The sequence below is a fragment of the Actinocatenispora comari genome (assembly GCF_017312725.1).
In the GTDB taxonomy this organism is placed as follows: Bacteria; Actinomycetota; Actinomycetes; order Mycobacteriales; family Micromonosporaceae; genus Actinocatenispora; species Actinocatenispora comari.
In genome coordinates this window covers 1-57,671 of sequence record NZ_BOPO01000049.1, presented here as the reverse complement: position 1 = coordinate 57,671, position 57,671 = coordinate 1, and the positions used below count along the sequence as shown (strand labels likewise).

50 protein-coding genes (1 of these 50 running past the window's edge) are annotated in these 57,671 nt (G+C 73.2%); 19 read left to right on the top strand and 31 right to left on the bottom strand.

The window, feature by feature from the left end:
• Window positions 1-49: the final stretch of a M23 family metallopeptidase gene (locus NUM_RS14390; RefSeq protein ID WP_207125340.1), read on the top strand. Its footprint begins 683 nt before the window's first position; 49 of the gene's 732 nt are visible here — the last part of the coding sequence; its start codon lies off the left edge, out of view; the stop codon is at window positions 47-49.
• Between the two features lie 11 nt (window positions 50-60).
• On the opposite strand, the gene NUM_RS14385 is transcribed toward NUM_RS14390, so the two are convergent.
• From NUM_RS14385 to pcrA, 3 genes are all read right to left on the bottom strand, one after another.
• Window positions 61-837: a DinB family protein gene (locus tag NUM_RS14385; RefSeq protein ID WP_225918570.1), complete on the bottom strand. Its 777-nt coding sequence runs from the start codon at window positions 835-837 to the stop codon at window positions 61-63.
• Between the two features lie 79 nt (window positions 838-916).
• Entirely contained in the window at window positions 917-2,104 is a 1,188-nt protein-coding gene (locus NUM_RS14380; protein ID WP_207125339.1) for an alanine--tRNA ligase-related protein, read from the bottom strand.
• Between the two features lie 291 nt (window positions 2,105-2,395).
• Window positions 2,396-4,837 carry a DNA helicase PcrA gene (gene pcrA / locus NUM_RS14375; RefSeq protein ID WP_207125338.1) on the bottom strand — a complete coding sequence of 814 codons (2,442 nt, stop codon included), beginning with the start codon at window positions 4,835-4,837 and terminating at the stop codon, window positions 2,396-2,398.
• Window positions 4,838-5,115: 278 nt separating this feature from the next.
• On the opposite strand from pcrA, the gene NUM_RS14370 reads away from it, so the two are divergent.
• The 4 genes from NUM_RS14370 to NUM_RS14355 all read left to right on the top strand — a co-directional run bounded on the left by NUM_RS14370 (window position 5,116) and on the right by NUM_RS14355 (window position 10,579).
• Window positions 5,116-6,906 (top strand): M4 family metallopeptidase, encoded by a 1,791-nt coding sequence (locus NUM_RS14370; protein WP_207125337.1) that lies wholly within the window; start codon window positions 5,116-5,118, stop codon window positions 6,904-6,906.
• 259 nt (window positions 6,907-7,165) lie between these two features.
• On the top strand, window positions 7,166-9,136 hold the full coding sequence (locus tag NUM_RS14365) for a M4 family metallopeptidase (RefSeq protein ID WP_225918569.1): 1,971 nt from the start codon (window positions 7,166-7,168) through the stop codon (window positions 9,134-9,136).
• A gap of 236 nt (window positions 9,137-9,372) precedes the next feature.
• Window positions 9,373-9,771: a chorismate mutase gene (locus NUM_RS14360; RefSeq protein ID WP_207125335.1), complete on the top strand. Its 399-nt coding sequence runs from the start codon at window positions 9,373-9,375 to the stop codon at window positions 9,769-9,771.
• Window positions 9,772-9,817: 46 nt separating this feature from the next.
• Complete coding sequence (locus tag NUM_RS14355) at window positions 9,818-10,579, top strand: PIG-L deacetylase family protein (protein ID WP_225918567.1); 762 nt, start codon at window positions 9,818-9,820, stop codon at window positions 10,577-10,579.
• Between the two features lie 92 nt (window positions 10,580-10,671).
• Here NUM_RS14355 and NUM_RS14350 read toward each other — a convergent pair whose 3' ends face one another.
• The 3 genes from NUM_RS14350 to NUM_RS14340 all read right to left on the bottom strand — a co-directional run bounded on the left by NUM_RS14350 (window position 10,672) and on the right by NUM_RS14340 (window position 14,282).
• On the bottom strand, window positions 10,672-11,880 hold the full coding sequence (locus tag NUM_RS14350) for a thioester domain-containing protein (protein WP_207125334.1): 1,209 nt from the start codon (window positions 11,878-11,880) through the stop codon (window positions 10,672-10,674).
• Between the two features lie 436 nt (window positions 11,881-12,316).
• Window positions 12,317-12,970: a response regulator gene (locus NUM_RS14345; protein ID WP_207125333.1), complete on the bottom strand. Its 654-nt coding sequence runs from the start codon at window positions 12,968-12,970 to the stop codon at window positions 12,317-12,319.
• Window positions 12,963-14,282 (bottom strand): ATP-binding protein, encoded by a 1,320-nt coding sequence (locus NUM_RS14340; protein ID WP_207125358.1) that lies wholly within the window; start codon window positions 14,280-14,282, stop codon window positions 12,963-12,965. Before NUM_RS14340 ends, NUM_RS14345 begins: the two co-directional genes overlap by 8 nt.
• 647 nt (window positions 14,283-14,929) lie before the next feature.
• On the opposite strand from NUM_RS14340, the gene NUM_RS14335 reads away from it, so the two are divergent.
• The 3 genes from NUM_RS14335 to NUM_RS14325 all read left to right on the top strand — a co-directional run bounded on the left by NUM_RS14335 (window position 14,930) and on the right by NUM_RS14325 (window position 18,445).
• Window positions 14,930-16,885 carry a PspC domain-containing protein gene (locus NUM_RS14335; protein ID WP_207125332.1) on the top strand — a complete coding sequence of 652 codons (1,956 nt, stop codon included), beginning with the start codon at window positions 14,930-14,932 and terminating at the stop codon, window positions 16,883-16,885.
• Window positions 16,882-17,112 (top strand): hypothetical protein, encoded by a 231-nt coding sequence (locus NUM_RS14330; protein WP_207125331.1) that lies wholly within the window; start codon window positions 16,882-16,884, stop codon window positions 17,110-17,112. The genes NUM_RS14335 and NUM_RS14330 overlap by 4 nt, the downstream gene beginning before the upstream one ends.
• A 73-nt stretch (window positions 17,113-17,185) precedes the next feature.
• A complete protein-coding gene (locus NUM_RS14325) occupies window positions 17,186-18,445 on the top strand; it encodes a phosphatidylserine decarboxylase (RefSeq protein WP_207125330.1) in 1,260 nt (419 codons plus the stop codon).
• 97 nt (window positions 18,446-18,542) lie between these two features.
• On the opposite strand, the gene NUM_RS14320 is transcribed toward NUM_RS14325, so the two are convergent.
• The 3 genes from NUM_RS14320 to NUM_RS14310 are packed head-to-tail and all read right to left on the bottom strand — an operon-like array spanning window position 18,543 to window position 20,830.
• Window positions 18,543-19,001: a hypothetical protein gene (locus NUM_RS14320; protein ID WP_207125329.1), complete on the bottom strand. Its 459-nt coding sequence runs from the start codon at window positions 18,999-19,001 to the stop codon at window positions 18,543-18,545.
• 30 nt (window positions 19,002-19,031) lie between these two features.
• Entirely contained in the window at window positions 19,032-20,327 is a 1,296-nt protein-coding gene (locus NUM_RS14315; RefSeq protein ID WP_207125357.1) for an FAD-binding oxidoreductase, read from the bottom strand.
• Window positions 20,324-20,830: a nitroreductase/quinone reductase family protein gene (locus tag NUM_RS14310; RefSeq protein ID WP_207125328.1), complete on the bottom strand. Its 507-nt coding sequence runs from the start codon at window positions 20,828-20,830 to the stop codon at window positions 20,324-20,326. Before NUM_RS14310 ends, NUM_RS14315 begins: the two co-directional genes overlap by 4 nt.
• Window positions 20,831-20,996: 166 nt before the next feature.
• On the opposite strand from NUM_RS14310, the gene NUM_RS14305 reads away from it, so the two are divergent.
• Both NUM_RS14305 and NUM_RS14300 read left to right on the top strand, forming a co-directional pair.
• Window positions 20,997-22,136 carry a sensor histidine kinase gene (locus NUM_RS14305; RefSeq protein WP_207125327.1) on the top strand — a complete coding sequence of 380 codons (1,140 nt, stop codon included), beginning with the start codon at window positions 20,997-20,999 and terminating at the stop codon, window positions 22,134-22,136.
• Entirely contained in the window at window positions 22,133-22,786 is a 654-nt protein-coding gene (locus NUM_RS14300) for a response regulator (protein WP_207125326.1), read from the top strand. The genes NUM_RS14305 and NUM_RS14300 overlap by 4 nt, the downstream gene beginning before the upstream one ends.
• A 75-nt stretch (window positions 22,787-22,861) precedes the next feature.
• On the opposite strand, the gene NUM_RS14295 is transcribed toward NUM_RS14300, so the two are convergent.
• Window positions 22,862-23,770 carry a CDP-alcohol phosphatidyltransferase family protein gene (locus NUM_RS14295; protein ID WP_370466991.1) on the bottom strand — a complete coding sequence of 303 codons (909 nt, stop codon included), beginning with the start codon at window positions 23,768-23,770 and terminating at the stop codon, window positions 22,862-22,864.
• A 250-nt stretch (window positions 23,771-24,020) separates the two neighbouring features.
• Window positions 24,021-24,938 carry an NUDIX hydrolase gene (locus NUM_RS14290; protein WP_207125324.1) on the bottom strand — a complete coding sequence of 306 codons (918 nt, stop codon included), beginning with the start codon at window positions 24,936-24,938 and terminating at the stop codon, window positions 24,021-24,023.
• Window positions 24,939-25,107: 169 nt separating this feature from the next.
• On the opposite strand from NUM_RS14290, the gene NUM_RS14285 reads away from it, so the two are divergent.
• Window positions 25,108-25,314 carry a PspC domain-containing protein gene (locus tag NUM_RS14285; RefSeq protein ID WP_207125323.1) on the top strand — a complete coding sequence of 69 codons (207 nt, stop codon included), beginning with the start codon at window positions 25,108-25,110 and terminating at the stop codon, window positions 25,312-25,314.
• A gap of 57 nt (window positions 25,315-25,371) precedes the next feature.
• On the opposite strand, the gene guaA is transcribed toward NUM_RS14285, so the two are convergent.
• A complete protein-coding gene (gene guaA / locus NUM_RS14280) occupies window positions 25,372-26,940 on the bottom strand; it encodes a glutamine-hydrolyzing GMP synthase (protein ID WP_207125322.1) in 1,569 nt (522 codons plus the stop codon).
• A gap of 119 nt (window positions 26,941-27,059) precedes the next feature.
• On the bottom strand, window positions 27,060-27,659 hold the full coding sequence (locus tag NUM_RS14275) for a hypothetical protein (protein WP_207125321.1): 600 nt from the start codon (window positions 27,657-27,659) through the stop codon (window positions 27,060-27,062).
• 115 nt (window positions 27,660-27,774) lie between these two features.
• Here NUM_RS14275 and NUM_RS14270 point away from each other — a divergent pair, with 115 nt between their 5' ends.
• The gene (locus tag NUM_RS14270) at window positions 27,775-28,668 is read left to right on the top strand and encodes a DUF72 domain-containing protein (protein ID WP_207125320.1); all 894 of its coding nucleotides are present in this window, start codon (window positions 27,775-27,777) and stop codon (window positions 28,666-28,668) included.
• Window positions 28,669-28,886: 218 nt separating this feature from the next.
• Here the strand turns inward: NUM_RS14270 and NUM_RS14265 are convergent, their stop codons facing one another.
• The 5 genes from NUM_RS14265 to NUM_RS14245 are packed head-to-tail and all read right to left on the bottom strand — an operon-like array spanning window position 28,887 to window position 33,944.
• Window positions 28,887-30,191 (bottom strand): MBL fold metallo-hydrolase, encoded by a 1,305-nt coding sequence (locus NUM_RS14265; protein WP_207125319.1) that lies wholly within the window; start codon window positions 30,189-30,191, stop codon window positions 28,887-28,889.
• Window positions 30,192-30,244: 53 nt separating this feature from the next.
• Window positions 30,245-30,940 carry an HAD family hydrolase gene (locus NUM_RS14260; protein ID WP_207125318.1) on the bottom strand — a complete coding sequence of 232 codons (696 nt, stop codon included), beginning with the start codon at window positions 30,938-30,940 and terminating at the stop codon, window positions 30,245-30,247.
• Complete coding sequence (locus NUM_RS14255) at window positions 30,937-31,722, bottom strand: carbohydrate ABC transporter permease (RefSeq protein ID WP_207125317.1); 786 nt, start codon at window positions 31,720-31,722, stop codon at window positions 30,937-30,939. The genes NUM_RS14260 and NUM_RS14255 overlap by 4 nt, the downstream gene beginning before the upstream one ends.
• 45 nt (window positions 31,723-31,767) lie before the next feature.
• On the bottom strand, window positions 31,768-33,042 hold the full coding sequence (locus tag NUM_RS14250; RefSeq protein ID WP_207125316.1) for an ABC transporter substrate-binding protein: 1,275 nt from the start codon (window positions 33,040-33,042) through the stop codon (window positions 31,768-31,770).
• A gap of 8 nt (window positions 33,043-33,050) precedes the next feature.
• Window positions 33,051-33,944 (bottom strand): carbohydrate ABC transporter permease, encoded by an 894-nt coding sequence (locus tag NUM_RS14245; RefSeq protein WP_207125315.1) that lies wholly within the window; start codon window positions 33,942-33,944, stop codon window positions 33,051-33,053.
• A 309-nt stretch (window positions 33,945-34,253) separates the two neighbouring features.
• Here NUM_RS14245 and NUM_RS14240 point away from each other — a divergent pair, with 309 nt between their 5' ends.
• Together NUM_RS14240 and NUM_RS14235 are read left to right on the top strand one after the other, a co-directional pair.
• Complete coding sequence (locus tag NUM_RS14240; protein WP_225918565.1) at window positions 34,254-35,045, top strand: DUF72 domain-containing protein; 792 nt, start codon at window positions 34,254-34,256, stop codon at window positions 35,043-35,045.
• Window positions 35,046-35,157: 112 nt separating this feature from the next.
• Window positions 35,158-38,322 (top strand): ATP-binding protein, encoded by a 3,165-nt coding sequence (locus NUM_RS14235; RefSeq protein ID WP_207125314.1) that lies wholly within the window; start codon window positions 35,158-35,160, stop codon window positions 38,320-38,322.
• A gap of 65 nt (window positions 38,323-38,387) precedes the next feature.
• On the opposite strand, the gene NUM_RS14230 is transcribed toward NUM_RS14235, so the two are convergent.
• From NUM_RS14230 to NUM_RS14205, 6 genes are all read right to left on the bottom strand, one after another.
• Complete coding sequence (locus NUM_RS14230) at window positions 38,388-39,224, bottom strand: ABC transporter permease (protein ID WP_207125313.1); 837 nt, start codon at window positions 39,222-39,224, stop codon at window positions 38,388-38,390.
• 76 nt (window positions 39,225-39,300) lie between these two features.
• Entirely contained in the window at window positions 39,301-40,320 is a 1,020-nt protein-coding gene (locus NUM_RS14225) for an ATP-binding cassette domain-containing protein (protein ID WP_207125355.1), read from the bottom strand.
• Between the two features lie 150 nt (window positions 40,321-40,470).
• On the bottom strand, window positions 40,471-41,268 hold the full coding sequence (locus NUM_RS14220; RefSeq protein WP_207125312.1) for an ABC transporter permease: 798 nt from the start codon (window positions 41,266-41,268) through the stop codon (window positions 40,471-40,473).
• The gene (locus NUM_RS14215) at window positions 41,256-42,023 is read right to left on the bottom strand and encodes an ABC transporter ATP-binding protein (protein WP_207125311.1); all 768 of its coding nucleotides are present in this window, start codon (window positions 42,021-42,023) and stop codon (window positions 41,256-41,258) included. Before NUM_RS14215 ends, NUM_RS14220 begins: the two co-directional genes overlap by 13 nt.
• Before the next feature lie 66 nt (window positions 42,024-42,089).
• Window positions 42,090-42,833, bottom strand: a complete 744-nt coding sequence (locus NUM_RS14210; protein ID WP_207125310.1) for a helix-turn-helix domain-containing protein — start codon at window positions 42,831-42,833, stop codon at window positions 42,090-42,092.
• Between the two features lie 71 nt (window positions 42,834-42,904).
• A complete protein-coding gene (locus tag NUM_RS14205; RefSeq protein ID WP_207125309.1) occupies window positions 42,905-44,602 on the bottom strand; it encodes an FAD-dependent oxidoreductase in 1,698 nt (565 codons plus the stop codon).
• Between the two features lie 186 nt (window positions 44,603-44,788).
• Between NUM_RS14205 and NUM_RS14200 the strand changes: the two genes are divergently transcribed.
• From NUM_RS14200 to NUM_RS14190, 3 genes are read left to right on the top strand one after another with little or no spacing between them, the layout of a single operon-like run.
• Window positions 44,789-45,199 carry a type VII secretion target gene (locus tag NUM_RS14200; protein ID WP_207125308.1) on the top strand — a complete coding sequence of 137 codons (411 nt, stop codon included), beginning with the start codon at window positions 44,789-44,791 and terminating at the stop codon, window positions 45,197-45,199.
• The gene (locus tag NUM_RS14195) at window positions 45,199-47,184 is read left to right on the top strand and encodes an alpha/beta hydrolase (RefSeq protein ID WP_207125307.1); all 1,986 of its coding nucleotides are present in this window, start codon (window positions 45,199-45,201) and stop codon (window positions 47,182-47,184) included. Before NUM_RS14200 ends, NUM_RS14195 begins: the two co-directional genes overlap by 1 nt.
• A complete protein-coding gene (locus NUM_RS14190) occupies window positions 47,181-47,582 on the top strand; it encodes a hypothetical protein (RefSeq protein ID WP_207125306.1) in 402 nt (133 codons plus the stop codon). Before NUM_RS14195 ends, NUM_RS14190 begins: the two co-directional genes overlap by 4 nt.
• 126 nt (window positions 47,583-47,708) lie before the next feature.
• Here the strand turns inward: NUM_RS14190 and NUM_RS14185 are convergent, their stop codons facing one another.
• The gene (locus tag NUM_RS14185; protein ID WP_225918564.1) at window positions 47,709-49,043 is read right to left on the bottom strand and encodes an APC family permease; all 1,335 of its coding nucleotides are present in this window, start codon (window positions 49,041-49,043) and stop codon (window positions 47,709-47,711) included.
• 85 nt (window positions 49,044-49,128) lie between these two features.
• Between NUM_RS14185 and pdxR the strand changes: the two genes are divergently transcribed.
• Window positions 49,129-50,568 carry a MocR-like pyridoxine biosynthesis transcription factor PdxR gene (pdxR, locus tag NUM_RS14180; protein WP_225918563.1) on the top strand — a complete coding sequence of 480 codons (1,440 nt, stop codon included), beginning with the start codon at window positions 49,129-49,131 and terminating at the stop codon, window positions 50,566-50,568.
• A gap of 99 nt (window positions 50,569-50,667) precedes the next feature.
• Here the strand turns inward: pdxR and NUM_RS14175 are convergent, their stop codons facing one another.
• Window positions 50,668-51,786, bottom strand: a complete 1,119-nt coding sequence (locus tag NUM_RS14175; protein WP_030449268.1) for a GuaB3 family IMP dehydrogenase-related protein — start codon at window positions 51,784-51,786, stop codon at window positions 50,668-50,670.
• Between the two features lie 139 nt (window positions 51,787-51,925).
• Entirely contained in the window at window positions 51,926-53,452 is a 1,527-nt protein-coding gene (guaB, locus tag NUM_RS14170; RefSeq protein ID WP_207125303.1) for an IMP dehydrogenase, read from the bottom strand.
• Between the two features lie 265 nt (window positions 53,453-53,717).
• On the opposite strand from guaB, the gene NUM_RS14165 reads away from it, so the two are divergent.
• On the top strand, window positions 53,718-54,089 hold the full coding sequence (locus tag NUM_RS14165) for a DUF5319 family protein (RefSeq protein ID WP_207125302.1): 372 nt from the start codon (window positions 53,718-53,720) through the stop codon (window positions 54,087-54,089).
• A gap of 99 nt (window positions 54,090-54,188) precedes the next feature.
• On the opposite strand, the gene NUM_RS14160 is transcribed toward NUM_RS14165, so the two are convergent.
• The 4 genes from NUM_RS14160 to NUM_RS14145 all read right to left on the bottom strand — a co-directional run bounded on the left by NUM_RS14160 (window position 54,189) and on the right by NUM_RS14145 (window position 57,548).
• The gene (locus tag NUM_RS14160; protein WP_207125301.1) at window positions 54,189-55,076 is read right to left on the bottom strand and encodes a hypothetical protein; all 888 of its coding nucleotides are present in this window, start codon (window positions 55,074-55,076) and stop codon (window positions 54,189-54,191) included.
• Window positions 55,077-55,193: 117 nt separating this feature from the next.
• Complete coding sequence (gene shbA / locus NUM_RS14155; protein WP_207125300.1) at window positions 55,194-55,778, bottom strand: RNA polymerase sigma factor ShbA; 585 nt, start codon at window positions 55,776-55,778, stop codon at window positions 55,194-55,196.
• A 195-nt stretch (window positions 55,779-55,973) separates the two neighbouring features.
• On the bottom strand, window positions 55,974-56,606 hold the full coding sequence (locus tag NUM_RS14150; protein ID WP_207125299.1) for a response regulator transcription factor: 633 nt from the start codon (window positions 56,604-56,606) through the stop codon (window positions 55,974-55,976).
• A 45-nt stretch (window positions 56,607-56,651) separates the two neighbouring features.
• Window positions 56,652-57,548: a hypothetical protein gene (locus NUM_RS14145; protein WP_207125298.1), complete on the bottom strand. Its 897-nt coding sequence runs from the start codon at window positions 57,546-57,548 to the stop codon at window positions 56,652-56,654.
• Window positions 57,549-57,671: the final 123 nt, after the last annotated feature.

The following is a 57,671-nucleotide window of genomic DNA, read 5'->3' as shown; positions in this document are numbered from 1 at the left end:
CGTGCCGTACCTGCGGGCCAGTGGCCTGAACCTGCTCGCCGGCGGCTGACGAGCGCCGGTTCAGCGCGGCCGGGCCTCCAGCGCGGTGAGGTCACGCTCGGCGTACAGCCGGTGCTCCCACTCCTCGTTGAGGACGGTCAGCAGGCACTCGCGCACCGGGAAGCCGATCGACTCGGGCCAGCCCGGGCCGGCGACCGGCTCGGTGTCGGCGGCCAGCGACTCGTCGGTCAGCCCGTCGACCACCCGCCGCACCGTCGCCATCCGGTCCGCGCGCAGCGCCAGCACCTCGGCCAACGCCGGCCGGGCGGCCCGGTCCCGCGGCACCCCCGGGATGTCCGGCGCCTCGCCCCACGGCAGGTCCAGCGGATCCCACGGCGCCGGATCGCCGAGGATCGCCCGGCGCACCCACGCGTCGGTGGCGAACACCAGATGCCGCAACGTCTCGGTGAACGACCACTCGCCGTCGACGGATTCGTGCAGCAGCACCGGATCGAGCCCGCGGGCGCGCTCGACCGTACCGGCCCACAGCCGTTCCACCAGATCCCACGCCGCGCGGAACCCGGCCGGGTCGGTCGGACGCATCCGCACCCGGTCCGGGTACCGCCGGTCGAGCTCGGCGCTGACGTACTCGTCGACCCGCACCCCGTTGATCGTGACGTTGCGCAGTTCGCCGTTGATGTCGACGCCGTCCAGCTCGACCCCGCGCATCACCACGCCGGACAGCGCGACCGCGCGAAACCGCGCCCCGCTCAGGTCGACCGCGCGGAACTCGGCCCCGCGCAGATCGGTGTGCTCGAACCGCGAGCCGCCCAGCTCCGCGTCCCTGTACTCCACCATGGCGGGACGGTACCGCCATCGGCACGGCCGCGGTGCGCCGTCCTGGCACCGCGCGGCCGAGCAGCCGGGTGGCCGGCCGTCAGGACACCTCCTCGTACAGGTCGGTGACCACCTCCGGCGGCAGGCCGTGCGTGTCGTGCAGGTAGCGCAGGTCGTCGTCGCCCAGCGGCCGCCCCCGGTACCGGCCGAGCACCCGCCGCCCGCGCCGCACCAGCTCGCCGAACCGGCGCTGCTCGTCCAGCAGCACCTCCCGTACCGGGGTGTCGAGCGGCTGCCGGAAGTGCCGCAGCGTGTCGGTGAGCAACTCGTCCGGCAGCTCGGACAGCGAGTGGGTGTCGTCGTCTCGCCACAACCGGGTCAGTACCCGGCGGATCAACCGGCGCGGCACGTAGCCGCGCCCGGTCGGCCCGGGCCGGACCCCGTCGCCGAGCAGCGCGACGACCGAGCGCAGGTGGTCGCTGACGACCCGTTCGGTACGCCCGTGCACGCCCCAGAGCCGCCGCGCGGTCGACAACCACGGCAGGAACAGGTCGGTGTCGTACCCGGTGCGCACCCCGCTCAGCAGCGTCACCAGGCGCTCCAGGCCCATGCCGGTGTCCACCACGCGCCGCGGCAGCGGTTCGAGCGAGCCGTCGGGCAGCCGCCGGTACCGCATCTCGACGTGGTTCCACAGCTCCATCCAGCGCGGTTCGGTGCCGGGCGTTCCGGTCGGCGGACCGTCACCGGTCCAGACGTGGATCTCGGAGTCGGGGCCGCACGGCCCGGTCTCCCCCAGCGACCACCAGTTCTCTCCTTCGAGCTCCACCGGTACGCCGAGCTCGGTCCAGGTGCGCCGCGACTCCTCGTCCGGCCCCAGCTCGCCGGTGCCGCCGAACACGGTGACGTACAGGCGATCCGGGCTCAGGCCGAACCCGTCGGTGAGCAGTTCGTACCCCCAGCGCAGGCTCTGCTCGTGCGAGTAGTCGCCGAACGACCAGCTGCCGAGCATCTCGAACAGGGTGTAGTGCCGGTCGTCGCCCACCTCGTCCAGGTCCGTGGTGCGCAGGCAGCGCTGCACGTTCACCAGCCGACCGCCGAGCGGATGGTGACCGGTCTCCAGGTGCCGTACCAGTGGATGCACGCCGGAGGTGGTGAACAGCACCGGGTCGCCCGGCGGCGGGATCAGCGTGCCGCCGGGCAGCACCCGGTGGCCGCGGTCTCGGTAGAAGTCGAGGTAGGTGTCGAGGATGCGCTCTGTGCCGTGGTCGAGGATCGAGTCTGTGTCCATTGTGGACTCCCGTCGGTGCGCGGATGGCGCGACCGGACACCGCCGGCGACACGGAATCCCCTGACCCACTGGCCTGGAGGAAGACACGAATCCGGCGACCGTGTCCGGTCGCCGGAGGAATGCAGGAGCTACTCGGCGGCCGGCGAGCTGGCAGCTCGCGCGGCCGCGGCGGAATTCACCACGAGATTGTGATGCACCAAGTCCTGCATGGGCCCAGCATAACCGCCCGCCGGCGTGCCGGCGCGGTGATATCGCTCGCGCCGCGCGGCCGGCCCGGCACGCCGGTTCGGGTCAGAGCTTCTGGATCGGGGCGTGCCGCAGCACGATCCACATCGTCTGGTCACCGAAGTCGATCTGCGCCTGGGCCCGCGGCCCGGACCCCTGCACCGCCACCACCCGGCCGAGACCGTGCCGGTCGTGGTTGACCCGGTCACCCGGGGACAGCGACGGCACCTGCCGCAGCTCGCTGGCCGCGCCGACCAGCTTCGGATCCAGCCCCAGCTTGTCGGCCAGCGCCTTGCTCTTCGGCCCGCTGGTCAGCTCGCTGCTCGGCCCGCGATACTGCGCCGACTCACCCCGGCCGACCCCGCCCCGGGTCCAGCTGGTGTACGCGTCGGCGGTGCGCTTCCAGTCGATCAGCTCGGTCGGCAGCTCGGGCACGAACCGCGACTCCGGGTTGTACTGCGGCTGCCCCCACGCCGAGCGTGTGACGGCCCGCGAGATGTACAGCCGCTGCCGGGCCCGGGTGATCCCGACGTAGGCGAGCCGGCGCTCCTCCTCCAGCTCGCGCTTGTCACCCATGGACCGCATGTGCGGGAAGACGCCGTCCTCCATCCCGGTCAGGAACACCACCGGGAACTCCAGCCCCTTCGCGGTGTGCAGCGTCATCAGGGTGACCACCCCGGACTGCTCGCCGTCGCCGTCGGGGATCTCGTCCGCGTCGGCGACCAGCGCCACCTGCTCCAGGAACCCGGCCAGCGACGGCGTCTCCTCGATCTCCTCGCCGGCCGCGTCGTCGTCCTCGCCGGCCGCGGCGGCGCGCTCGATCCGCTCGGTGTACTCCCGGGCGACGCTGACGAGCTCCTGCAGGTTCTCCACCCGGCCGGCGTCCTGCGGATCGTCGCTCTCCTCCAGCTCGGCCAGGTAACCGGACCGGGCGAGCACCGCCTCCAGCACGTCTTCCGGCGGCTCGGTGGCGGCCATCTGGCGCACCTCGGCCATGATCGCGGTGAAGTCACCGATGCCCTTCACCGCGCGCGAGGAGATGCCGACCGCCTCGCCGGCCCGCTCCAGCGCGGCACCGAACGAGATGTTCTCCTTGCCGGCCAACGCATCCACGCACGCCTCGGCCCGCTCGCCGATGCCCCGGCGCGGGGTGTTCAGGATGCGCCGGACGCTGACCACGTCGTCCGGGTTGGCGATCGCCCGCAGGTAGGCCAGCGCGTCCCGGACCTCCTTGCGCTCGTAGAACCGAACCCCGCCGACCACCTTGTACGGCACGCCGAAGCGGATGAAGATGTCCTCGAAGACCCGCGACTGCGCGTTGGTGCGGTAGAAGACGGCGACGTCGGCCGGCTTGTACCCCTCGTCGTCGACCAGCCGGTCGATCTCCTTGGCCACCCAGTCGGCCTCGTCGTGCTCGTTGTCCGCGACGTAGCCGACGATCTTCTCGCCGGTGCCGGAGTCGGACCAGAGGTTCTTGGGCTTGCGCTCGGTGTTGCGCTCGATCACCCGGTTGGCCGCGTTGAGGATCGTCTGGGTGGAGCGGTAGTTCTGCTCCAGCAGGATCGTCTCGGCGGTCGGGAAGTCGCGCTCGAACTCCATGATGTTGCGGATCGTCGCGCCGCGGAACGCGTAGATCGACTGGTCCGCGTCGCCGACCACGCACAGCTCGGCCGGCGGCACCGGCTCGCCGTCGTCGTCCACCGACTCCGGCAGGCTCCCGCTGCCGCCGCCCACCAGCTCCTTGATCAGCACGTACTGGGCATGGTTGGTGTCCTGGTACTCGTCCACCAGGATGTGCCGGAACCGCCGGTGGTAGTGCTCGGCGACGTCGGGGAACGTCTGCAGCAGCCGCACCGTGGTCATGATCAGGTCGTCGAAGTCGAGCGCGTGCGCCTGCCGCAGCCGCTGCTGGTAGGACGTGTAGGCCTCGGACAGTGCCCGCTCGGCCGGGCCGGACGCCCGGGCCGCGAACGTCGACTCGTCGACCAGCTCGTTCTTCAGGTTGGACACCTGGGCGGCGAGCGACCGGGCCGGGTAGCGCTTCGGGTCGAGGTCGAGCTCGCGGGCCACCAGCTGCATCAGCCGGCGCGAGTCGTCCGCGTCGTAGATGGAGAAGGTCGACTTCAGCCCGGCGTGCTCGTGCTCGGCGCGCAGGATCCGCACGCAGGCGGAGTGGAAGGTGGACACCCACATCCGCCGGCCGCGCGGGCCGACCAGGCCGGCGACCCGCTCGCGCATCTCGCCGGCCGCCTTGTTGGTGAACGTGATCGCCATGATCTGGCCGGGCGTCACGTCCCGCGCGGCGAGCAGGTAGGCGATCCGGTGGGTCAGCACGCGGGTCTTGCCGGAGCCGGCGCCGGCCACGATCAGCAGCGGCGAACCGGCGTGCACGACCGCCGCCCGCTGCTGCGCGTTGAGCCCGCGCAACAGCTCGTCGGGGTCGGTGGCGGGCGGCCGACGGGCCGACGAGGCGGGCTGGACCGGTGGGATCTCGAAGAGTGCGTGCATCGCGACCGAGTCTATGCCGGGGCACCGACACCACTCGCGGCGCGACCACCCGACACCGGGCGTGGACGGTCGCCCGGCGCCGACGTCGGGCCCACCGTGGCCGGGGCCGACCGGCGCGTTCCCGCATCGTGACATTTACCCGCCAGTCGGATACCTACCGTACTGGCAGGAATCTTTACTAACGTCGCGTCAGCGCGGCGCCGCGCACGCACCTCTCCCCGGCCTGTCCGCGCACCCTCGCGGACCGGGCCTTGCTACCCCCACGCAGGGAGGAACACGTGAAGAGAACGCTCGCCGCGGTCGGCGCAGCGGTCCTCGTCGCCGGCGGGATCACCGCCGGCATCGCGGCCACCGCCTCGGCCAAACCCGCGGTACCGACGAGATCGGCGGCCATCGCCCGCGCCGACGATTCGCTCGCCGCGCACCACGCCGCGGTACACGCCTCGACGGCCGACGCCTTCAAGGTCCGCCGGGTCGTCACCGATCCCACCGGCGCCACCCACGTCCGCTACACCCGCACGTACCACGGGCTGCCCGTCTACGGCGGCGACCTCGTCGTGCACAACGCGCCCGGTGGCGGCTACGCCGGCGTCGACGTGGCACAGCACGCCACCATCGACGTGTCCACCACCGCGAAGATCAGGGCCGCCGCGGCGGCGAGGACCGCGCGCGCCGACCACGACGGGAAGGTCACCGCGGTCTCCGACCCGGACCTGGTCGTGGACGCCACCCGGAGCCGGCCGGAGCTGGCGTACGACGTGGTGGTGCGCGGCTTCCAGGCGGACAAGCAGACGCCGAGCAGGGAACACGTGCTGGTGGACGCGAACACCGGCAAGACGATCCGGTCCTGGGAGGAGGTGGAGACGGTCACCGGCACCGGCCACGGCCTGTACGTCGGCACCGTCAACATCGACACCACCCAGTCCGGCGGCGGCTACCAGCTGCAGGACCCGTCGCACGGCAACGGCTACACCTGCGACATGTACGGGTCGGAGAGCGGCAGCTGCTCGATCTTCACCGACCCGGACAACGACTGGGGCAACGGCAGCCAGTCCGACCGGGCCAGCGCCGCGGTGGACGCGCACTTCGGCGCGGCCAAGACGTTCGACTTCTACCGGGAGACCTACGGCCGGAACGGCATCTTCGGCGACGGCCGCGGGGTCCCGTCGAAGGTGCACTACGGCAACGGGTACGTGAACGCGTTCTGGGACGGCTCGTCGATGACCTACGGCGACGGCCAGGGCAACCAGTACCCGCTGATCGCGCTGGACGTGGCCGGCCACGAGATGTCGCACGGCGTCTCGCAGGCGCTCGCCGACCTGGGCTACTCCGGTGACGTCGGCGGCATCAACGAGGCCAACAGCGACATCTTCGGCACCATGGTCGAGTTCTACGCCAACAGCCCTGGCGACCCGGGCGACTTCACCATCGGCGAGATGATCTCGGCGAACTTCGGCGGCCGGCCGCTGCGCTACATGTACCAGCCGTCGCTGGACGGCTCGTCGTTCGACTGCTGGTCCTCGGCGGTGCCGCAGTCCGACCCGCACTACTCGTCGGGCGTCGGCAACCACCTGTTCTACCTGCTCGCCGAGGGCAGCGGTAGCTCGCAGTACGGCACCAGCCCGACCTGCAACGGCTCGACGGTCACCGGCATCGGCAAGGACAAGGCGGCGGCGATCTGGTACCACGCGCTGGACGCGTACATGATCTCCACCGAGACGTACAAGCAGGCGCGGCAGGACACCCTGAAGGCCGCGACCGACCTGTACGGGCAGTGCAGCGCCGAGTACCAGGCGACCCAGGCGGCGTGGTCGGCGGTCAGCGTGACCGGCAACGACCAGCCGTGCGGCGGGCAGCCGACCACCTCACCGACGGACACCTCGTCGCCCACCCCGCCGCCGAACCAGGGCTGCGGTGGCGTGTCGGCGTGGGATGCCAGCACGGGGTACGAGCCGGACGACGAGGTCTCGTACGACGGCAGCCTGTGGAAGGCGGTCTGGTGGTCGACCGGCGCGGCGCCGGGCGAGGCCGGTTCCTGGGCGGTCTGGCAGAAGGTCGGCGACTGCTGACCGGCGCCTCCGGGTTCGGATCCGGAGATCGACCCCGCTGAATGCGATGGCCCCGGCGAGTGCCGGGGCCATCGCCGTGCCCGGGGTGACTGTGGGTCGTACGGCCGATCGGTTCGGTCATGGTTGTGGGTAATTCTACCTAATTATGAGCATCAATCTTAAAAGCCAATTAAGAGTGCCTTTACGCCGGTCCAAATGCCCTGTTATACCGCCTTCCGTGACAACAGTCACGCACCCCTCAAAGTCTGGGAGGCTCAGGGTGAGAAAGACCCTCGCCGCCGCGGGCGCCGCGGTACTCGTCGCCGGAGGCATCGGCGCCGGGTTGGCCGCGTCTGCACAAGCAGGACCGGTGATCCCCAGCCGGGCGCAGGCCATCAGTACGGCCAACAGCGCGCTGACCGCACACCGCAGCGCGATCCACGCGTCCAGCTCCGACAACTTCAAGGTCCGCCGGGTCGTCACCGACCCGAGCGGCGCGACCCACGTCCGCTACACCCGCACGTACCACGGGATGCCCGTCTACGGCGGTGACTTCGTCGTGCACAACGCGCCGGGCGGCTCGTACGCCGGGGTGACCGTGGCGCAGCACCACACCATCGACGTCGACACCAGCGCGAAGGTCGGTGCGGCCGCGGCCGCGAAGACCTCCCGGGCCGACCACCAGGGCAAGGTCACCGCGGTCGGCGACCCGAAGCTCGTGGTGGACGCGACCGCCGGTACGCCGGTTCTCGCGTACGAGACCGTGGTGACCGGCTACCAGGCCGACGGGCAGACCCCGAGCAAGGCGCACGTGCTGGTCGACGCCGACACCGGCAGGACCATCCGCTCCTGGGACGAGGTCGAGAACGTCGCCGGTACCGGGCAGGGCCTGTTCGTCGGCACCGTCGACCTGGACACCACCCAGTCCGGCAGCGGCTACGAGATGGTCGACCCGTCGCACGGCAACGGCTACACCTGCGACCTGAACAACACCGAGAGCGGCACCTGCACCACGCTGACCGACTCGGACAACAAGTGGGGCAACGGCAGCAACTCCGACCGCGCCACCGCCGGCGTCGACGTGGCGTACGGCGCCGCGATGACGTTCGACTACTACAAGGAGAAGCAGGGCCGCAACGGCATCTTCGGCGACGGCAAGGGTGTGCCGTCCCGGGTGCACTACGGCGACAACTACGTCAACGCCTTCTGGGACGGCCAGCAGATGACGTACGGCGACGGCGAGGGCAACAACGCCCCGCTCGTCGAGATCGACGTCGCCGGCCACGAGATGTCCCACGGCGTGTCCGAGGCGCTGGCCGACCTGGGCTACTCCGGCGACGTCGGCGGCATCAACGAGGCCAACAGCGACATCTTCGGCACCATGGTCGAGTTCTACGCCAACAACAGCGAGGACCCGGGCGACTACGACATCGGCGAGAAGATCGACATCAACGGTGACGGGACCCCGCTGCGGTACATGTACCACCCGTCGCTGGACGGTGCGTCCTACGACTGCTGGTCCTCGGCCGTACCGCAGTCCGACCCGCACTACTCGTCGGGTGTCGGCAACCACCTGTTCTTCCTGCTCGCCGAGGGCAGCGGAGACACCCAGTACGGCAACAGCCCGACCTGCAACAACTCGACCGTCACCGGCATCGGGCGGGACAAGGCCGCGAACATCTGGTACCACGCCCTGGACGCCTACATGGTCTCCACCGAGACCTACGCGCAGGCCCGCCAGGACACCCTGAAGGCCGCGACCGACCTGTACGGCCAGTGCAGCGCCGAGTACCAGGCGACCCAGTCCGCGTGGTCCGCGGTCAGCGTGACCGGCAACGACGCGCCGTGCGACGGCACGCCGGACCCGACCGACCCGACGACGCCGCCGCCCGGCGGCGGGGACGACTGCGACACGGTGACCAGCGCCGCGCCGCAGGACATCCCGGACGGCGGTTCGGTGACCAGTTCGATCGCCGTGGCCGACTGCGCCGGCAGCGCCACCGCCAACACCACGATCACCGTGCACATCAGCCACTCGTACCGTGGTGACCTGCAGATCGACCTGATCTCGCCGAAGGGCGACACGGCCCGGCTGAAAAACGCCAACCCGTACGACAGCGCGGCCGACGTGGACGCGACCTACACGGTGAACGCCTCCGACGAGACGCGCGACGGCACCTGGAAGCTGAAGGTGACCGACGTGTACTCCGGCGACACCGGCACGCTCGACTCCTGGTCGGTCAAGTTCTGACCCGGTAGCGAGCTTCCCGATCCGGCGCCGAGGGCGGCAGCCCCGCTCTCGGCGCCGTGTATAGTCGCAGCGTGCTGTTCGACGCGCGATTTTATGGCTATGGCACCGGAGACCCGGCAGCCGTAGGTCGCGCCTGAGCACACCGCAGACCGACACGAACGCCCCGGGCTCCCCGAGCCCGGGGCGTTTCGTCTGCCGGGGCGGGGTGTCCGGGCCGAGGACCAGGAGCGCACCCCATGAGCGAGCCTCAGCGAGCGAACCACGAGCATCGCGCCGTCGTGCCTCATCGGGCTTCCGACGAAGGAGGAAGGCCGACCGACAGCCCCGAGACCGGTACCGACCAGCCCGCCGCGAGCGACCGGATCTCGATGCTGCGACGACGCATCGACGAGATAGACGGGCAGATCATCGCCCTGTGGCAGGAACGCGCCGCCGCCTCGCAGGAGGTCGGCGCCACCCGCATCGCGTCCGGCGGTACCCGGCTGGTGCTGTCCCGGGAGCGCGTGATCATGGAACGGTACCGGGAGGGCATGGGCCCGGACGGCACCCAGGTGGCGCTGCTGATCCTGCGCGCCGGCCGCGGCCCGCTCGGCGGTACCGAGAGCTCCCGAGATCGCGGCGTCGAGACCTCCTGACCTCGGCGGCGCGCCTCGTGTCGGTCGCACCTCCTACGATCATGCCGTGAGCGAACTGGACGATCGTGCGGTGAACGAACCAGACGGCAGGCCGACCGGCGACGACGGGGTCAGGCGGGTGCTCGCGGTCTTCGCGCACCCCGACGACATCGACTTCGGCGCCGCCGGCACCGTCGCGGCATGGACCGACGCCGGCATCGAAGTGGCGTACGTGCTGGTCACGCGCGGCGACGCGGGCGGCTTCGACGACACCCCGCGGGCCGAGATGCCGAAGATCCGGGAGGCCGAGCAGAAGGCGGCGGCCGCCGCCGTCGGCGTGCACGAGGTGCACTTCCTGGACGGCTACCAGGACGGCGCGGTGTACGTGACGCACCAGCTGCGGCGCGACATCACCCGGCAGATCCGCCGGTTCCGGCCCGACCGGGTCCTCACCAACTCCCCGGTGCGCAGCTGGTCGATGCTCGGCGGCCCGAACCACCCGGACCACCAGGCGGTCGGCGAGGCCACCACCTACGCGGTGTACCCGGACGCGCGGAACCCGTTCGCGCATCCGGACCTGCTCGCCGAGGAGGGGCTGGCCGCCTGGACCGTGCCGGAGGTCTGGTACTCCGGCGTGCCCGAGCCGGACCACTTCGTCGACATCACCGACACCTTCGACCGCAAGATCGCGGCGCTGCGCTCGCACGCCAGCCAGCTGCCCGACCCGGACGCGATCGTCGGCGGCCTGCGGGAACGGTTCGGCGCTCAGGCCGAACGCGCCGGCATGGCCCCCGGCCGCATCGCCGAGGCCTTCCGCATCGCCCGTTAGACACGGACGCTGCGCCACCGTTCACGGAAGAAGCAGGCAACGAAACGGCGCCCCGGGCGAGTGCCCGGGGCGCCGTTCGTCGTTCAGTCAGTTCAGTGCGTCAGGCGACGACGACGGGCCATGAACACGGCCGCGCCACCACCGACCAGCAGCACCAGCGCGACGCCGATGATGATCGGCAGCGAGGTACCGGTCACCGGCAGGCCGCCACCGGCGGTACCGGACGCGCTCGGCGAGGCCGGCGCGGCGCTGGTCTCCGACGGCGAGGCGGACGGCGCCGCCGTGGTCGGGCTGGCCGACGGCTGCGCGGTCACCGTCACGGTCACCGTCGCACCGACCTTCTGGGTGGCGGTGTCGGCCAGGATCAGCTTCTGGAACTCGTTCTCGTGGCCCTTGACCATGAACACCGAACCGGTGGGCAGCGCGCCGTTGCCGGACGCGGTCACCGTCACCGAACCAGCGGAGTCGGTCTTCACCCAGAACTTGTCACCGTTGCCGAGCGAGGTGACCGGCTTGCCGTCCGCGTCGACGACCTGGCCGTTGCCGGTGGTCACCGAGACGTCCTTGACACCGGTCGCGGTGACGGTGAACGGACCGACCTTCTCACCGGTGTGGCCGCTGGCCTGCTTCGGCGAGATCGACACCTGCGGCGCCGGCGGCTCGCTGCCCTTCTGGGCGTTGTCGACCAGGTAGTCGTGCACGGCCTTCACCGCGGCGTAGTCCGCCTCGGACAGGCCGTTCCTGCCGCTGTAGCGACCGGTCAGTTCGACACCGTCGCTGTAGTGCCAGATCGCGGTCTGGGTACCCGCGAAGGCATCCAGCTCCATCTCCCTGGCCTTCATCCCGGTGGTGTCGACCTTGGCGGCCTTCAACACCTCCGCCGGGTCCTTCACGTTCGGGAAGGAGTTGGAGAGGATCCACTGGATCTTCGGGAGGTTCTTGACGTTCGACGTGTCCCACTTGCCGGCGGTGTACTCGGTGCCGCCCTTGCCTGCGGGGTGGTGGTAGTCGATGCAGTAGGCATCCCGCACGTCGCCGTTGGTGAACGTCAACGAGAACTCGGCGACCGGAGTGGGCTGGCGGCCGGCGCTGGTGTTGACGAGAACCTCGCCCTTGACGCCGATCTTCGCGACACCGGCCGGGAGGTCGGAGTTGGGCTTGACCGAGCTGTTCGGCTTGGCTCCGTCATCGCCCTTGGCGGAAGCGGCGGCGGCGCCACCGAAGACGAGGGCGCCGGTCGCGGCGAGCACGACCGCGGCGCGCAGGCCGAAGCCTCTACGCCGGCTCTTTCCTGCGAACACTGATTGCCTTCCTCTGCGCTTGAGGGATGGACTGCCCGGCTGGGCCGATCGGCCAGCCGGGCACGGGATGTCAGGTTGAGGATCTCGGCCGCCCCGGCACGACGTCCATCGCGCAGAGGCAACCAGCTCTGCTGGAAAAAAGGGGAAAACGAGCCAGACCCTACGCGAATCCCGTGTTTGGAACAAGACCCGCCGTAGGGGAGCTAGTTCACAGCGATCATCAGCAACCACCACACACGATATGACGTTGCGGAGCGGTACGAACAATCACACGGATGGTCACCGTCGCAGGCATCGTACGGATCGTCCATTGCGGAAACCGAAGAATGCGCGCGGGCGAAAAGCAGGAAACGGCGACGATGCCGTAGCTCGACAAAGCCGGAATCGGATCAATTCATCCGAGGTATCGACGCCGATGGATGCGGTCGGACCGGCGTCACACCAGGCGGCGGTCGGCGGCCCAGCGAGACAGCTCGTACCGGTTGGACATCTGCAACTTGCGTAACACGTTGGAGACGTGCGTCTCGACCGTCTTGATCGAGATGAACAGCTCCTTCGCGATCTCCTTGTACGCGTAGCCACGGGCGAGCAGCCGCAGCACCTCGCGCTCCCGGTTCGTCAGCTGGTCGAGCTCGGGGTCGCTGACCGGCTGGTCCGGCCGGGCCGCAAAAGCGTCCAGGACGAAGCCGGCCAGCCGCGGGCTGAACACCGCGTCGCCCTCGGCGACCCGGCGGATCGCGGCGGCGAGCTCCTCCGCCGAGATGGTCTTCGTGACGTAGCCGCGGGCGCCCGCCCGGATCAGCCCGATCACGTCCTCCGCGGCGTCGGACACCGACAGGGCGAGGAACTTGACCTGCGGGTGCGTCTTGCGCATCGCCTCCAGCACGGCGCGACCGCCGCCGTCGGGCATGTGCACGTCGAGCAGCACCACGTCGGGCTCGTGCGCGGCGATCGACGAGATCGCCTCGGCGACCGTGGCCGCCTCGCCCACCACCGACACCCTGGTACCGAGCTCGGCCCGGACCCCGGCGCGGAACATGGCGTGGTCGTCGACCAGGAACACCCGCAGCGGGCGGCTCTCGTCAGTCATGTCCGCTCTCCTTGTTCGTGCCCTCGTCGGACCGGCGCGGCAGGTACAGCCGGACCTCGGTGCCCTCGCCCGGGGTGCTGCGGATCTCCGCCCGGCCGCCGTGCCGTTGCATCCGGCCGATGATGGAGCCCTGCACCCCGTGCCGATCATCCCGCACCTCGGCCAGCTCGAAGCCGGCACCCCGATCCCGGACGAACACGCTGACCTGCTCGGGCTCGATCTCCGCGTACAGCGAGATGGTGTCGACGCCGGCGTGCTTGCCGGCGTTCACCATCGCCTCGCGGGCGGCCGCGGCGAGCGCGGCGACGTCCGAGTCGACGTCCACGTCACCGACGACGACCGTGTCGACGCTGATCGCGTACGTGTCCTCGACCTCGGCCGACGCCTCCTCCAGCGCGGCGGACAGCTTCTCCGCCGGCGACGCGGTCGGCTTGTACAGCCAGTTGCGCAGGCTGCGTTCCTGCCCCCGGGCCAGCCGCGCCACCTCCCGCGCGTCCGAGGAGTTGCGCTGGATCAGCGCGAGCGTGTGCAGCACCTGGTCGTGCACCATCGCGGCGATCTCGGCCCGTTCGGTCTCCCGGATCCGGGCCTCCCGCTCGGCGCGCAGCGCACCGGCCGAGCGCCACAGCATCGGACCGAACACCACCGTGATGCCGAGCACCGCGAGCAGCGCGAACAGCAGCCCGTTCAGCAGCGCGGTCCAGCTGATCTGGGCGCCGGCCAGCGCCGAGGTGACCACGACCAGGCCGATGATGCCGACCGCGACCAGCAGCGCACCGCCGCCGAACCGCAGGATCATCGACCGCCGGTCGCCCAGCGCGCCGCTCAGCGCACCGAGCACCGGCACCTTCGACACGTCCGGTACGCCGGCGTCCTCCATCCGGCGGCGCCGGTCCGGGTCGGCCTGGTGCCAGATCACCCCCACCCCGAGCGCGACCACGGCGGCGAGCAGCCCGATCAGGAACGCGGTCCCGCCCCAGCCGGCCACCGAGATCAGGGTGACCAGACCGACCGCCAGCGCCGCCAGCGCCGACAGCTGGCCGACGTCGCGGCGGCTCGGCGGGGTGCTGCGGTCGACCGGCAGCACCGCCCAGAACGCGGCGTACAGGATGGCGCCCAGGCCGTACGCGACGAGCAGGACGACGAACGCGATCCGCACCGCGAGCACCGGTACCCGGAGGTGCTGGGCGATACCGGCGGCGACCCCGGCCAGCGCCCGGCCGTTCGTGGACCGGTAGAGCCGCGGGCCGGTCGGCACCGGAGCCGGTGCCGGCGGGCGTGGTACGACCGGGGGGCGCCAGTTCTGCGCCATCGTCGGCATGCCGACGGGCCAGCTCACCGGCTGCTGGACCGGTCGAGGGCCGGGCCCGTTCGCCCGCGGTTGGCCCGCCGGAGGCGCCTGCCACGGCCGATGGGCCTGGTTCTGGGCCTGAGCCGGGTTCTGGGTCGGCTGAACCCAGGGCTGGGCCTGGGTCGGCTGAGCCTGGGTCGGCTGGGTCTGCCACCCTGCGGACGCGACCGGTCGGGGCCCGCCGTCCGGGCGGCCCCGGCCCCACCAGGCCGGACGACCGGTGCCGGAACCGGCCATTTCCGGCGGTACCGGCGGCTCCTGCTGTGCCGCCCACCGCGGCGGATACGGCCCCGGCCTGGTACCGCCAGCGGCGGGCGTCGCCGGCTGCTCACCCTGCCGCCGCGGATCGGCGGGTTCGGGTCCCGTCGGGTGGCTGATGTCCGGCTCCTCACGCTGGCGCAGCGGTCGTGTCACTCGAATCGATCCTCACACGCGCGCAACGCCCTGGCCACCGGGTCGACCCCGGACGTTCGGGCCGGCGCGGGTCAGGGTCGACTCAGGGTCGTGGCCCCGATGCTGGCCCGGCCGCCAGCGGGCACGATCGAGGGCATGAGGTCCCACAACAGCGTCTCGACGGGGCGATGCGTTCCGGGGCAGGAGGGGCGTCGATGAGTCGCGAGACCGAGCCGAGCGACGGTCGCGAGCCGACCACACCCACCGGCGACCACCAGACCGCACCGCCAGCCGGTACCGATCCGGCGGCCGGCGATCCACCGGCCGCCGCGACCGAGCCTGCCACCGACCCGGCCACCGCCGGCCCGGCCGAGGCGGCCGGGCCCGATCGGGTGACGGTCCCGGCCGAGCCGGCGGATGTGACCGGACCGGTCGCGGGGTCGACCGAGGTGACCGAGTCGCTCGGGGAGACCGGGCCGGTGGCTGGCGAACCGGCCGAGGCGACCGAGCCGCTCGTGGCCGGGCCGGCGCGGCCGGAGGACGAGCCGGAGGACGACGTTCCGCCCGGCTACCCCACGGATGCCGCGACGACGAGCTTTGCCGCCGCGGACGAGTCGCCCACCACCAACCTCGGCGCCGACGCACCCCCCACCGGGCAGTTCGGCGCCAACCCGCCGCCCACCGGTCATCCCGGCGCCGACGCGCCGCCCGCTGGGCAGTTCGGCGGCGGCACGCCTCCGCCACCACCACCGCCCGGTGGCTCCGGTGCCGGCTGGGCGGACGAGCCGCCGCCGATCACCGGTTTCGCCCGCCGGCACCAGCTGATCCGGCCGGTACAGGGCAAGAAGGTGGCCGGGGTCTGCGCGGGGCTCGGCCGGGCCACCGGCACCGACCCGGTGCTGTGGCGGGTGGTCCTCACCGTGCTGGTGTTCTTCGGCGGCGTCGGGCTGCTCGCCTACGTGGTGGGCTGGCTGTGCATGCCGCGAGACGACGACCAGGCGGCGCCGGTCGAGTCGCTCGTCGGGCGGGGTCGCTCGGCGACCTCCCCGGCGGTCACCGTGCTGCTCGGGATCGCCGGCATCGCGCTGGTGTTCTTCGTGTTCAACAGCGGCTTCCGGGCGATGGTGCTGGTGATGGGGGTCGCGCTGGTCGTCGCCGTGGTGCTGACCAGGCGCAACCAGACCCGGTCCACCGACGACGCCGCGGCCCCGCCCGGTACCGGCAGCGTGCCCGGCACCGGGGCACCCGGTGCCTCCGCACCGGACGGTGCGGGTCGGCCGTCGCCGGATCCGGCCATGGCGGCCGCCGCGACGGCGGCCGCACCGACCGCCGGATACCGGGTGACGCCGCCCAACCCGATGGCGCCCCACTACACGGTGCCGCCGACGGCGGCGCAGCAACCGGGCTACCGGCCACCGTTCGCGCCGCACGGCCCGTACGGCCCGGGTACCGCGAGCCCGCTCGGCGCCGGTGAGGTACCGATCGGCGGGATGCTCCCGCCGCCCCCGCCGCCGCAGTACCGGGCGAAGCCGCCGAAACCGCCGAAGCAGAAGTCGATCCTGGGCCGGCTGACGTTCTTCGTGCTGTGCCTGGCGATCGGCGCGCTCGCGGTGCTCGCCGCGGCCGGACTGCACGTACCGGTGTCCGCGTTCTTCGCGCTCGGGTTGGTGGTGCTCGGCGGCGGGCTGGTGTTCGGCGCCTGGCGCGGCCGGGCCCGCTGGTTGATCATCCTGGGCTGCGTGTTCGCGCTGGCCCTGCCGGTCGCCTGGTTCTCCGAGAACGCGCAGTGGGACGCGCCACCGCAGTCGCGGGAGTTCTCCCCGGGCGACCACGTCTGGGCACCGCAGGACGTACGGTCGTTGCGGCCGGAGTACAACGGTTCGGTCGGTGACTCGACCCTCGATCTGTCCAATGTGGACTTCACGGGACAGCACGAGATGGTCAGCGTGCACAACTCGGTGGGTGACGTGAAGGTGCTGCTGCCGCCGAACGTGGACGTCACGGTGACGCTGGAGCCCGGGCTGGGCGACGCGACGCTGTTCGGCCAGTCGGTCGAGAGCCCGCACAACAAGACCCAGGAACGGACCGACCTCGGCCCGGACGGGCGCGGTGGCGGCACCTTGGAGCTGCAGATCAAGGACAACGCCGGCGACGTGGAGGTGACCCGGTGAACCCGCACGACGACGAGACCGAGCGGCGGCGCGGGCTGGCGCCGCATCCGACCGACGTGCTGTCGCTGGTCTTCGGGCTGATCTTCCTCGGCGCGGGGGGCTGGTGGCTGGTGGCCGAGGTGTCCTCGACCGAGCTGCCGTTCGGCTGGCTGCTCGCCCTGTCGTTGATCGTGATCGGCGCGATCGGGTTGTTCGCCGCGGTCCGGGCGGGCCGGAACAAGACCTGACCGCGGCTGGTGGCCCGTCGCACAGGTACGGTGGCAGCGTCAGCCCGCCGATCAGGACGGAGCACCCGTCGCCATGACCACGAGCCGCACCGGCGCGAGCCGTGACGTGCTGCCGCTGCGTACCACCCGGCCGAGCGCGCGGCTGGCCCGCGCACTGCTGGCCGAGCTGACCCGCCATCCCGGGCCGAAGTCGGCGCTGCTGGTCGGGGTCCCGGCCGGCTCGCCGGTGCTGACCGGCGCGCTCGACGCGACGGCCGCCGAGGACCGCCTGGTGGTGCTCGCCGACGCCGGCGACATCGAGGCGCCGGCGCAGGTCGCCGAGATCGCCGCGACCCGGCCGGAGCAGGTCGAGGTCGTCGACTCGCTCGCCGACGCGAAGCCGTGCGACGTGGTGATCGTGGCGCAGCCGCTGGCCGGGCCGGCCGCGGCGGCCGCCGGGCTGCTCGCCGAGCTGCGCGAGCTGGTGACGCCGGGTGGCGTCCTGGTCGTGGCCACCGCCGCCCGGATGACCGATCCGGCCGCGGCCGAACTGTCCGATCTGACCGACCGGCACGGCGTCGGCTCCGATCTGCTGCTGCGGCACCGGCCGGCGCTGCGGGTGCACCGGCTGCGGTTCACCTCGGCCGAGCCGGCGCTCGCCGAGCGGCTGGCGCCGGTGACGCGGCCCAGCAGCGTACCGCTGACCGGCGGGATGCACCTGGACTCGAACGGGGTCGCCGCCGGGGTCGCCTGCCTCGGGCTGGCACTGCTGGCCAAGCGGGCCCGGCCGAAGTCGAAGTTGTGGCTGGTCCCGGCGCTGGCCGCGGTGCCGGCGGCGGCGTTCTTCCGCGACCCGCAGCGGACCACCCCGACCGACCCGGACGCCGTGGTCGCGGCGAGCGACGGCACCGTGCTCGGCGTCGAGCAGTTGCACGACGACAAGTTCGGCGTCGGCGACGGCGAGTGGCTGCGGATCGCGGTCTTCCTGTCCGTACTGGACGTGCACATCAACCGGGCCCCGGTGGCCGGCCGGGTGATCGAGGTGTTCCGGGAGACCGGCGGGTACGCACCGGCGATGAAGGCGGCCGCCGAGCACAACGTGGCCGCGTACACGGTGCTGGAGACGCCGCACGGGCCGGTCGTCGTGGCGCAACGGACCGGGCTGGTCGCCCGCCGGATCGTGCACCGGGTGCCGGTCGGCGGGCTGCTGGCCCGGGGCGAGCGGTTCGGGCTGATCCGGTTCGGTTCCCGGACCGACGTGTACCTGCCGGCCGGTGCCGCCGAGGCCGTCGTGGCGCCGGGCGACAAGGTGTCCGGCGGCGCCACCGTCATCGCCCGCTGGCAGTCGAGCTGACCGGGCCCCCGGCTCCGGCCGGGGGTCGATCACCGAGCCGCGCGGCGGGAGACGCGCACCGTGCCGCTCGGCACCGGGACCGACCGCACGCGGCGGGTCAGTAGCTCCGGCGGCGGTACCAGGCGGTGCCGGCGAGGGCGGCGGCGCCGAACAGGATGAGCACGACGCCGCCCCACAGCCAGCCCGTCGGATCCTGCTGCACCACCACCGCCTCCGTGTCGGTGGCCCAGACCTCGACCCGCTCGTGCACCTCGACGCTGCTCTCGCCCTGGGCGTACGCGTCGATCGCCTCCGCGGCGCCGGCGATCTCCCCGGTGCTCGTGGTCTCGCCGGGCAGCGTCCACTCACCGGAGCAGTCGGTGCGGTGCTGGGCGCCGTTCTTGCTACGCCAGGAGAAGCCCTGGCAGGACGTCACGATCGCGGTCACCCGGGTGCCCTCGTACCGGACGGAGAGCGCGTGCCCGTGCGCGGCGATCGCGATGATCCCGAAGATCAACCCGAGCAGGCCGACGGACAACCCCAGCCGCCCGCCGGGTCGCCGCTCGCTGTCGTACACGCCGGCAGGGTAGCCAGCGCACGCCAGCGGTCACGGTGCCGCCGGCGCGATGTTGTAGTTGTGCCGGAACACGTTGTCCGGGTCGTAGGCGCGCTTGACCTGCGCCAGCCGCTGGTGGGTGGACGCCGGGTGGATCGAGGCGACGTCGGTCGGATGGTGGGCGGTCCCGAAGTTCGAGTAGGCACCGATCGTGTACGGCGCGATCCGTTGCCACGTCTCGACCAGCCGTGGCGTGGCCCGCTCGACCAGCTCCTCCTCCCCCATCAGCGCGAGGGTCACCAGCGCCGCGCTGTCCCGGTACGCGAACGCCGTCGCGTCCGCCGGCACCCGGGCCACGGCGCCGCCGAGGGCGCGGACGTTCACCGCCGCGATCGACGTCGCGGCGACGAGCTCGTCCACCAGCTCCGGCGTGATCCGCCGGACGAACGCGCTGCGCAGCACGAACCGGAACCCCGGCGGCAACCCGGGCATGTCGGCCAGGATCTCCGGATACGGGACGGTCCGCAGATCGTCGGACAGCTGCGGTGCCGCGCCGAGCAGCGGCCGCAATGCCGACCGCGCCGCGGCCAGGTCACCGCCGGCGTGGCAGGCCTGTACCGTCGCCGGCGCGCCGCCGGGCAGCAGGTTGACCGCGGCGGTCAGCTCGTCCGGTGCCGCCGCGGCCTGCCGGCTCCACCGCCGCAGCACCGCGCCGGCGTCGGCCGCCGGGTACTGCAGGGTGCCGAACACCACGTCGGTGACCGGCTGCGCGACCAGCTCGAACGCGGTGACCACGCCGAAGTTGCCGCCGCCGCCGCGCAGCGCCCAGAACAGGTCCGGCCGTTCGGTGGCGCTGGTCCGGACGATCGAGCCGTCCGCGGTGACCACCTCGGCGGCGACGATCGCGTCCAGTGCCAGCCCGTACCGCCGGGTCAGCCAGCCGATCCCGCCGCCGAGCAGCAGCCCGCCGACGCCGACGTCCGCGGTGTCACCGGAACTGAGGGCGAGCCCGTACCCGGCGAGGACCTTCGAGACCGGGCCCCAGGTGGCGCCGCCGCCGAGCCGGACCAGCCGGCGGTCGCGGTCGAGCAGTTCGACCGCGTCCAGCGGGGACAGGTCGACGACGAGCCCGCCGTCGTTGGTACCGAAGCCGGCCGCGTGGTGGCCGCCGCCGCGCACCGACACGGCGAGCCCGTGGGTACGGGCGTGGTCGAGCGCCGCGGCCACGTCGGCCGCGCTGCGGCACCGGACGATCAGTGCCGGGCGTCCGGCGTGCACGAACGTGCGCCGCAGCTCGTCGTAGCTCGGGTCGCCGGGGCCGACGATCTCCCCGTCCAGTCGCATCATCGCTGCTGCCTCCCGCCTTCCAGGACGACGATCGGAAGTTCCCGTTCGGTGCGCTGCTGGTAGCGCGCGTAGCCGGCGTAGCGCTCGACGATGCGCGGCCACAGCGCGGCGCGTTCCGCGCCGGTCGCGACCCGCGCGGTGGTCCGCCGGGTCGACCCGGCGACGGTGACCCGCGCCGAGGGGTTGGTACGCAGGTTGAGGAACCAGGCCGGGTTCCGGTCGTCGCCGCCGAACGAGGCGACCAGCACCAGCCGGTCGTCGTCCAGGATCGGGACGGCCAGCATCGTGGCGCGTTCCCGGCCGGTACGGCGGCCGACGGTGACGAGTTCGGCGACCGGCATGCCCATCGCCCGGCCGAGGACCCGCCCCTTCGTGGCCCGGAAGATCCGCCGGTGCAGCGCGGTCGAGAGGCGGAACAGGCGGTCCTTGGCGGTGGTACGCGGGCGTCCCGGTGCGCGTGCGCGGCCCGGCCCGGCGGAGGTCCGCAGCGATCTCGTGTTCATGCCATCGATGCTGGTCAGCGCGGCGCGCGATGTCGTCGGGCGAGGGATGACACCCGCCGCTGCACGGCCCGGGGCAGCATCCGGCGCCGGCTACCACGCCGGGAGTAGTCGGTGTCTCGGCTTGCCGGAGGACGTGCCCGCCGGGACGCTCGGTTACCGTTCGGGCATGAGTCCCACGCGTGCCGGCGGCCGCCGCGGCCAGGAGGCCGTCCTGGTGGTCGCGGTCGCCGCGGTGGCCACGCTGGCGGCGCTGATCGCCCCGCCCGGCCGCACCGGCCTGGACCCGCTGGGCTACGCCCTGCCGGTCGTCGCCGCGGTCAGCCTGCTGGCCCGCGCCCGGTACCCGCGCAGCGTCGTCGTGCTGACTACGGTCTGCATCGCGGTCTACTTCGACTTCGACTACCCCGGGTACGGCATCGCGCTGCCGCTGCTGGTGGCGCTGTTCTCCGCGGTACGGGCCGGTGGGCGCTGGATCGCGCTGGTCCCGCTCGCCGCGCTGGCGTCCAGTGCGGTGCTCTGGGTGCTCGCGGGCCAGTCGGTACGGCAGGCCTCCCAGACCGCGTTCCTGCTGCTCGGCTGGATCGTCGCGGCGACCGCGATGGGCGCCGCGCGGCGCCAGTTCGCGGCGAACGTGCGCCAGTTGGAGGAGCGGGCGGCCGACGCGGAACGTACCCGGGAGGAGACGGCGCACCGGCGCGCGGTGGAGGAACGGCTGCGCATCGCGCGGGAGCTGCACGACTCGCTGACGCACAGCATCTCGGTGATCGCGATGCAGGCCGGCGTCGCGGTGCACCTGGCCAACAAGCGCGGCGAGCCGGTACCGGAGGCGCTGACCGCGATCCAGGACGCCGGCCGGGACGCCAACCGGGAGCTGCGCGCCACGCTCGGCGCGCTGCGTACCGATGCGGGGGAGCCGGGGAACGGCGTCGACGCGCTGCCCGACCTGGTGGGCCGGACGGTGGCGGCCGGGCTGCCGGTCACCCTGCACCGGGACGCCACGGCGGGCCGGGTGCCGACCGCGGTGGACCGGGCCGCGTACCGGATCGTGCAGGAGGCGCTGACCAACACCGGCCGGCACGCGCGGGCGACGGCGGCGACGGTGGCGATCCGGCGGCTGCCGGACAGCCTCGTCGTCGAGGTGTCCGACGACGGCTGCGCCACCCCGGACGCGCCGCCGCGGCCCGGCATCGGGCTGCTCGGCATGCGTGAACGGGTCACCGCGCTCGGCGGCACCCTGTCCGCCGCGCCGCATCCGGACGGCGGCTTCCTGGTCCACGCCGAGCTCCCGCTCCAGGAGCAGGCGTGATCCGGGTACTGCTGGTGGACGACCAGGCGCTGATCCGCGGCGGGCTGCGGGCACTGCTGTCGGCCGAGGACGACCTCGAGGTGGTGGCGGAGGCGGCGAACGGCAGCGAGGGCGTCGCGCTGGCCGCCGAGCACGTCCCGGACGTGGCGCTGGTGGACGTGCAGATGCCGGTACTGGACGGGATCGAGGCGACCCGCCGGATCGTCGCCGACCCCCGGCTCGGCGGCGTGCACGTGGTGATCCTGACCAACTACGGCCTGGACGAGTACGTGTTCACCGCGCTGCGCGCGGGCGCGAGCGGGTTCCTGCTCAAGGACACCGAGCCGGCCGAGCTGCTCACCGCGGTACGGGTCGCGGCCCGCGGCGACGCGCTGCTGTCGCCGGCGGTCACCCGCCGGTTGATCGCCGAGTTCGTCTCCCGGCCGGCCGACGCGCTGCCGTCCGAGAGCCTTTCCGTACTGACCAACCGGGAGCGCGAGGTGGTGGCGCTGGTGGCGTACGGGCTGAGCAACGACGAGATCGCCGCCCGGATGGTGATCAGCCCGGCCACGGCGAAGACGCACGTCAGCCGGGCGATGACCAAGCTCGGCGCCCGGGACCGCGCGCAACTGGTGGTCTTCGCGTACCAGTCGGGGCTGGTCGCCGTCTGAGCCCGGCGGGCCGGGCGGCTGGTGCGGGTAAGCGGCCCGGCGCCGGGGTCGACCCCACGCCGGGCACTGCGGGCGTCAGGCGGGGGTGGCGGTGCGCCGGCGCCGGAACAGCCAGATGGCCGGCCCGGACAGCAGGTAGACCGCCACCAGGGCGAGGAACGTCGTACTCAGGTCGAGCAGCCCGCCGGCGATCGGCACGATGGCGAGCCACAGCGGCAGCCGGCGCAGCTGGGCCAGCTTCGCGTACGGGAAGGTGGTGACCATCAGCAGCGCGAGCACCGCGATGCTGACCACGATCGGCGCGCCGTGGTTCGGGTGCAGCAGGCAGCCGAGCGCCAGGATGCACGCGACGATGGTGGTGGGGATGCCGGAGAAGTAGTGCCCGTCCTTCGGCGACACGTTGAACCGGGCGAGCCGGATCGCGGCGCAGACGGCAATCAGCGCGCAGGCCGGGCCCAGCACGTACAGCGGGGTGTCGCTGGACAGCCAGCGGAACACCAGCACCGGCGCGGCGATGCCGAACGAGCACATGTCGGCCATCGAGTCCATCTGTGCGCCGAACGGGCTGGACACCCCGAACGCGCGGGCGACGCCGCCGTCCAGGCCGTCGAAGACGACGCAGCCGACCAGGCACAGCGCGCCGATCCGCAGGTCGCCGGCGATGGCCAGGAAGATCGAGGTGACGCCGAGCAGCAGGCTCGCGACGGTGCAGCCGTTGGCGAGCAGGAAGCCGATCCGGCGCCGCCAGGTGTGCTCCCCCGGCAGCAGCCGCGGCACCCGCGGCGCCGCCGAGTCGAGCGCCGGCTCGGCCGGCACCGACGGGAGCGCCAGCGCGGCCGGTTCGGGCCGCAGCGGCACGATCGTGCCGATGGTGCGGTGCTGCCCGTCGCGGGGCGCGTCGTCGGGCCGCCGGATGGTGGCGGTCGGATCGTACGAGCGCTGCCCGACGAGCACCCGACGGGCCAGTGACCCGCCGCGGCGCAGACCTCGGCTGATACGGCGACCGCCGGGTCGTGGACTGTCCGTCACACGACGGCGGCGCCAAGGACTTGTCGGCACGCAGTCTCCTCCTGGCCGGATCGGCTGGTCCCGCCTCGTCGGCGGCCGCCCGGCGCGCGTCCTACACCATGGCATATGAGTACATGCCTTGGCGATGTCAGTGATCGGTCACTCTAGCCGACAGAGTGACGAACCACTGCATATGCCTGCGGATGAGAAATACGCTGGGTGATGCTCAGCGCGACGACGGCAGCGCATCGAGTGCCCGTCGTACGACATCGGTGATCGCGTGGTCGGCGATCCGTGTCGGGGTGAACCACTCGGCCGCGTCGGTCGAGTTGTCCGGGTCCATCACCCTGGGTCGGGTCGGATCCGGCACCCGGACCCGATACAGTACGCGCACCGCGTGCCAGTCCAGGGGATACCCCTCCGGGCCGAGCGCGGCCGGATCGCGGTGGCTCGACACGTCGAGCAACTCCCCCAGCACGCCGAGCTGGTCGGTCTCCTCCCGCAGCTCGCGCAACAGGCCCTGGCCGGGCTGTTCGCCGTGGTCGACGCCGCCGCCGGGCAGATGCCAGCGGCCGGCACCCGGGTACCCCGGCGAGATGCGGGTCAGCAGCAACCGGCCGGCCGGGTCGGTGGCCACCGCGTACGCGGCGAACCGCTGGCCACGCGGCGCACCCGGCACCGGCTCCGGCGCCGGTTCCGCCGGCGGCAGATCCGGCCGTACCCACGGGGCCCGCACCGGTTGCCCCAGCGCCGCCGCGACGAACGGCATCAGCCGCAGCCCGGCCAGCTCGTCCGGCGCCACCCAGCGCACCAGGTCGGTGGTCCCCGCCGGCTCGGCGCGCAGCTCGCCGCCGAGCAGCCGCAGGTCGTACAGCACCCGGTCGGTGTGCAGGCGCTCGCCGCGCGCCGGGATCGCCAGCACGTCCGAGACCACGTCGCGCACCCCGGTCACCGCGACCCGCAGCCCGGTCTCCTCGGCCACCTCGCGTACCACCGTGTCGGCCGGCGCCTCGCCGTGCTCGACGCCACCGCCCGGCAGGTACCAGGTGCCCACGACGTCGGACAGCGCGGACGAACGGGTCAGCAGCACCCGGCCCGCGTCGTCGCCGAGCACTCCGTACGCGCCGATCCGCCGAGTCCGCACGCCGCCTCCGTTCCAGGTCGTGCCCGCGCCCCGGGGTCAGGGTCGCGGGTCAGGGTGCGACCAGGGGACGCACCCGATGCCGCTCGGGCGGCCGGTGCCGCACCGTGGAGGCATACCCAGTTCCTACCGCACCAGGGTGGGAATCGACGACAGCCGGGAGGCGGCTTCGATGACGACACAGACCGACACGACCTATCGGCGACTGCTGCGCAGCCGTACCGACCGGAAGGTGGTCGGCGTCTGCGGTGGCCTCGGCGAGTACTTCGACGTCGACCCGACGCTGGTGCGCATCGCCGTGGTGCTGGGCTCGCTGTTCACCGGCGGCACGCTGGTGATCGCCTACCTGGCGGCGGCGCTGTTCATCCCGGAGAGCTGACCCCGGGCGTGCACCCACCCCACCCCACGACCGGGGGCCGGACGCGGCCCCCGGTCACTACTCCCACTCGATGGTGCCCGGCGGCTTGCTGGTGATGTCCAGGGTGACCCGGTTGACCTCGGGCACCTCGTTGGTGATCCGGGTCGAGATCCGGGCGAGCACGTCGTAGGGCAGCTTGGCCCAGTCGGCGGTCATCGCGTCCTCGCTGACCACCGGCCGCAGCACCACCGGATGCCCGTACGTCCGGCCGTCGCCCTGCACGCCGACGGACCGCACGTCGGCCAGCAGTACCACCGGGAACTGCCAGATCTCGCCGTCCAGGCCGGCGGCGGTCAGCTCCTCGCGGGCGACCAGGTCGGCGGCGCGCAGCATGGTCAGCCGCTCCGGCGTCACCGCGCCGATGATCCGGATCGCCAGGCCCGGCCCCGGGAACGGGTGCCGCTGCACCATCTCGGTGGGCAGCCCCAGCTCGGCGCCGATCGCGCGCACCTCGTCCTTGAACAGCGTGCGCAGCGGCTCGACCAACGTGAACGCCAGGTCGTCGGGCAGCCCGCCGACGTTGTGGTGCGACTTGATGTTGGCGGTGCCGGTGCCGCCACCGGACTCCACCACGTCCGGGTACAGGGTGCCCTGGACCAGGAACTGCACGCCCTCGGCGGCGGCGACCTCGCGGGCGGCGGCCTCGAACGTACGGATGAACTCCCGGCCGATGATCTTGCGCTTCTGCTCCGGTTCGGTGACGCCGGCGAGCTGGGACAGGAACGTCTCCGCCGCGTCGACCACCTTCAGCTTGATCCCGGTGGCCGCCACGTAGTCGCGTTCGACCTGCTCGGCCTCGCCCGCACGCAGCAGCCCGTGGTCGACGAACACGCAGGTCAGCTGGTCACCGACGGCCTTGTGGACGAGCGCCGCGGCGACCGCCGAGTCGACCCCGCCGGACAGCGCGCACAGCACCGCCGCGTCGCCCACCTGGGCCCGGATCGCGGCCACCTGGTCGTCGATGACCGAACCGGTGGTCCAGTTCGGGGTCAGCCCGGCCACGTCGAACAGGAACCGGCGCAGCACGTCCTGCCCGCGCGGGGTGTGTGCCACCTCCGGGTGGAACTGCACGCCGGCCAGCCGCCGCGCGGTGTCTTCGAACGCCGCCACCGGCGCGCCGGCCGAGCGCGCGGTCACCGCGAAGCCGTCCGGGGCGACCGTCACCGCGTCGTTGTGGCTCATCCACACCGACTGCTCCGCCGGCAGGTCGGCCAGCACCGCGCCGGGCGTGTCCACCAGTAGCGGGGTACCGCCGAACTCGCGCCGGCCGGTCTGCGCCACCGTGCCGCCGAGCGCCCTGGCCATCGCCTGGAACCCGTAGCAGATGCCGAACACCGGCACGTCGGTACCGAACAGGGCCGGGTCGACGCCGGGCGCGTCCGCGGCGTACACGCTGGCGGGGCCGCCGGACAGGATGATCGCGGCCGGGTCGCGGGCGAGCAGCTCGGACACCGGCGTCGAATGCGGCACGATCTCGGAGTACAGCTGGAGTTCGCGCACCCGCCGCGCGATCAACTGCGCGTACTGCGCGCCGAAGTCGACGACCAGCACCGGACGCGGCACCCCGGCCCGTGGCGTGTTTTCCATGGTCCGAGCCTAGCCAGCGGGCCGGACCACCCCGGCGCCGGGACGCTGGGCCGACGGCCGGTGGACGCACGCCGGCGAGCGGCGGCGGCCGGTACGGCCGGCGCCGGGCGCGGCGCGGGTCAGATGTCGCCGTACTTCGGGCGGGACAGCTGCACCCCGCCGTCGGCGTGCGTACCGGCGGGCAGCGGGGTCAGCCAGAGCCGCCAGTCGGTCTGCACGTCCTTGCCCACCAGCGCCAGCCGCACCCGCACCGGCGTGCGGGTGGTCCAGCCGTCGTACCGCCCGTCGAGCGGCTTGTCGTAGGCCACCCAGGTGGGACGGATCACCACCGTCCAGCTGTCCGGGTGCTTCGGGTCGGCCTGGATCGCCTGGGTGAACCCCACCGACCAGTTCTCGTAGTACACGTTCTTGGCGGGCTTCGGCAGCGTCGCCGCGGCCCGGATCAGGTGCAGGCAACCGGCGTCGTCGTGGCAGCCGTCCGCGAGCGCGGCGCGCCCGTCCGGATCCGCCGCCTGGCTCAGGCCGTGCACCCAGCTGGTCAGGAACGTGTTCGCCTGGCCGGCGCTGCCCGGACGGCCCTGCTGCTCCAGCGGCGGCGGGGTGGGCACGGTGAACTTCGGCGCGCGCACCTCGGTGCTGGTCGACCCGCAGCCGGCCAGCCCGGCCGCGGCGAGACCGAGCGCGGCGACCACGCCGAGAGCCCTGGCAGACAGACGCATACCGGCAGGGTATCGGCGGAACGCGGCGCGGGACACCGGGTGCAACCGGTCCGATACCGGGCCGTGACCCCGGTTCCGGTTGCCGGCGCGCCCCCGGCGCGGTGAACTGTCGGGCATGGGGGAGATCCGGGTGGGTACCGCGTCGTGGACCGATCGCACGCTGCTGGACTCCGGCTGGTACCCGGCCACGGCGGACAACCCGGAACGGCGGCTCGGCTACTACGCCCGGCAGTACCCGCTGGTCGAGGTGGACGCCACCTACTACACGCCGCCGGCCGAGCGCACCGCGAGCAGCTGGGCGGATCGTACGCCGGCCGGGTTCACCTTCACGATCAAGGCGTTCAGCCTGCTGACCGGCCACCCGACCCGGGTGTCGGCGATCTACTCCGACCTGCGGCCGGACACCGACAAGCGCACCGTGTACCCGAAGGACCTGTCACCGCAGGTGCTGGAGGACTGCTGGGACCGGTTCTTCTCCGCGCTGGATCCGTTGGTGCAGGCGGGAAAGCTCGGCGGGATCCTGTTCCAGTTCCCACCGTGGTTCACCATCCGCCGGGACAACAAGCAGTTCGTCCTGGAGTGTGCGCACCGGTGCGCACCGATCCCGGCGCTGGTGGAGCTGCGCAACGCCAGCTGGTTCGACGGTGACAACGCGGACGAGACGCTGGAGCTGCTGTCCCGCAACGAGATCCCGTACGTCGCGGTGGACATGCCGCAGGGCCACCGCTCCTCCGTACCGCCGGTGCTGCGCGCCACCGCCGCGATCTCGGCGATGCGCTTCCACGGACACAGTCCACAGTGGACGAGCAAGGACATCCACGAGAAGTTCGGCTACCACTACTCCGACGCCGAACTCGCGCAGTGGGCGCCGCGGCTGGCCCGCCTCGCCGACGACTCGGACCGCACCTACGTCCTCCTGAACAACTGCTACCGCGACTACGCCCAGACCAACGCCACCCGCCTGATCGAACTGCTGGACGCCGAGAACGCCACCGTCGTCCACGCCTGACCGACCGGCGAGCGTCGCCTGGTTAAGCGCCCGGTACCCGCCCACGCCGGTGGTGACGAGCAGTTTCTGCCAGCGCGAGGACGACAGCAACGCCGTCCGCGACGGTTCGGTCGGCTCCGGGTGCGCCACCACGGAGCACGCCGGTGACGATCGATTCCGATGACCGGGCGCTGCCGGTACCGACGGGAATCGGCCCTGGCGGTTCCACCGCCGACCGGTCAGAGCGGGTCGCCGGTGAGGGTGTAGCGGGTGGCGTAGCTGGGGACGAGGCGGTGGGTGCCGATCGGCGGGTGCAGCCGGGTCGGCTCGGTGGTGTGGATCGGCGCGACCGTGGCCGGTTGAATGCGTTGCACCATCCGGTGCAGGTCGTCCGGCGACGCGTGGCCGGAACAGCCGATCGTGTGCAGCGGCACGGACAGCGTGGCGAGCCAGCCGGTGAGCAGCGACCACCGCGGGTCGAACGCGCCGAGCGGCTCGCCGTTCGCGTGCACGTACGCGGAGTCCGCCGACAGCGGCAGATCCAGCAGCGCCGGGAACTCGTACGGCTCCGGCGCGACCACGAAGTCGCCCGGCGCGGCGTGCAGGTCGGCGAGCGGTACCGCGTCGAACTCTTCGGCGGCGACACCCATCCGGCGCAGGAATGCGGCGACCTGCGCCGGCCACAGCAGCCGCCGGCCGGCCGCCTCGGTGCAGGCGACGAACTCGGCGGCCCGCTCGACGTCCCGCGGGTACAGCGCGAGCAGCATCAGCCCGGCCGTCTCGCGCAGCAGGGTGCGGTACGAGTCGACGACGTCGTCCTCGTTCCGGGGCGGGCCGTCCGGTACCGGCCAGCCGAGCGTGGTGCCCTCGGTGACCAGCAGGTCGCAGCCGGCCGCCCGATCCACGAAGGACTCCGACCGGTCCGGATGCCGGCCGTGGAACCGGATGTCGCCGGTGTAGGCGAGCACGCCGTCGGGGGTACGGACCAGGTAGCCGGTGGCTCCCGGCACGTCGTGGTCGACCGGTACACACTCGACGCTTATCTGTCCACAGTGGACTACCTCGCCGCCGTCGAGCGGTCGCCAGGACGGTTCGTGCCCCGGCAGGCCGTCGCCGGTGTCGGCCAGCGCGGTCAGCAGCCGCACCGCGTCGCGATGCGCGTGCACCGGCACGTCCGGGCGGACGAAGCCGGCCAGGCCGACGTGGTCCAGGTGCGGGTGGCTGACGAACACCGCGGTCTCCCCCACCGGCTCGGCCAGCGCGGCCAGCTCAGCCTCCGCGCCGGCACCGGTCAGCGCGGCCGGCTCACCGGAACCCGGCAGCAGGGCCGGATCGAACAGCCCGGGGATGCGCGGCGCGGCGCCCACCCGCAGCCGGTCCGCGAGCTCCCGCCCGGGCCGTGGGGTCACCGGCGCGCGGAACAGGTCACCGCCGGCCGGGATGTCCAGGCCGATGTCCAGCAACACCCGGTGCCCGCCGTGGCTGACCATGATCTTGCTGGATCCGATGACCCCGAGGCCGCCGAAGAACTCCACAGTGGACACGCACATCTCCCGTTGCTGGTTGGGGATCGGTCGCCGCCACCGGCCGGAGAGCGTCAGCCGACCTGGTGGGTCGCGGCGAAACCGGCCGGATCGGCCGCCCAGCTGCGGACACCGGGCAGCAGGTCGTCGACCACCCGCCCGGACAGCTGCGCCGGCCCGGCCCGCCGGCCGAACCGGTCAACATACCCACCGATGGCACCGAGCCGCAACGCGGGGGCGATGTCGTTGCGCCAGTGATCGCCGATGCTGAGTAACCGGTGCGGCTGGGCGGCGGCACCGATCGAGTGCAGCAGCCGGGTGGCCAGCGGGATCAACCCGTCCGGCTTGCGGGCGCCGAACACCACCTCGGCGAACAGGTTCGCCACCCCGAGCCGGTCGAGCAGGGCGACCAGCCCGTCCCGCGGGCTGTTCGTCGCGAGCACCGGCAGGTAGCGGTCGCGCAGCTCGGTCACCAGCCGTACCAACGGTTCCGACACCGTGACCGGAACGGTGCCGTCGGCCATCCCGTACCGGGAACGCAGGAACGCGGCGTCCGCCAGCCGGCGCGGCACGGTACCGGCGATCGCCCGTACCGCCTCCCAGCCGTCGGCGGCGGCGACCGGGGACGTGCCGGCCAGGTACTCCTCGACGCCCGGTACGAGGGTGGGGTTGCCGGTGAGCGCGGCGAGTTCGGTGGCGTAGCACCGGATCGGCTCGTCACCGGTGTAGAGCGTGCCGTCCAGGTCGATCAGCAGGATGCCCTCGATCACTTCAGGCCCCCTGCCGCCGAGTACGCGCCGGTGACGAAGTGTCGTTGCAGCGCAAGGAAGAGGGCGAGCACCGGCAGCGTGGTGAAGGTGACCGCGGCGGACAGCCCGGTCCAGTCGGTGCCCTCGGCGCCGTAGAACGTGGCGAGGCCGACCTCGACCGGCTGCACCGAGGTGGACGAGGTCATGATGAACGGCCAGACGAACGCGTTCCACGAGCCCATGAACACGTTGAGCGCCACGATGATGACCGCCGGCCGCACCAGCGGCACCCCGATCGACCACAGCGTGCGCAGCCTCCCGGCGCCGTCCAGCTCGGCGGCGTCGAACAGTTCCGGTGGCAGCCCGGCGAAGAACTGCCGGACCAGGAAGATGCCGAACACGCTGCCGCCGAACGGGATGATCTGGATCCAGTAGGTGTCCAGCCAGTCGATCGTCTGCGCGATCACGTAGTCCGGGATCAGCAGGACCGTCTGCGGCACCATCATCACCGCCAGCACCACGGTGAACAGCGCGGTGCGCCCGCGGAACCGCAGCACGCCGAACGCGTACCCGGCGAGGACCGAGGTGACCACGGCGAGGACCACGGTGCACAGCGCGATCAGGACGGTGTTGCCGAACAGCCGGACCCACGGCGCCGCCGCCCAGGCGCGGGCGTAGTTCGCCCAGTGCCAGTGCGGCAGCAGCGACGGCGGGAACTTGTACACGTCACCGGTACGGGCCAGCGACGTGACCAGCACCCACCAGAACGGCCCCAGGAACGTCAACCCGACGACGACCGCCACGACACGGCGCAGTACCGGGCCTGCCACTCGTCGCCGGGTCGCCATCTACTGCCCCGACTTCATCGCGTCGACGGCCTGCTGCTGCGCCGAGCCGAGCGCCGCGGACGCCGACTGCTTGCCGGTGATCGCCGACTGCATCGCCACCGCGAGCATGCCCTGCGCCTGCGAGATCCACGGGTACGGCGGGTCCGCCTTGGCGGTCGTCAGCGCCTGCGCGGCGAACTTCTGGTACGGGTTCTTCTTGATGAAGTCGGTCATCTTCGGCAGCGCCGCCGGGGTCACCGGCAGGTAGCCGGAGTTCTGCGCCCAGTACGCCTGGGAGTCGGCGGAGGTGAGGAACCTCAGGTAGCTCCAGGCCGCCTTGCGCTCGGCGTCGGACGCCTTGGCGAACATCACGATGTTGGTACCGGCCATCTGGTTGGCCTGGGTGCCACCGGGGCCGGTGGGCAGCGGCGCGGTGCCCATCGGGAACTTCCCGCCGACCGCCTTGGAGTTGTAGTAGTAGCTGGCCACGCTGGAGATGTCGAAGCCGCCCTTGCCGGCGCCGAGCGCCACCTGGCCCGGGTAGTTCTTGCCGAGTGTCAGCGCGCCCGCCTTCTTCAACCCGACCAGGTAGTTCATCGCCTTGATCGCGGCCGGGCTGGTGAACTGCGGCTTGCCGTCGGCGGCGAACACCGGCGTGCCGTACGCCTGGGACAGGATCTCGAACCAGGCCTCGCCGCCGGCCGGGCCGGCCGAGCCGCCCGGGTCGATCGCGATGCCGACGTTCCCCTTGCCGGACACCGCCCTCGCCGTCGCGGCGAACTCGTCCCAGGTCTTCGGCGCGCTCTTTCCCTTGGCGGACAGCATCTTCGTGTTGTAGTACTGGATGACCACGCTCTTGTTGAACGGCCACATGTAGAGCTTGTGGTCGGCCGGCAGGTAGAGGTCGTCACGCACGCTGGGATACAGCGCCTTCAGGTCGGCGGGCTTCGCGTAGTCGGTCAGCGGCACCACCACGTTGCTCTTGGCGAACGTGGCCGCCCAGTCCGAGTACACCTGGCCGATCGTCGGCGGCTTGCTGGCCGACAGCGCCGCGGTCTCCTTGTTGCGCAGGGTGCCGTAGTCGGGCTCGACCTGCAGCTGGACGTCGATGTCGGGATGCGCCTTCTCGAACCGCTTGGTCAGCGTCTCCATCGAGGTCTTGAGCGTGCCCGAGCTCATCGCCTCCATGAAGGTGATCGTGGTCTTGCCGGACGACGAACCCGATCCGCAGGCGGCGAGCCCGCCCGCGCCGAGCGCGCACACCGCGAGCGCGGCGGCGACACGAGTCTTTCGCACTGGTACTCCTAGCTGAGGGTGGACCGACGGGTACGGAACTGCAGCAACGTGAACAGCGCGGTGACGACGAACAGCACGACGGCGAGCGCCGCCGCGTAGCCGGTGTGGAAGAAGACGAACGCCTCCTGGTACAGCAGGTAGCTCAGCGTGGTGGTGGCGTGCGCGGGGCCGCCCTCGGTCATCACGAAGAACTGGGTGAACGCCTGCAGCGAGGAGATCGTCGAGATGGTGACGACGAACAGGGTGACCGGCCGCAGCTGCGGCCAGGTGACGTACCAGAACTCCTGCCAGCGGTTCGCCCCGTCGACCCGGGCCGCCTCGCCCAGCTCGCCGCTGACCACGGCGAGGCCGCCGAGGAAGATCACCACGGTGAACCCGACCTCGTGCCACAGGCTGTAGGTCAGGATCGCCGGCATCGCGGTGCTGGACGAGTCGAGCCAGTCCACCGCCGGCAGGTGCAGCCAGCGCAGGATCGCGTTGGCCAGCCCGAACTGCGGGTTGAAGATCCACACCCAGACGATCGAGGTGGCCACCAGCGGGGTCACGTGCGGCACGAACACCGCCACCCGTACTCCAGACAGCCAGGAGCCGCCGCGGGACAGCAACAGCGCGATCGCGAGCGAGATCGCGGTACCGCCGATGACCATGCCGGCGGTGAAGTACAGCGAGGTCAGCGCGCTCGCCGCGAACGACGGGGTGGAGTGGGCGAACAGCTTGCGGTAGTTGTCCGCGCCGATGAACGTCGACTGCGACACGTTCAGCGGGTTCCAGTCGAACAGGCTGATCACGAACGTGTACGCGGTCGGCAGGATGGTGAAGATCGCGAAGATCGCCAGGGCCGGCAGGCTGAACAGCACCGCGGTCGGCCCGGACCGGTCGCGCGAGCGTCGCCGGCTCCGCACCGCGACCCCACGCCGGCTGGGTCGGTCTAGCTGCGTCGTCGCCACGGTCCCGTGCGTCCTCTTCCCGCCTCGCACTTCCAGTTTTCGGGAAGTTAAGGCGCCGAACGTGTCCCAAGAGTTAATCTGGAAAGTTCCGGCCATGAACGATGCCCGAGCTTACAAGCCGACTGACATGCCGGATAGGCCTCGCCCCGGCGATACGCAAACTGTTATGCCCGCGTTGCCCCGATCCCATATTCCGGACGGTTTCGCCCACGCTGCAGCTCGACGCGCGGCACGCCCCGGGCGAGCGCGAGGCAGACTGGGTGGGTGAGCGGTCACGGAGCCGCGCGGATCGTGCTCGGCACCTCCGGCTGGCAGTACCGGGACTGGCGGGGCGTCCTCTACCCGGCCGGGGTGCCGCAGCGGCGCTGGTTGGAGCACTACGCGGCGCGGTTCGACACCGTCGAGCTGAACAACCCGTTCTACCGGCTGCCCAGTCGCGAGACGTTCGCCGCGTGGCGCGAGCGCACCCCGGACGGGTTCGTCCTCGCGGTCAAGGCCAGCCGCTACCTGACGCACGTCCGCCGGCTGCAGGAGCCGGGTGAGCCGGTGGCCCGGCTGCTGTCACACGCCGCCGGTCTCGGTGACCGGCTCGGCCCGATCCTGCTGCAACTGCCGCCGACGCTGACCGTCGAGCCCGACCGGCTCGCCGCCACGCTCGCCGCGTTTCCCGCCGGCCAGCGGGTCGTGGTCGAACCGCGGCACGACTCCTGGTGGACGCCGCGGGTTCGGGACCTGCTGCACCGGTACGGCGCGGCACTGTGCTGGGCCGACCGGCTCGGCCCGGTCACCCCCACCTGGCGCACCGCCGACTTCGGCTACCTGCGGCTGCACGAGGGCGGCGCCGACCGGTGGCCGCGGTACCGGCGCGACGCGCTGCGCGGCTGGCTGGACCGCATCGGTGAGACGTTCGCCGACACGGAGACCTACGTCTACTTCAACAACGACCCCGGCGGCGCGGCCGTCGACGACGCGGTCGCCCTGGCCGGCCTGGCCCGTACCGCCGGGCTGTCGGTGACCGGCACGCCGAGCGAGGTGCCCGCCGCCGGCACCACCTGATGCGGACGGGATGCCCGATGTGCGGACTTCGTCGTGCTCTTGGCTCGTACCGGCGGGGCGAGCGACGGTGCGGCGCCGAAAATCGCTGGGCACGGCCCATATCCTGGGTCGTGTGGCTCCGGTGCTGACCCTGCTCGACGGCGTCCGCTGGCACGGGACGCCGATCTCCGGGGACCGCGCCCGGACGCTGCTGGCGCTGCTCGCCCTGCACCCGCACGCCGGCGTCGGCGATCAGCGGCTGGTCGACCGGCTGTGGCCGGACCAGCCGCCGGCCAACCCCACCAAGGCGCTGCAGGTGGTGGTCTCCCGCACCCGGGCCGCGACCGCCGCGGACGCGGTGCTGCGTACCCCGGGCGGCTACCGGCTGGGGCTCACCGACGACCAGGTGGACGTGCTGCGGCTGACCGCCGTCGTGCAGCGTGCCCGGCAGGCGCTCGACGCCGGCCGGGCCACCGACGCCCGCCGGCTGGCCGAGGACGCGCTGCGACTCGGCGGTGCCACCCCGGTACCGCCGGACGGGCCGCTCGCCGAGCTCACCGGGCAGGCGGCCCGGCAGTGCGCCGCGGCCCGGCGGATCGTGGGCGTGGCACGCAGCCTCGGCGGCGACCACGCCGGCGCGTTGCCGCTGCTGGAAGCGGTCCTGGCCGAACACCCCGGCGACGAGGAACTGCTCGCCCAGCTGCTCCGCAGCGAGGCCGCCGTCCGGGGCGCCGGACCGGCGCTGCAACGGTACGAGCGGCACCGCGTGGCGCTGCGGGACCGGCTCGGTGCCGACCCCGGGCCGGCGCTGACCCGGATGCACGCCGAACTGCTCGCCGCCGACCGGCCGGTCCGTACCGGGCTGTACTACGACTCCTCCGCCCTGCTCGGCCGCGACCGGGACATCGGCACGGTGCTCGGGCTGCTCGGCTCGCACCGGGTGGTCTCGATCGTCGGCCCCGGCGGGCTGGGCAAGACCCGGCTCGCGCACGCCGTCGGCCGGCGCTCCACCGCCCCGGTGGTGCACTTCGTCGAACTGGTCGGCGTCTCCGCGCCGGAGGCGGTGGTCGGCGAGGTCGGCGCGATGCTCGGGGTGCGCGACTCGGTCCGCGGCCGCCGGACACTGACCGCGCAGCAGCGCGCCGACGTGCGCGGCCGGATCGCCCGCCAACTGGACAGCGCCCCGGCGCTGCTGATCCTGGACAACTGCGAGCACCTGGTGGCCGCGGTGGCCGAGCTCACCGCGTACCTGGTGGCCACCACCCGCGACCTGCGGGTGCTGACCACCTCGCGGGCGCCGCTGTCGATCCCGGCCGAGCAGGTGCATCCGTTGCCGGAGCTGGCGAGCGCGGACGCGGCGGCGCTGTTCCGGCAACGCGCCCTGGCGGTACGGCCCGGCGCCCGGCTCGACGACGCCACGGTCACCGAGATCGTCACCCGGCTCGACGGCCTGCCGCTCGCGATCGAGCTGGCCGCCGCCAAGGTACGGGTGATGTCGGCGGACGAGGTCGCCCGGCGGCTGGCCGACCGGTTCGCGCTGCTGCGCGACGGCGACCGCAGCGCCCCGGACCGGCACCGCACCCTGCAGGCGGTCATCGAGTGGTCCTGGAACCTGCTCGACGACGCGCAGCGGCGGGCGCTGCAGTGGCTGTCGCTGTTCGGCGACGGGTTCACCCTCGACGCGGCCGAACGGATGCTCGGCCCGACGGCGCTGTCCGCGGTGCACGCGCTCGCCGACCAGTCGCTGCTGACCGTCCAGGAGACGGGTGCCGGGTTGCGCTACCGGATGCTGGAGACGGTCCGCGAGTTCGGCCGGCTCCGGTTGACGGAGGCGGGCCAGGCCGACGCGGCGCGGGCGGCCCAGCGCGACTGGGCGGTCGAGTACACCGAGCGGTACTCCTCGGCGCTGTTCAGCCAGGACCAGTTCGACGCGGCGGACGCGCTGCACGCGGAGGAGGGCAACCTCGGCGAGCTGCTGCGCCAGGCGCTCGCCGAGCCGGACCGGCCCACGGTGGTACACCTGCTGGCCGGGCTCGCGCCGCTGTGGTCGCTGCGCGGCGACCACCTGCGCCTCATCGCGCTGGGCGACGCGATCAGCGTCGCCCTCGCCGGCTGGGTCCCGCCACCGCACCTGGTCGAGACCACCCGGTCCGCGGTGGTCACCACCTTGATGAACGTCATGACCATCCTGGACGACGACCTGTCGCTGCCGCTGCGCGACCTGCTCACCCGGCTGCCGACCCGGCCGGACACCGATCCCCGCGTCAGCGCGATGGCGACCGTACTGCTGGCCTGCGATCCGGCCGAGGGCCTCGCGTCCCGGCGCCAGCTCGAACGGCTCCGGCACAGTGACGACGGCAACGTGGTGTTCCTGGCCGCGCAGATGGCGAGCTTCCTGCTGGAGAACGCCGGTGAGCCGGAGGCCGCGGCGGCGGCCGCGGAGGAGGCGCTGGCGCTGGTCGCGAACGACGAGGGTCCGTGGATGGCGGCCATCCTGCACGCGATGCTGGCGTCGCTGCGGCTGCGGTTGGGCGACCCGCGGCGCGCCGTCGAACACGCCCGCGCGGCGCTGCCGGTACTGGACCGGATGGGCTCGGTCGACGATCAGACGCAGATGCGCGGGGTGCTGTTCATCGCCGCGATCCTGCACGGCGAGCTGGCGACCGCCGAGCGCGAACTGGCCGACATCGCCCGGACCGTCGACGGGAAGGCGGTCTTCGGCAGCTTCGGGCTGCTCCACCTGTGTACCGCCGAGCTGGCGCTGGCCCGCGGCGAGCCGGAGCGGGCGCTGGCCGAGTTCCGGCTGGCGGTGCGCCGGGCGCGCGACTTCCGGGTACCCAACGCGGCGGTCGCCACCGGCGCCGAGCCCTGGGTGATGACGGCCGAGGCGGCGGCGCTGACCGCGTACGCCCGGTTCGCCGGGCCGGCGGACGTGCCGTTCGGCGAGCGGCTGTACGCCGACGCGGTCCGCAGCGTCCGCCGGCTGGTGTTCGGCGGTGCCGCGTTCCCGGACTATCCGGTGGCCGGCGCGCTGCTGTTCGGGCTCGCCAGCTGGGCGATCCTGCGCGACGCGACGCGGGCCGATCCGGCGGTCCGGCTGCTGGTGCTGTCCGAGCGGTTCGGCAGCGTGCACGTGGCGCCGGTGATGGCGCCGGAGCAGCTCGTCCCGCACGCCGAACGGATCGCCCCGGGCCACCTCGCCGCGATCCACGCGGAGTACGGGGAGCGCCGCGGCCCGGCGCTGCGGGACGAGGCCGGGCGGGTGCTGGACGAGGTGTTCGGACCGGACCCGGGCTGACCCGACGCCCGACGCCGGCAGAGCCCTGGATCGGGCCCCGCCGGCTCGGCGCCGTCAGCGGCGGATCACAGGTGCCGGCGGTAGCTGCGTACCGACAGCGGGGCGAAGACCGCCACGACCACCAGGCAGGCCAGCAGGGTCCAGCCCACCTCGGCGCTGATCGTGCCCTTGTTGGCCAGGTCGCGGGCCGCGGTGACCATGTGCGACACCGGGTTGACCCGGACGAACGCCTGCAGCCAGCCCGGCAGGGAGGTCAGCGGTACGAACGCGTTGGACAGGAACGTCAGCGGGAACATGATCATCATCGAGATGCCCTGCACCGCCTGGGCGCTGCGGGCGATCGTGCCGACCCAGGTGAACGCCCAGGCCAGCGACCAACCGCTGATGATCGCGAGCAGGATCGCGCCGAGCACCCCGAGCGCCCCGCCGTCCGGCCGGTACCCGACCGCGATGCCCATGCCGAACGTCAGCGTCGCGGCGATCGCGTACCGCACCAGGTCGGCCACCATCGGGCCGGCCAGCGGCGCGATCCGGGCCATCGGCAGCGACTTGAACCGGTCGAAGACGCCCTTCTCCATGTCCTCGCGCAGCTGGGTACCGGTGGCCATGCAGGTCGTCAGTACGGTCTGGGCGAGGATGCCGGGAATCATCAGCGGCAGGTAGCTGCGCACGTCACCGGCGATCGCACCGCCGAAGATGTACGCGAACATCGCGGTGAACAGGATCGGCTGTAGCGTCACGTCGAAGAACTGCTCCGGGTTGCGGCGCATCTTCTTCAACGCCCGCCACGCCATCGTCATCGTCTGGCTGACGACCTCGCGGGGGCTGATCCGGCGGCGCGCCGCGGCGACCCGGTCCGCCGGCCGCACCCGCTGCTCACCGAGCACGCTGGTGACACTCATCGCCGTTCCTCCTTCGTCGGAACGCCGATGAGGCACCACGGCACGCAGTACCCATGATTCACTCGCTGACGCTCACTCATCGCCGTTCCTCCTTCGTCGACTCGTCGTCCTGCGGTTCGGCCGGGTGGCCGGTCAGGGTCAGGAACGCCTCGTCCAGGCTGGGCTGGTCGACGCTGACCGACGCCACCCGGATGCCGGCGTCGCGCAGCGCGACGAGTACCTCGGCGGCCAGATCGGCCTGCTTCAGCGGCGCCTGCAGCCGGGACCGTTCCGGGCTGAGGATCGGGTCGAGCCCCAGTACCCGCCGGATCACGTCGCCGGCCGCGCCGGTCTGCTCCGGCTCGGCCAGCACCAGTTGCAGGCTGGTGTCGCCGACCGCCGCCTTCAACTCCTCCGGCGTACCCTCGGCGACCTTGCGGCCGTGGTCGATCACCGCGATCTGGTCGGCGAGCTGGTCCGCCTCGTCCAGGTACTGCGTGGTCAGCAGCACCGTGCAGCCGTCCGCGACCAGGCCCCGGATGGTGTCCCACATCTGGCCGCGGGTGTGCGGGTCGAGCCCGGTGGTGGGCTCGTCCAGGAAGATCAGCGGCGGGGTCGTGATCAGGCTCGCGGCGAGGTCGAGCCGCCGCCGCATCCCGCCGGAGAACTTGGCGATGGTCTTGTCCGCCGCGTCGCCCAGCCCGAACCGGTCCAGCAGCTCCACCGCGAGTTTCTTGGCCCGCGCCGACCGGATGCCGTGCAGCCGGCCGAACAGCCACAGGTTCTCCCGCGCGGTCAGGTTCTCGTCCACCGAGGCGTACTGCCCGGTGACGCCGACGAGCTGGCGGATCACGTGCGGTTGGCGGGCCACGTCCACGCCGAAGATCTCGGCACGGCCGGCGTCGATGCGCAGCAGCGTCGCCAGCATCCGCAGCGTGGTGGTCTTGCCGGCGCCGTTGGGGCCGAGTACCCCGAAGACGCCGCCGGTGCGGATCTCCAGGTCGATGCCGTCGACCGCGCGCTGCCCGCCGAAGGACTTGACCAGCCCCTCGGCGTGCACCGCGAGCTCGGCGCCCCCGGTACCCGACCGGCCGGACGGCCGCCGGGTGGTGTCCATGCTCGTGATGCTCATGCCCGTTCTCCACTTCGCTCCGAACGGGCCCGAGGCTCGAAGGCGCTGTGCTCGTGATTCGCTCGCTGACGCTCGCTCATGCGGCCATGGTGACCGGGGCCGGTTTCAGCTCGCCTTCACCGGGTTGCCGGCCGATCAGGCCAGATCCCGACGCAGTGGGGCGAAAACCGCGACCGCCGCCGCGACCAGCGTGTAGCCGAGCAGCACGAGCGCCCCGACGACCGGCGACACCAGGTGTATCGCGGTGGTCGGCAGCTGCGCCGCCATCGCGTCGGACACCTCGTGGAAGCCGGTCAGCGCCGCGGTCGCACCACCCGGAAGCAGCGGGTACGCGGCGTTCGCGCCCGGGATCATCATCAGCACCGGTTCACCCAGGTACAGGTAGCCGATCACCAGGCACAGCGCCGCCACCTGGTTGCCGACCAGCGCGCCCACCCCGACCCCGAGCAGCGTGTACACGGCCATCGCGACGGCGAGGCGGCCGAGCAGCCCGGCGACGGCGCCCACCGGTACGCCGACGGTCGAGCCGTGCCCGGCGGCCCCGGCGTACAGCCCGACCGCCGCGGTGCCGGCCAGCACGGCGCCGTAGCAGAGCCCGCCCACCGCGAACACCGCCAGCTTCGCGGTGAGCACCCGCCACCGGCTCGGCGCGAACAGGAACGTCACGTCGACCGTGCGGTGCCGGTACTCCGAGGTGACCGCCAGGGTGCCGAACGCCGCCGGGACGAACGCCGTGTACCCGAGGATGCCGAGCACCAGCCGCGCGCCGGCGGCGGTGTGCAGGCCGGGCATCGGCGGGCTGAAGTGTTCCGGACCGACCAGCGCCAGGCAGCCGACGAGCCCGCCGCCCAGCCCGGTCGCCGCGAGCAGCGCGATCCACCACAGCCGGGTGGCGAGCAACCGCCGGAACTCGGCCACGATCAGCTGTTGCATCGGTCGTCTCCCCGTCGTTGCGCGGTCAGGTCGAGGAACAGCCGTTCCAGGCCGGCCGGTTCGGCGGCCGGCCGCTGCACCGGCAGCCCGGCCGTGGCGGCCAGCTCGTCGTAGCCGCCGGCGGCGACCAGCCGCCCGTCGGAGACGAGCACCACGTCGTCGGCGGACTGCTGCACCTCGGCCAGCGCGTGGCTGGACACGAGCACCGTGCGGCCGGCGTCGGCCAGCCCGCGCAGGAACGTGCGCAGCCAGGCGATGCCGGCCGGGTCGAGGCCGTTGCCCGGCTCGTCCAGCAGCAGCACCGGCGGATCTCCGAGCAGCGCGGTCGCGAGCCCCAGCCGCTGCCGCATCCCGGTGGAGAACCCGGCGACGTGCCGGTCCGCCGCGCCGGTCAGCTCCAGCAGGTCGAGCAGCTCGTCGACCCGGCGGTCCGGGTACCCGCCCATCGCCGCGTACACCCGCAGGTGCGCGCGGGCGGTGTGCCGCGGGTGCACCGCGGCGCCCGGGAACGCGGCACCGACCACCGACGACGGCCGCGGAATCGACCGGTACGGCCGGCCGCCGATGCGTGCGGTCCCGGAGCTCGGCGCGACCAGCCCGACGATCATCCGCAGCGTGGTGGACTTGCCGGCGCCGTTGGGGCCGAGGAAGGCGGTGACCGCGCCGGGCCGCACCACGAAGCTGAGGTCGCGCACCGCGGTGACCTCTCCGTACCGCTTGGTCAGGCCGGCGACCTCGACCGCGACGCCGGTCATGCCGCCCACCGGGCCGGGTCGGTGCCGCGCACCTGCGAGGTGCGGTCGAACGGGGCGTGCGGTCGGTCATCGTCGAGCTGGACGGTGGCCATCGTGTTCCTCTCCTTCGGTCGAGGTCGGGCCGGCATCCCCGCCGGGTGCCGCGCCACCTTTGGACGGGTCGGCTCCCGCACTGGCTGCCGCGCCGCCCTTCGACAGGTCGGCAGTCTCGGCGGGTGCCGGGACACCCGACGACGGGTCGGTGCCGTCGGCGGGTGCCGCGTCGTCGGGCGACCGGGCGGCCCCGGCGGGCAGTACGACGGTGGCGAACAGCCGCGGTGTCCGGCCCGGCCGTGGGCCGTTGTCCAGCAGCGGCCGGACCAGCTCACCGAGCTTGCCGGCGAACTCGACGAACTCGGCGTCGTCGAGCTGCAGCACGAGCTGGTGGTAGCCGACGCCGTCGGCGATCGGATCGATCCGGTCGCGCTGCACGTACCGGGCGAACTCGGCGAGCAGGCTGGACACGAACGCGGTGAAGTAGCGCAGGTGGTCGTCCGGGCTGGCGTGGGCCAGCGCGTCGGGCGACAGCTCCATCCCGGCACCGGCCAGCCGGTACACCCGCTCCAGGGTGCCGCGCACCGGCCGCTCGGCGGCCACCTCCAGCACGCCGCCGGCGACCAGCGCGGCCAGGTGCCGGTAGAGCGAGGCCTGCGGCACGTCGGGCAGCTCGGCGCCGAGCTGCCGGGTGGTGCGCGGCCCGGTGGCGAGCACCCGGCCGATCCGGATGCGCACCGGGTGCAGCAGCAGATCGGCGCGATGGTCCCTCGGCATGCGGCTACATTATCATTCTCGATACTGATAATGAACGCCCGCCATCAGGTGTGACACGGCAACGAGCGCGGTCAGCGGAGAGGACGGAGGCGCAGCGCGGCCGGCGCGGACGGCGGGACGACCGGGTCGGCCGGCGGCACCGGCTCGACCGGCCGGTAGCCGGCGCCGAGCGGCGGGCGCGGATCGTCGGCGCCGCGGTTCGGCCACAGCGACACCGCCCGCTCCGCCTGCGCGGTGATCGTCAGCGACGGGTTTACGCCGAGGTTGGCCGACACCGCCGCGCCGTCCAGCACGTGCAGCCCGGGATGCCCGTACACCCGCTGGTAGCCGTCGACGACGCCGTGCTCCGGGTCGGCACCGATCGGGCAGCCGCCCAGGATGTGCGCGGTCAGCGGGATGTTGAAGATCTCGCCCCAGCTGCCGCCCGGCGTCCCGTCGATCAGCTCGGCGAGCCGGCGTACCGCCTCGTTGCCGGCCGGGATCCAGCCCGGGTTCGGCTCGCCGTGCCCCTGGCTGCTGGTCAGCCCGCCGAACGGGCCGCGCCGCCGGCGCACCGTCAACGAGTTGTCCAGCGACTGCATCACCAGCGCGATGATGGTGCGCTCGGACCAGCGCCGGGTGGAGATGCCGCGGGCCAGCGCGCCCGGATGCCGGGCCGCCTCGGCCAGCCACTTCAGCGACCGGGGCAGCCGGCCACCGCCGTCGGTGAGCAGCGTCTGCAACAGCCCCATCGCGTTCGACCCGTGCCCGTACCGGACGGGTTCGATGTGGGTGTCCGGGTCGGGGTGGAACGAGCTGGTGATCGCGACCCCGCGGGTGAAGTCCACGTCCGACCGGTTCGACTTCGCGCCGACGATCGACTCGGAGTTCGTCCTGGTCAGGGTGCCGAGCGCGGGCGAGAGCGCGGGCAGCACCCCGGTGTCGCGCATCTCGTGCAGCAGCCGCTGGGTGCCCAGCGCACCGGCCGCGAACACCACCTGGTCGGCGGCGAACACCCGCCGGTTGCCGCGCGAGCCGACCGACCCGGTCCGGGTCATCTCCACCCGGTAGCCGCCGCCGGCCTGCGGTCGTACCGCGGTGACCGTGCTGCGCGGAAAGACCCGCGCACCGGCCTTCTCCGCCAGGTAGAGGTAGTTCTTCACCAGGGTGTTCTTGGCGTTGTGCCGGCAGCCGGTCATGCACTCGCCGCACTGCAGGCAGCCGTTGCGGGCCGGGCCGACCCCGCCGAAGTACGGATCGTCGACGGCCTCACCCGGGGTACCGAGGAAGACACCGACCGGCGCGTTGTGGAACGTGTCGCCGACGCCCATCTGCCCGGCGACCGTGCGCATCGCCCGGTCCGACGGCGTCTCCCCCACGTACGGCACCACGCCGAGCATCCGCTCGGCCTGGTCGTAGTGCGGGGCCAGCTCGGCCGACCAGTCGGTGATGCCGGCCCACTGCGGGTCGGCGAAGAACCGCTCCGGCGGCCGGTACAGCGTGTTCGCGTAGACCAGCGAGCCGCCGCCGACACCCGCACCGGACAGCACCAACACGTTGCGTAGCAAGGTGATCCGCTGGATGCCGTAGCAGCCGAGCCGAGGTGCCCAGAGGAACCGGCGCAGCCGCCAGGACGTCTCCGGGAACTCGTCGTCGGCGAACCGGCGACCGGCCTCCACGACGGCCACCCGGTAGCCCTTCTCGGTCAGCCGGAGGGCCGCGACACTGCCCCCGAAACCGGACCCGACGACCACCACGTCGAAGCCCGCGATCGGCTCGGTCACATCCATCGCGCTCCTTCGGCTGCGGGGTTTGCGTCGATGGACAATGATCCCCCGTATGGCACCTGATGGGTAGCGCGCCGGTGGTATGGCGTGGTGCGCGGTCGCTGGTCGGCCGCACCGCTGCCCGAGCAGGTACGGGGGATGCTCGGCACGGCGGTCCATCTTCGGTACGCGGGCAGGAGGGAGACGGTCATGACCGCGGACCGGTTCGAGGTCGACACCGATCGGTTGCGCAGCGCCGCCGCCCGACTGGCCGAGATCGGCGACCGCCTCGGCCACCCCGTCGAGTCGGGTCTGCGCCCGGCCGGTGGCACCCCGACGAGCCCGGCCGGCGACGCGCGGCCCGCTCGGCCCGACGCCGCGGCCGGCCCGGACGAGCCGCTCGGCCCGATGCCGGATCCGGCCCAGCTGCTGGGCGACGCCGGGCTCGACGGCTGGTCGTTCGGCTCGGTGCTGTCCCGGCTGCACGCCAACTGGGACGCCTGCGTCGCCGGCCTCGCCGCCGACTACTCCGACCACGCCGACCAGCTGCGCGCCGCCGCCGACCGGTACGACGACACCGAACGCATCATCGACCAGGTGCTGCGCGGCGGCGACTCGTGATGCTCACCGTCGAACAGCTTCGCCAGGTACGGCCGGGCCGGGTCGCCGCGGTCGCCGACGCGCTGCGCGCCGACGCCGCCCGGATGGCGTCGGTGGTCGAGCAGGCGGTCGAGTCCGCCGGCAAGGACCTGGCGAACTGGCACGGCCCGGCGGCGACCGCGTCGACCGCGCACCGGCACGCCCTGGTCGACGACGCGCGCCGGCTCGGCGAGGCGCGTACCCAGGCGGCGACGGTGGTGGCCGACGTGGCCGAACGGCTGGACGAGGCGACCCAGCTGCTGTCGCTGGCCGACTCGTTCGCCGAGCTGGTCGGCTGCCGGGTGCACGGCCGGGCCGAGGTCACCGTGCTGCCGTCCACCATGCTCGGCCCGCTGGCCAACGTGTACGACTCGGTCCGCCGCACCGCCGCCTCGCTCGCGGCCCGCGCGCTGGTGGTCGCCGAAGCGGCCGACCTGCACGCGTCCCGGGAGCTCGGCGCCGCGCCGGGCGAGCTGGCCGACCCCGAGCCGACCGACCGGCCGCAGGTCACCGCCCCGCCGACCGGTACCGGCGGCAGCGAGCTGGCGGCGGCCGGCGGCGAGGCCGCGGGCACGCCCGCGGAGCCGGCCGACCAGCCCGACGACGCCGACCAGCTCGACGAGCTGTCCACCCGGCACAGCTCGGTGCACGACCTCGCCCCCGCGGTGATGCTGCTGTACGGCGGGATGTCGACGGCGCGGCGGCGGGCGGCGCGCACGAAGCGGCCGAAGCTGGTCGCCGGGCTGCCCGGCGCCCCGCTGCCGGAGCGGTACGCGGCGAGCCGGCAGCTGATCGACGAGAGCCGGTCGGAGCTGCGGCGCAGCCGCAGCGAGCTGGCGGCCGCGGCGGGCAGCGACGGCGGCGAGCGGTCGGTGGCCCGGGCCCGTACCACCGACGCGATCAACCAGCGGATCGGCACCCTCAACTCGTTCCTCGCCACCCGCGCGGTCAGCGCGGTCGACCCGACCAGCGGGTCCAGGGTCACCAACCGGTACGAGCGCAGCTTCCTCGGCTTCGACCCGAGCGGCGCCGGCCGGGTGGCCGAGGTGTTCGGCGACCTGACCCGGGCCCGCAACGTCGCGGTGCTGGTGCCCGGCGGCCGCAACGGGCTCGACACGTTCAACTCGCTCGCCGCGGACGCCCGGCTGCTCGCCGACACCGCCGGCGCCGGGACCGCGGTGGTGGTCTGGCTGGGGTACGACTCGGCCGGCGCGGCGGGCCCCGGCGGGATGTCCGCGCGGGCCCGCAGCGGCGCGACCGCGCTGCGCCGGTTCGTCGCCGGGATCACCCCGAACCTGCTCCCCGGCGCCCGTACGGTGCTGCTCGGGCACGGTTACGGCACCGTCCTGGTGGCGGCGGCGCTGCGCGCCGGGTACCAGCCGGACGACGTGGTGTTCGTCGGCAGCGCCGGCCTCGGCGAGCGGATCCGGTCGGCCGCCGACCTGCGGCCGGCCACCCCGAACGGTCGGGACGACCTGCCCGGCCCGGTGCTGCGGGCGCGCACCGGCACCCGCTGCTGGGCCGTGCGCGCGCCGGGCGACACCCTGGCGTACTCCAGGGTGCACGGCGCCGATCCGGCCGACTTCGCCGACGTGACCAGGCTGGACACCCAGGGCGGCACCGAGGTCGTCGGGCACGACCGGTACTACGCGATCGGCAGCGAGTCGCTGGACAACCTGGCCCGGGTGGTCGCCGGCCGGTTGACCGAGGTGACCGGCACCGACACCACGCTGGAGGAGGAGCTCGCGCTCGCCGGGCTGGACCGGCCGGCAGCGGTGCACCCGCCCGGCCAGGCACCGGTCGACGGGGTGCTGGGCAGCCTCGACGGGGTCCTCACCCGGCCCACGGACCGTTCGGCCCCGGCGGCACAGCCGACGATGGCGCAGTCGAGCGGCACGCAGCGGCCGGCCGGGACGCCGCCGTCGACGGTGCGGGCGCAGTCGCCGACGACCGGGGCGGGCGGATGAGCGTCCCGCGCCGGGCCACGAACCCGTACCAGGCCCGGGACGAGCTGCGCGGCCTGCTGCTGGTGACCGCGGTGGCCGCGGTGCCGGACCAGCATCCGGTCGTCGCGGTCGACGCCGGGCCGACCGGCGCCGGCGCCCTGTCCGACGGCGCGGCGCGGTCGCTGGTCAGCCGGATCCGGGTGGAGATCGGCGATCCGGCGGACGGCGACCCGGAGCACCGGATCGCCGCGGTCCGCCGGCACCTGGTCGCGGAGGGCTGGTCGGTGGTGCGCAGCGCCGCCGGCGGCGACACGCTGGAGCTGGTGGCGGTGCGGGCCGGCTACACGATCGCGGTGAGCCGGCACCGGGCCGAGCGCCGGCTGGTGCTCACCGGCGAGACCCCACCACTGCCCGCCTGACCTCGCCGCCGACGCGCTGCCCCGGCGGCCCGGCCCGGCGCGTCCTCGCCGAGCGTGCGCCGGGCGGCGCCACAGCGTCGGCCCCGCGAACGTCACCGAGCGCGCCGTGGTGGGTCGACCTGCGGGTCAGCTCGACGCCGGGCAGTCGGCGGGCGGCGGCTCGGCACCCACCCGGGTGACGGGCCGCTCGGCACCGTCGGGCGCGGCGGCCGCCGGCAGGCGGCGCTCCTGGCGGGCGCGGTACCGGTCGTAGCACAGCGCCGCGGCGGCCACCGCGAGCGTCCACAGCAGGTACCAGCCGGCCAGCACGAACAGCGCGGACACGCACAGCAGCGCGAACGCCGCCGCCCGCCGGGACCAGCTGCGGCGCGGCAACAGCTTCACCGCCGCGGCCGTACCCAGCACGTACACCAGGACGAACGAGCCGGTGGTGAGCCGGGTCGGTACCTCGGTGCCGGCACCGCTGGCCGCGACCACCAGCAACGCGACACCGCCCATCGCGGTCACCACGGCGAGGCTGCGCCGGGGTACCTCGCCGGCCTGGCTGCCGTGCGAGAACCAGCCGGGCAGCGCGCCGTCCCGGCCGAGCGCCGCGCCGAGCTTCGCCGCACCGGAGAAGTACGCGTTCATCGCGCCCAGCGTGAGCAGCACGGCGGCGACCGCGGCGAAGATCCGTACCCCGCCGCCGAACGCGATCGCGAGCAGGTCGGCCAGCGGCGCCTGGGCGTGCCCGGCGGCCGAGCCGAGGACGAGCACGCTGGCCGCCGCGATCGCCAGGTAGAGCACCCCGATCACGACGAGCGCGGCGGCGGTGGCGCGGGGCAGGTCGCGGGCCGGCCGGCGGAAGTCCGCGGCCAGCGCGGTCACCGCCTCCCAGCCGGCGAACCCCCAGACCAGCAGCGTCGCCGCGGACACCACGGCGAGGCCGCCGTGCGGCGCGAACGGGTGCAGGTTGGCCAGGTGCGCGTGCGGCACGGCGGCGATCGTGGCTACCAGCAGCAGCGCCACCAGCAGCCCGGCCAGCCCGACCTGGATCCGGCCGGACAGCGACACCCCGAACGCGTTCGCGGCGGCGACCCCGAGGATCATCAGCCCGGACACCACGATCGTGGTGGTACGGCCACCGCCGAGCGCGGCCGACACGTACCCGGCGCCGAACATCGCCGCGGCCGGCGCGCCGGTCATCACCGCGAGGTAGAAGCACCAGCCGACGACCGCCGCCGCCCGCCGGCCGAACGCGCGCCGCACGTAGGTCGACACGCCACCGGCGTCCGGGTACCGCGCGCCGAGCGCCGCGAACGACGCCGCGAGCGGCACCGACAGCACGATCAGCGCCAGCCAGGCCAGCAGCGACGCCGGCCCGGCGGTACGGATGGCGAGGGCGGGCAGCGTGATCACGCCGGTGCCGAGGACGGCGCCGATCGTCACGGCGGCACCCTGTACCGAGGTCAACCGGCTCATGGCCGCCACGCTACGGCGCCGCATTGGCGCACCGAAAGAGCCAAGATCTGTGATCTCGACTGGACCAATGGGTAGGCTCGGCCTCGTGGTCGACGTGCACATCAGCCTGGCCGGCCGCGGCGACCGGACCACCCGGATCTACCGGCAGCTGCGGGACGCGATCGTCGACGGCCGGCTGCGGGCCGGCTCCCGGCTGCCGCCGAGCCGGGAGCTCGCCGGCACGCTCGCGGTGTCCCGCACCACCGTGACCGCCGCGTACGAGCGGCTCATCGCGGAGGGGTTCCTGACCGGCCGGGTCGGCGCCGGCACGTTCGTGCGCCCGGTGCCGACCGCGCCGGGCGGCGCGCCCGCCGCACCCCGGGAGGGGGTCCGCCCGCGGGCGATCTGGCGGCAGCTCGCCGCCGAGCCCGCGCCGGACGCCTCCCCCGCCACCTACGACTTCCGGGTCGGGGTGCCGGACCCCGACCTGTTCCCGCTCGCCACCTGGCGCCGGCTGGTCGCCGCCGAGCTGCGGGCCACCACGCTGCGCCGCCCGCCGTACACCGAGTCGGCCGGGCTGCCCGCGCTGCGCGCCGCGATCGCCCGGCACCTGGCGCTGTCCCGCTCGGTCCGGGCCGGCGCCGACGACGTGGTCGTCACCCAGGGCGCCCAGCAGGCCATCGACCTGCTCGGCCGGGTACTGGTCGAACCGGGCGACCGGGTCGCCGTCGAGGACCCCGGGTACCTGCCCGCCCGGCAGGCGCTGCGGGCGCTCGGTGCCCGGCTCACCGGCGTACCGGTGGACGGCGAGGGCATCGACGTGACCGCGCTGCCGGACGACGCCCGGCTGGTGTACGTGACGCCGTCGCACCAGTTCCCGCTCGGGGTGGCGATGTCGCCGGCCCGCCGGCACGCACTGCTCGACTGGGCCGGCCGGCACGGCGCGGTGATCGTCGAGGACGACTACGACAGCGAGTTCCGGTACGGCGCCCGGCCGCTGGATCCGTTGCAGAGCCTGGACACCGCCGGCCGGGTCGTGTACGTCGGGTCGTTCGCCAAGACGATGGCGCCGATGCTGCGGCTCGGGTTCCTGGTCGCGCCGGCCTCGCTGATCCCGGCGCTGCACGCGGCCCGCCGGGTGGCCGACTGGTACGGCGATCCGGTCGTGGCGGGCGCGATGGCCCGGTTCATCGACGAGGGGCTGCTGGCCCGGCACGTCCGCCGCGCCCAGCGCACGTACGCAACGCGCCGCGAGGCGTTGCTCACCGCCCTGGACCGCCGGTTCGGCGACCGGCTGTCCGTGGTGCCGTCCGCCGCCGGCCTGCACGTGGCCGCCCGGCTGACCGAACCCGATCCCGACCTCGGTGCCCGGCTCGCCGCCGCGGCCCGTCAGGGCGTCGCGGTCGACCCGCTGGATCGCTTCTGCACCAACGAAAACCGGCAACAGGGCCTGGCCCTCGGCTTCGGCACCGTGCCCGCCGACCAGATCGACGACGGCATCCACCGCCTCGCCGACGCGCTGCGCGATCGCCCCGGGCCCCGGTGAGAAGCCGCCCCGAACCGACCGCTCAGCGGTCCGGGTCGGCCAACCCGCTCACCGGCCCAGATCAGCCAGACCGCTCGACGGTCCGAGTCGGCTCGACCCTCAGCGGTCGAGGATGAGGTTGACGCGCTGGAACTCCTTGAGGTCGGAGTAGCCGCACTTGGCCATCGCCCGGCGCAGCCCGCCGAACAGGTTCATCGCGCCCTCCGGGTCGTCGGACGGCCCGTACAGGATCTCCTCCAGGCTGCCGAGCTGCTCGCCGGCCGGGCTGAACATCCCGCGCGGCAGCTTCGGGTGGCTCGCCGCGGAGTGCCACCAGGCGCCGCCGGCCGGCGCGTCGGTGGCCATCGTCAGCGGCTCGCCCAGCATCACCGCGTCCGCCCCGCAGCCCAGCGCCTTGGCGATGTCACCGGAGGTGGACAGGCCACCGTCGGCGATCAGGTGCACGTACCGCCCGCCGGTCTCGTCCAGGTAGTCGCGCCGCGCCGCGGCCGCGTCGGAGATCGCCGTCGCCATCGGTACCCGGATGCCGAGCACGGTGTCGGTGGTGGAGAAGTCGTCCGCGCCGACCCCGACGATGACACCGGCCGCGCCGGTACGCATCAGGTGCAGTGCGGTCTGGTAGTTCGTGATGCCACCGGCCACCACCGGCAGGTCGAGGTCGGCGATGAACTCCTTGAGGTTCAACGGCTCGTCGGTGCTCGACACGTGCTCGGCGGACACGATGGTGCCCTGGATGACCAGGATGTCGATGCCGGCGTCCAGGATCACCGGGGCCAGCTGCAGCGTGTGCTGCGGCGACACCCGCACCGCCACGGTGCCGCCGGCGTCCCGGATCTGCTTGACCCGCTCGCCGATCAGCTCCGGCCGGATCGGCGCCGCGTACAGCTGCTGCAGCCGCCGGGTGGCCGCCGCCTCCTCGTCCAGCTGGCTGAGCTCGTGCAGCACCGGGATCGGGTCCTCGTACCGGGTCCACAGCCCCTCGGCGTTGAGCACGCCGAGACCGCCGGCGCGGCCCAGCGCCACCACCGACTCCGGGCTCATCGTCGCGTCCGACGGGTGCCCCACGCACGGGATGTCGAACCGGTACGCGTCGAGCTGCCAGCTGGTCGACACGTCGTCCACGTCGCGGGTGCGGCGGGTCGGCACGAGCGCCACCTCGTCGAGGTGGAACCCGCGGCGCGCCGCCTTGCCCATTCCGATCTCGACCATGTCCCGCACGATGGACCCCTCCCGCCGTCCGGAGCCCGGATCGCCGCGCTGTCCGGAACTCACACCCGAAACGGCACTGTACCGGTCAGGGTGACCGGCACGTGCGTCGACGGGACCACCCGATCGGTACGCGGAACCGGTCGGCGGCTCAGCGGGTGTGGTAGTTCGGCGCCTCGGCGGTCATCAGGATGTCGTGCGGGTGGCTCTCCTTCAGCCCGGCCGCGGTGATCCGGATCAGCCGGCCGCGCTCCTGCAACGACGGCAGCGTCTGCGCGCCGGAGTAGAGCATCGCCTGCCGTAGCCCGCCCACCAGCTGGTAGGCGACGCCGCGCAGCGGCCCGCGGTACGGCACCTGGCCCTCGATGCCCTCCGGGATCAGCTGCTCGTCGGTCGCCACCTCACCCTGGAAGTACCGGTCCTTGGAGAACGACTTGCCGGCGCCGCGGGTCTGCATCGCGCCGAGCGATCCCATCCCCCGGTACGACTTGAACTGCTTGCCGTTGATGATGATCAGCTCGCCGGGGCTCTCCTCGCAGCCGGCCAGCAGCGAGCCGAGCATCACGCTGTCCGCGCCGGCCACCACCGCCTTCGCGATGTCACCGGAGAACTGCATCCCGCCGTCGGCGATCACCGGCACGCCGAGCGGCTTGCACGCGGCGACCGTGTCCATGATCGCGGTGATCTGCGGCACGCCCACCCCGGCGACCACCCGGGTGGTGCAGATCGAGCCGGGCCCGACGCCGACCTTGACCGCGTCGACACCGGCCTCCGCCAGCGCCTTGGCCCCCTCGTACGTGACCACGTTGCCGCCGATGACCTGGACCCCGGTGTCCGCCTTGATCCGGGACACCATCTCCATCACGGCCCGGCTGTGGCCGTGCGCCATGTCCACCACGACCACGTCGACCCCGGCGTCCACCAGCGTGCGGGCCCGCTTGTACGACTCGTCGCCGATGCCGACCGCCGCCGCCACCCGGAGCCGACCGGCCGGGTCCTTCGTCGCGTCCGGGTACTGCTCCGACTTGGTGAAGTCCTTGACGGTGATCAGCCCGCGCAGCCGGCCGTCGCCGTCCACCAGCGGCAGCTTCTCCACCTTGTGCCGCTGCAGCAGCGCGAAGGCGTCCGCGCGGGCCACCCCGACCGGCGCGGTGACCAGCGGCTGCGACGTCATCACCGCGCCGACCTTGGTCTGCTTGTCGGCCACGAACCGCATGTCGCGGTTGGTCACGATGCCGAGCAGCACGCCGTCCGGCCCCACCACCGGGACGCCGGAGATCCGGTACCGCGCGCACAGCGCGTCGACCTCGGCCAGGGTGTCGTCCGGCGAGCAGGTCACCGGATGGGTGATCATGCCGGCCTCGGACCGCTTCACCAGGTCGACCTGGCTCGCCTGGTCGTCGATCGACAGGTTGCGGTGCAGCACGCCGATGCCGCCCAGCCGCGCCATCGCGATCGCCATCCGCGCCTCGGTGACCGTGTCCATCGCCGAGGAGATCAGCGGCATGGCCAGCTCGATGTCCTTGGTCAGCCGGGTCGCCGGCGTGATCTCCGCCGGATCGACGTCCGACTCGACGGGCTGCAACAGCACGTCGTCGAAGGTGAGCCCGATCGGCAGCGGAGCGGCGGCACCGAGCGGCAGGTCCTGGGAATGGTCGACGGGATGCGTGGCAGCCATGTTGATCCGATCTTGGTTGACCCCGGTGGCCGGGCCTGGTCGTCTTCCGGCACGCGGGAACCGTCGACAGGCCGTGCGTCAAGCGCTGCCACCGGCCGCGTGTTCCGATCCTACGCCCGGCAACATCCCGGCCACGCGGGCTGTTCCCGCGTGCGGTCCACGGCACTCCGCGGGCCCGGTACCGGCGTGGAACCTGCCTGGTTGTCGGGATCACCCGGCGGCGCACGGGCGGCGAACGAGCCTACCCAGGCGATACCGTGGGATCGTGCGTGACGAGCCGCTCGACCCCTTCGCGAACGACCCGACCGATCCGGCCGCCGGGTTGTTCGGCGGCGTGCCCGGACGGCCGTTGGCCGACGACGAGCGCGACGAGGTCACCGCGGAGCTGGCCGAGCTGGACGAGTTCCAGCGGTTCCTGGAACCGACCGGGATCCGCGGCGTGGTGTTCGACTGCGACGACTGCCACGCGGCCCACTACGTCGCCTGGGAGCTGCTGCGCAGCAGCCTGCACCACGTGCTGGAGCACGGTCATCCGCGGCTGCACGAGCCGGCCTACCAGCCCGACCCGGACCACTACGTCTCCTGGGAGTACGCCCGCGGCTACGTCGACGGTGCCCAGGCCGACGACCACGACTGACCCGGCGCCCAGGGCCGACCCGGCCCGCGCCGGCGGCTCCGTACTCGCAACCCGAGCGAACCAGCGACCGACCGGGCTCGCGACCGACCGGCCCGCGACTCACTGCTCGGCGTCGTCCCGGTGGTGGCCCTTGCCGTGGTCCGAGTTGCGCTCGTTCGACGACTGCGCCTTCGCGGAGGCCTCGGGGCTCGACGAGTCCTCCCCGCCGGGCGAGGTGTTCCCGGCGCCCGCGGACGAGTCGGACGGCGATGGCTCCGCCGACCCGGTGTCGCTGGCCTGCGGCGACGGCTGGTTCGGGCTGGGCGTCAGGCTGGGCGTCAGCCCCGGCGCGCCGGCCCCGTTCGGCGACGGGCTCAGCCCGCGGCGGACCTCGTCGGCCTTGCGGCGCAGCGTCCGGGCCGCGTCGTCGGGCAGGTGCCGGACGTGCTTGTCGGCGTCGGCGAGATAGCGCCGGGCATCGTCGTCCCGGCCTTCCTTCGCGGCCTTGCGGGCGTCGTCCACGTCGGCGGCCGCGGCCGAGCGGTGTTCGGCGACCGCTGCCCGGTCGGGATAGATCACCTTCGTCACCGGGAACAGCGGGCTGTCCGGTGCGGCGCCGCCGGCGGCCATCGCCACCCCGGCGAACCCGCCCGCGGCCAGCACCGCGAACCCGGTGACCAGCACCAGCCGGCCGGACCGGCGGCGGGCCCTCGCGGCCCGGCGGGGCCGGGACCGGTCCGGGGCCGGACCGGCCGGCCCGCTGCGCCGGATCCGGGGCAGCTGCGGCGGCCGGCCGGACGGGGAACCCGTACCGCCGATCTCGTCGGCGACGATGTCCTCCCGCCACGCCGAGAGCAACTGCACCGCCGGGTCGTCGTACCGGATGTCGTCGTCGGTCAGGCCGAGCAGCGCGTCGAGGACGCGGTCGTCCCGCGCCACCGCGTCGGCGGACGGCGTGGCGTCGTCGGTCCCGGCCGGACGGCCGGTTGGTTCGGATCGGGTGCTCATGCCCGGACTCCGCTTCGACCACGAGGCAGGAGCACACGATGCCCACGATGGGCGCGCTGGCACTCGCTCATGGCCGGGCTCCGCTTCGACCACGAGGCACGACACTGGGACGCTCGCTCATACTCCGACCTCGTCGTACAGCTCGGCGGCGAGGGCACGCAGCCGGTTCAGCGCGCGGTGCTGGGCGACCCGCACCGCGCCGGCGGTCATGCCCAGGGCGTTGCCGGTCTCCTCGGCGGTCAGGCCGACGCCGACCCGGAGCACGACGACCTCGCGGTGCTGCGGGGTCAGCCGCTCCAGCAGGCCGCGCATCCGGCCGGCCGCGTCCAGCGCGATCGCCCGGGCCTCCGGCCCGGCGTTCAGGTCGGCCTGCTCGGGCAGCGTCGCGACCGGCTCGGACCGGTCCCGGGCGGCGCCGCGGTGGGCGTCGGCGACCTTGTGCGCGGCGATACCGAAGACGAACGCGGTGAACGGCGACCCGCCCGCCCGGTACCGGGGCAGTGCACCCAGCACGGCGATACACACCTCCTGCGCCACGTCGTCAGCCGTCGTGTACGCGCCGCGGCCGGTCCGACCGAGTCGAGCACGGCAGTAACGAACCACGATCGGCCGGATCCGCGTCAGCAGCTCCTCGACCGCTGCGCGGTCGCCGCCGCCGGCGCGTACGGCGAGCTCGGTGAGCCCCGCCTCCGGTGATGTCATCGCCCGCTCGCACTCTCCCGTTACGAACCTTCCGCCGAACGGTAGCGTGTTTGCGGCGATCTTCGCATAGAGGTCTTCGCCGGTTGGGTCACCGACAGACCTCGGTCGGGACCCATTGAAGCAGGTCGGGGCGACCGGACCCGGCCGGCGCAGGCCGACCGATCCGGACCCGCCCCGCGGTCCGCCCGCGGCCGGTCAGCTGACCAGGCCGGAACGGAACGCGGACGCCACGGCGTGCGCACGATCGCGCGCACCGAGCTTGCGGAACAGCCGACGCGCGTGCGTCTTCACCGTGTCCTCCGAGACGAACAGCTCACGCCCGATCTCGGCGTTGCTCTTCCCCTCGCTCATTCCCCGCAGTACCTGCAACTCCCGTTCGGTGAGCACACCCCGGCGGGGCCCCGGCGGCTGCGCCGGGCGACCCAACGTGGGCGTACCGACCGGGTTCTGCCGGCCGTTCGGGCACGCCAGCAGGATGCCCTGGGCCAGCGCGCTGACCAGGTCTTCCCCGTGTTCGCCGGCGCGGATCACGCCGCGGGCGCCGGCGGCGACCGCGGCCGCCGCGGCCCGCGGGTCGTCGGCGCCGACGAGCACGAGTGCGGTGTGTGGACCGCGGCTGAGAACCCGGCGAGTGAACTGCACCGGATCGGGCCGGGTCATTCCGACATCGATAAGGACGACGTCCGCCGGGCGCTCGCCCATCCGGGCCAGCGCCTCCTCACCGGACAGCGCCGTCCGCACCGCGGCAGCGACGCCGAGATGCGCAGCCCAGGCAGCGATGCGTTGCGCCGCCACGGGCGTTCGTACACAGACGAGCACCGAGCGCACGTGCTTCTCCTCTCTCCCAGACAGAGAGACCCCGGTGACTCGGGCTCATGACGCGATTGTGGTGTACGTGTTCTGCGCCACAGCTTCCCCCGTCACGGCGACCTCCTTCAAGGTCTCCTGTCGCAGCCGGCACGCCACTCCCCACACCGGGAACGCCTCGACCGCCGCCGCGAGCCGCTCCGCTCTTCTCAGTATCACTGCCGCGGACCGGAATAGGGGTGCGACCGCTTGTCTACGGGCAACTTCCCGCACCGAAACGCCATAAAAGAGCAGAGACTTCGCAAGATGGCGCCGTGCCTGCGCCATTTCGGCGCACCGTACCGCCCGGTACGCCGCGGCTGCCGCGCTTTCCGGAAGATCAGAAAGAAGGGAAAGTTCGGCCGCAACCCAAGCGCAACGTACGGTGCTGCGCCAGCTCGCGCCGGCCACCTCGGCCAGCGCCGCCAGCCGGCGTTCCGCCACCTCCCGGTCGCCCGTACCGATGGCGTCCGCGGTCAGCCCGACCAGCGCATCGGCCCGCGCCTCGACGTCGGTACCGGCCGCCGCCAGCGCCGCCGCGTCCAGCTCCGCGGCCCGGTCGTACCGGCCGCACTGGCGCGCCGAGCTGCCGAGCGCGGACAACGCCAGCGACCCGTACCGCCGCTCGCCGGCGCACCGCATCGCACCGGGTACCGACCGTGCCCGCGTCGCCGTGGGCAGCAGGGCGTCGTCGGCCGCAACGTACCGGCCCAGCGCGATCAGCGCCACGCCCCGCAGCCACGCCGGCCGCGACCCCGCCGGTACCGCGTCCAGCAGCGACAACGCCCGGGCCGGCCGGCCGAACCAGAGCGCCCGCTCGGCCCGGTCGACCGCCTCGCCGTGGGGCCGTTTGCCGGCCGACGACCGGGGGTACGGCGAAGGCGAGCGCCGGGCATCCGGCGTCGGATCGGACGAGGCAGGCATCCGCACATCCTCGCCGATCCGGCCATCTGACGCGGGTCCCGACGATCCGCCGCACCACGGGAAGCCACCGCACCACCCGCACCGAACGACCGAGAAGCGAACGACCGAGAAGCGAACGACCGA

Excerpts from the sequence above, each read along its gene's own strand:
- NUM_RS14385 (WP_225918570.1), bottom strand. The coding sequence starts at position 837 with ATGGTGGAGTACAGGGACGCGGAGCTGGGCGGCTCGCGGTTCGAGCAC.
- NUM_RS14380 (WP_207125339.1), bottom strand. The coding sequence starts at position 2,104 with ATGGACACAGACTCGATCCTCGACCACGGCACAGAGCGCATCCTCGAC.
- pcrA (WP_207125338.1), bottom strand. The coding sequence starts at position 4,837 with ATGCACGCACTCTTCGAGATCCCACCGGTCCAGCCCGCCTCGTCGGCC.
- NUM_RS14360 (WP_207125335.1), top strand. The coding sequence starts at position 9,373 with ATGAGCGAGCCTCAGCGAGCGAACCACGAGCATCGCGCCGTCGTGCCT.
- NUM_RS14345 (WP_207125333.1), bottom strand. The coding sequence starts at position 12,970 with ATGACTGACGAGAGCCGCCCGCTGCGGGTGTTCCTGGTCGACGACCAC.
- NUM_RS14340 (WP_207125358.1), bottom strand. The coding sequence starts at position 14,282 with ATGGCGCAGAACTGGCGCCCCCCGGTCGTACCACGCCCGCCGGCACCG.
- NUM_RS14335 (WP_207125332.1), top strand. The coding sequence starts at position 14,930 with ATGAGTCGCGAGACCGAGCCGAGCGACGGTCGCGAGCCGACCACACCC.
- NUM_RS14325 (WP_207125330.1), top strand. The coding sequence starts at position 17,186 with ATGACCACGAGCCGCACCGGCGCGAGCCGTGACGTGCTGCCGCTGCGT.
- NUM_RS14315 (WP_207125357.1), bottom strand. The coding sequence starts at position 20,327 with ATGATGCGACTGGACGGGGAGATCGTCGGCCCCGGCGACCCGAGCTAC.
- NUM_RS14310 (WP_207125328.1), bottom strand. The coding sequence starts at position 20,830 with ATGAACACGAGATCGCTGCGGACCTCCGCCGGGCCGGGCCGCGCACGC.
- NUM_RS14305 (WP_207125327.1), top strand. The coding sequence starts at position 20,997 with ATGAGTCCCACGCGTGCCGGCGGCCGCCGCGGCCAGGAGGCCGTCCTG.
- NUM_RS14285 (WP_207125323.1), top strand. The coding sequence starts at position 25,108 with ATGACGACACAGACCGACACGACCTATCGGCGACTGCTGCGCAGCCGT.
- guaA (WP_207125322.1), bottom strand. The coding sequence starts at position 26,940 with ATGGAAAACACGCCACGGGCCGGGGTGCCGCGTCCGGTGCTGGTCGTC.
- NUM_RS14275 (WP_207125321.1), bottom strand. The coding sequence starts at position 27,659 with ATGCGTCTGTCTGCCAGGGCTCTCGGCGTGGTCGCCGCGCTCGGTCTC.
- NUM_RS14270 (WP_207125320.1), top strand. The coding sequence starts at position 27,775 with ATGGGGGAGATCCGGGTGGGTACCGCGTCGTGGACCGATCGCACGCTG.
- NUM_RS14230 (WP_207125313.1), bottom strand. The coding sequence starts at position 39,224 with ATGAGTGTCACCAGCGTGCTCGGTGAGCAGCGGGTGCGGCCGGCGGAC.
- NUM_RS14225 (WP_207125355.1), bottom strand. The coding sequence starts at position 40,320 with ATGGACACCACCCGGCGGCCGTCCGGCCGGTCGGGTACCGGGGGCGCC.
- NUM_RS14220 (WP_207125312.1), bottom strand. The coding sequence starts at position 41,268 with ATGCAACAGCTGATCGTGGCCGAGTTCCGGCGGTTGCTCGCCACCCGG.
- NUM_RS14215 (WP_207125311.1), bottom strand. The coding sequence starts at position 42,023 with ATGACCGGCGTCGCGGTCGAGGTCGCCGGCCTGACCAAGCGGTACGGA.
- NUM_RS14210 (WP_207125310.1), bottom strand. The coding sequence starts at position 42,833 with ATGCCGAGGGACCATCGCGCCGATCTGCTGCTGCACCCGGTGCGCATC.
- NUM_RS14205 (WP_207125309.1), bottom strand. The coding sequence starts at position 44,602 with ATGGATGTGACCGAGCCGATCGCGGGCTTCGACGTGGTGGTCGTCGGG.
- NUM_RS14200 (WP_207125308.1), top strand. The coding sequence starts at position 44,789 with ATGACCGCGGACCGGTTCGAGGTCGACACCGATCGGTTGCGCAGCGCC.
- NUM_RS14195 (WP_207125307.1), top strand. The coding sequence starts at position 45,199 with ATGCTCACCGTCGAACAGCTTCGCCAGGTACGGCCGGGCCGGGTCGCC.
- NUM_RS14190 (WP_207125306.1), top strand. The coding sequence starts at position 47,181 with ATGAGCGTCCCGCGCCGGGCCACGAACCCGTACCAGGCCCGGGACGAG.
- NUM_RS14185 (WP_225918564.1), bottom strand. The coding sequence starts at position 49,043 with ATGAGCCGGTTGACCTCGGTACAGGGTGCCGCCGTGACGATCGGCGCC.
- guaB (WP_207125303.1), bottom strand. The coding sequence starts at position 53,452 with ATGGCTGCCACGCATCCCGTCGACCATTCCCAGGACCTGCCGCTCGGT.
- NUM_RS14160 (WP_207125301.1), bottom strand. The coding sequence starts at position 55,076 with ATGAGCACCCGATCCGAACCAACCGGCCGTCCGGCCGGGACCGACGAC.
- shbA (WP_207125300.1), bottom strand. The coding sequence starts at position 55,778 with ATGACATCACCGGAGGCGGGGCTCACCGAGCTCGCCGTACGCGCCGGC.
- NUM_RS14145 (WP_207125298.1), bottom strand. The coding sequence starts at position 57,548 with ATGCCTGCCTCGTCCGATCCGACGCCGGATGCCCGGCGCTCGCCTTCG.